General features: G+C 59.9%; 54 protein-coding genes and 4 pseudogenes (2 of these 58 running past the window's edge). 26 read left to right on the plus strand and 32 right to left on the minus strand.

Translation table 11 applies throughout. The annotated features are described in order from the left end of the window. Window positions 1-208: the 3' portion of a hypothetical protein gene (locus J2Y39_RS09870; protein ID WP_056791362.1), read on the plus strand. 65 nt of this gene lie to the left of the window's left edge; only the last 208 of its 273 coding nucleotides appear in the window; its start codon lies off the left edge, out of view; its stop codon occupies window positions 206-208. Between the two features lie 22 nt (window positions 209-230). Here J2Y39_RS09870 and J2Y39_RS09875 read toward each other — a convergent pair whose 3' ends face one another. From J2Y39_RS09875 to J2Y39_RS09885, 3 genes are all read right to left on the minus strand, one after another. Then, a complete protein-coding gene (locus J2Y39_RS09875) occupies window positions 231-398 on the minus strand; it encodes a metallothionein (protein WP_016775405.1) in 168 nt (55 codons plus the stop codon). A 687-nt stretch (window positions 399-1,085) separates the two neighbouring features. Next, window positions 1,086-1,538 carry a DMT family transporter gene (locus J2Y39_RS09880; protein ID WP_236169375.1) on the minus strand — a complete coding sequence of 151 codons (453 nt, stop codon included), beginning with the start codon at window positions 1,536-1,538 and terminating at the stop codon, window positions 1,086-1,088. Between the two features lie 3 nt (window positions 1,539-1,541). Next, window positions 1,542-2,027, minus strand: coding sequence for a DMT family transporter (locus J2Y39_RS09885; RefSeq protein WP_310217117.1), 486 nt, complete (start codon window positions 2,025-2,027; stop codon window positions 1,542-1,544). A gap of 113 nt (window positions 2,028-2,140) precedes the next feature. On the opposite strand from J2Y39_RS09885, the gene J2Y39_RS09890 reads away from it, so the two are divergent. Continuing rightward, on the plus strand, window positions 2,141-3,076 hold the full coding sequence (locus tag J2Y39_RS09890; RefSeq protein ID WP_258706965.1) for a LysR family transcriptional regulator: 936 nt from the start codon (window positions 2,141-2,143) through the stop codon (window positions 3,074-3,076). A 201-nt stretch (window positions 3,077-3,277) separates the two neighbouring features. Here the strand turns inward: J2Y39_RS09890 and J2Y39_RS26470 are convergent, their stop codons facing one another. From J2Y39_RS26470 to J2Y39_RS09900, 3 genes and pseudogenes are all read right to left on the minus strand, one after another. Next, window positions 3,278-4,099 carry a methyl-accepting chemotaxis protein gene (locus J2Y39_RS26470; RefSeq protein ID WP_370695145.1) on the minus strand — a complete coding sequence of 274 codons (822 nt, stop codon included), beginning with the start codon at window positions 4,097-4,099 and terminating at the stop codon, window positions 3,278-3,280. A 36-nt stretch (window positions 4,100-4,135) separates the two neighbouring features. Then, window positions 4,136-4,960 (minus strand): annotated as a pseudogene (locus tag J2Y39_RS26475) (cache domain-containing protein); the annotation flags it as partial. 202 nt (window positions 4,961-5,162) lie between these two features. Then, window positions 5,163-6,479, minus strand: coding sequence for a Na+/H+ antiporter family protein (locus tag J2Y39_RS09900; protein ID WP_056791374.1), 1,317 nt, complete (start codon window positions 6,477-6,479; stop codon window positions 5,163-5,165). A 1,622-nt stretch (window positions 6,480-8,101) separates the two neighbouring features. On the opposite strand from J2Y39_RS09900, the pseudogene J2Y39_RS26480 reads away from it, so the two are divergent. Both J2Y39_RS26480 and J2Y39_RS26485 read left to right on the plus strand, forming a co-directional pair. Continuing rightward, a pseudogene (locus J2Y39_RS26480) lies at window positions 8,102-8,248 on the plus strand (HAMP domain-containing protein); the annotation flags it as partial. A 102-nt stretch (window positions 8,249-8,350) separates the two neighbouring features. Beyond that, entirely contained in the window at window positions 8,351-9,106 is a 756-nt protein-coding gene (locus tag J2Y39_RS26485; RefSeq protein ID WP_370593523.1) for a methyl-accepting chemotaxis protein, read from the plus strand. Window positions 9,107-9,308: 202 nt separating this feature from the next. Here the strand turns inward: J2Y39_RS26485 and J2Y39_RS09910 are convergent, their stop codons facing one another. The 4 genes from J2Y39_RS09910 to J2Y39_RS09925 are packed head-to-tail and all read right to left on the minus strand — an operon-like array spanning window position 9,309 to window position 11,910. Continuing rightward, a complete protein-coding gene (locus J2Y39_RS09910) occupies window positions 9,309-10,622 on the minus strand; it encodes a sensor histidine kinase (RefSeq protein WP_310217126.1) in 1,314 nt (437 codons plus the stop codon). Next, complete coding sequence (locus J2Y39_RS09915) at window positions 10,619-11,287, minus strand: response regulator transcription factor (RefSeq protein ID WP_310217129.1); 669 nt, start codon at window positions 11,285-11,287, stop codon at window positions 10,619-10,621. Before J2Y39_RS09915 ends, J2Y39_RS09910 begins: the two co-directional genes overlap by 4 nt. 3 nt (window positions 11,288-11,290) lie before the next feature. Continuing rightward, window positions 11,291-11,602, minus strand: a complete 312-nt coding sequence (locus J2Y39_RS09920) for a PepSY domain-containing protein (protein WP_016775413.1) — start codon at window positions 11,600-11,602, stop codon at window positions 11,291-11,293. Then, the gene (locus tag J2Y39_RS09925; protein ID WP_024013515.1) at window positions 11,602-11,910 is read right to left on the minus strand and encodes a PepSY domain-containing protein; all 309 of its coding nucleotides are present in this window, start codon (window positions 11,908-11,910) and stop codon (window positions 11,602-11,604) included. Before J2Y39_RS09925 ends, J2Y39_RS09920 begins: the two co-directional genes overlap by 1 nt. A gap of 290 nt (window positions 11,911-12,200) precedes the next feature. Between J2Y39_RS09925 and J2Y39_RS09930 the strand changes: the two genes are divergently transcribed. The 4 genes from J2Y39_RS09930 (at window position 12,201) to codA (ending at window position 16,549) form a co-directional block, all read left to right on the plus strand. Beyond that, a complete protein-coding gene (locus J2Y39_RS09930; protein WP_310217133.1) occupies window positions 12,201-13,280 on the plus strand; it encodes a patatin-like phospholipase family protein in 1,080 nt (359 codons plus the stop codon). 85 nt (window positions 13,281-13,365) lie between these two features. Next, window positions 13,366-13,722: a 6-carboxytetrahydropterin synthase QueD gene (queD, locus tag J2Y39_RS09935; protein ID WP_007915588.1), complete on the plus strand. Its 357-nt coding sequence runs from the start codon at window positions 13,366-13,368 to the stop codon at window positions 13,720-13,722. 305 nt (window positions 13,723-14,027) lie between these two features. Further along, window positions 14,028-15,299 (plus strand): cytosine permease, encoded by a 1,272-nt coding sequence (codB, locus tag J2Y39_RS09940; protein WP_310217139.1) that lies wholly within the window; start codon window positions 14,028-14,030, stop codon window positions 15,297-15,299. Between the two features lie 14 nt (window positions 15,300-15,313). Further along, window positions 15,314-16,549, plus strand: a complete 1,236-nt coding sequence (gene codA / locus J2Y39_RS09945; RefSeq protein ID WP_310217143.1) for a cytosine deaminase — start codon at window positions 15,314-15,316, stop codon at window positions 16,547-16,549. Between the two features lie 206 nt (window positions 16,550-16,755). On the opposite strand, the gene J2Y39_RS09950 is transcribed toward codA, so the two are convergent. Continuing rightward, window positions 16,756-17,736 (minus strand): diaminopimelate epimerase, encoded by a 981-nt coding sequence (locus J2Y39_RS09950; protein ID WP_310217146.1) that lies wholly within the window; start codon window positions 17,734-17,736, stop codon window positions 16,756-16,758. A 244-nt stretch (window positions 17,737-17,980) separates the two neighbouring features. Between J2Y39_RS09950 and J2Y39_RS09955 the strand changes: the two genes are divergently transcribed. Then, complete coding sequence (locus J2Y39_RS09955) at window positions 17,981-19,132, plus strand: MFS transporter (RefSeq protein WP_150634866.1); 1,152 nt, start codon at window positions 17,981-17,983, stop codon at window positions 19,130-19,132. 85 nt (window positions 19,133-19,217) lie between these two features. Here the strand turns inward: J2Y39_RS09955 and J2Y39_RS09960 are convergent, their stop codons facing one another. The 4 genes from J2Y39_RS09960 to J2Y39_RS09975 form a co-directional block, all read right to left on the minus strand. Further along, window positions 19,218-21,644 carry a TonB-dependent siderophore receptor gene (locus J2Y39_RS09960; protein WP_310217149.1) on the minus strand — a complete coding sequence of 809 codons (2,427 nt, stop codon included), beginning with the start codon at window positions 21,642-21,644 and terminating at the stop codon, window positions 19,218-19,220. Between the two features lie 98 nt (window positions 21,645-21,742). Next, a complete protein-coding gene (locus tag J2Y39_RS09965; RefSeq protein WP_310217153.1) occupies window positions 21,743-22,726 on the minus strand; it encodes a FecR family protein in 984 nt (327 codons plus the stop codon). A gap of 88 nt (window positions 22,727-22,814) precedes the next feature. Next, window positions 22,815-23,306 (minus strand): sigma-70 family RNA polymerase sigma factor, encoded by a 492-nt coding sequence (locus tag J2Y39_RS09970; protein ID WP_065615952.1) that lies wholly within the window; start codon window positions 23,304-23,306, stop codon window positions 22,815-22,817. Window positions 23,307-23,558: 252 nt separating this feature from the next. Further along, entirely contained in the window at window positions 23,559-23,999 is a 441-nt protein-coding gene (locus J2Y39_RS09975; RefSeq protein WP_016775423.1) for a carboxymuconolactone decarboxylase family protein, read from the minus strand. Window positions 24,000-24,188: 189 nt separating this feature from the next. Between J2Y39_RS09975 and J2Y39_RS09980 the strand changes: the two genes are divergently transcribed. Next, window positions 24,189-24,554 (plus strand): hypothetical protein, encoded by a 366-nt coding sequence (locus tag J2Y39_RS09980; protein ID WP_150741227.1) that lies wholly within the window; start codon window positions 24,189-24,191, stop codon window positions 24,552-24,554. 159 nt (window positions 24,555-24,713) lie between these two features. Here J2Y39_RS09980 and J2Y39_RS09985 read toward each other — a convergent pair whose 3' ends face one another. The 3 genes from J2Y39_RS09985 to J2Y39_RS09995 form a co-directional block, all read right to left on the minus strand. Next, on the minus strand, window positions 24,714-26,282 hold the full coding sequence (locus J2Y39_RS09985) for a sensor domain-containing diguanylate cyclase (RefSeq protein WP_310217157.1): 1,569 nt from the start codon (window positions 26,280-26,282) through the stop codon (window positions 24,714-24,716). 174 nt (window positions 26,283-26,456) lie between these two features. Next, complete coding sequence (locus tag J2Y39_RS09990; protein ID WP_310217159.1) at window positions 26,457-27,230, minus strand: aldolase; 774 nt, start codon at window positions 27,228-27,230, stop codon at window positions 26,457-26,459. Between the two features lie 11 nt (window positions 27,231-27,241). Further along, complete coding sequence (locus tag J2Y39_RS09995) at window positions 27,242-27,949, minus strand: haloacid dehalogenase type II (protein ID WP_252867938.1); 708 nt, start codon at window positions 27,947-27,949, stop codon at window positions 27,242-27,244. A 109-nt stretch (window positions 27,950-28,058) separates the two neighbouring features. Between J2Y39_RS09995 and J2Y39_RS10000 the strand changes: the two genes are divergently transcribed. Further along, the gene (locus J2Y39_RS10000) at window positions 28,059-28,916 is read left to right on the plus strand and encodes a LysR substrate-binding domain-containing protein (protein WP_310217164.1); all 858 of its coding nucleotides are present in this window, start codon (window positions 28,059-28,061) and stop codon (window positions 28,914-28,916) included. Window positions 28,917-28,930: 14 nt separating this feature from the next. Here the strand turns inward: J2Y39_RS10000 and J2Y39_RS10005 are convergent, their stop codons facing one another. Next, the gene (locus J2Y39_RS10005) at window positions 28,931-29,455 is read right to left on the minus strand and encodes a hypothetical protein (RefSeq protein ID WP_310217167.1); all 525 of its coding nucleotides are present in this window, start codon (window positions 29,453-29,455) and stop codon (window positions 28,931-28,933) included. Between the two features lie 187 nt (window positions 29,456-29,642). Next, window positions 29,643-30,311: a ribonuclease T2 family protein gene (locus tag J2Y39_RS10010; RefSeq protein WP_056791411.1), complete on the minus strand. Its 669-nt coding sequence runs from the start codon at window positions 30,309-30,311 to the stop codon at window positions 29,643-29,645. Between the two features lie 164 nt (window positions 30,312-30,475). Between J2Y39_RS10010 and J2Y39_RS10015 the strand changes: the two genes are divergently transcribed. From J2Y39_RS10015 to J2Y39_RS10050, 8 genes are all read left to right on the plus strand, one after another. Then, the gene (locus J2Y39_RS10015) at window positions 30,476-30,946 is read left to right on the plus strand and encodes a hypothetical protein (RefSeq protein ID WP_041477268.1); all 471 of its coding nucleotides are present in this window, start codon (window positions 30,476-30,478) and stop codon (window positions 30,944-30,946) included. Between the two features lie 102 nt (window positions 30,947-31,048). Next, entirely contained in the window at window positions 31,049-32,746 is a 1,698-nt protein-coding gene (locus tag J2Y39_RS10020) for a copper resistance system multicopper oxidase (protein ID WP_310217172.1), read from the plus strand. A gap of 11 nt (window positions 32,747-32,757) precedes the next feature. After that, entirely contained in the window at window positions 32,758-33,627 is an 870-nt protein-coding gene (locus tag J2Y39_RS10025) for a copper resistance protein B (RefSeq protein WP_310217175.1), read from the plus strand. A 32-nt stretch (window positions 33,628-33,659) separates the two neighbouring features. Continuing rightward, entirely contained in the window at window positions 33,660-34,034 is a 375-nt protein-coding gene (gene copC / locus J2Y39_RS10030) for a copper homeostasis periplasmic binding protein CopC (protein ID WP_041477271.1), read from the plus strand. A gap of 3 nt (window positions 34,035-34,037) precedes the next feature. Then, window positions 34,038-34,907 (plus strand): copper homeostasis membrane protein CopD, encoded by an 870-nt coding sequence (gene copD / locus J2Y39_RS10035; RefSeq protein ID WP_310217178.1) that lies wholly within the window; start codon window positions 34,038-34,040, stop codon window positions 34,905-34,907. 58 nt (window positions 34,908-34,965) lie between these two features. Continuing rightward, window positions 34,966-35,751, plus strand: a complete 786-nt coding sequence (locus J2Y39_RS10040; protein ID WP_110646786.1) for a transporter substrate-binding domain-containing protein — start codon at window positions 34,966-34,968, stop codon at window positions 35,749-35,751. A 178-nt stretch (window positions 35,752-35,929) separates the two neighbouring features. Then, window positions 35,930-36,364, plus strand: a complete 435-nt coding sequence (locus tag J2Y39_RS10045; RefSeq protein WP_150634850.1) for a YeeE/YedE family protein — start codon at window positions 35,930-35,932, stop codon at window positions 36,362-36,364. A 2-nt stretch (window positions 36,365-36,366) separates the two neighbouring features. After that, window positions 36,367-36,786, plus strand: a complete 420-nt coding sequence (locus tag J2Y39_RS10050) for a DUF6691 family protein (RefSeq protein WP_076563632.1) — start codon at window positions 36,367-36,369, stop codon at window positions 36,784-36,786. A gap of 58 nt (window positions 36,787-36,844) precedes the next feature. Here J2Y39_RS10050 and J2Y39_RS10055 read toward each other — a convergent pair whose 3' ends face one another. From J2Y39_RS10055 to J2Y39_RS10065, 4 genes and pseudogenes are all read right to left on the minus strand, one after another. Then, window positions 36,845-37,654 (minus strand): EAL domain-containing protein, encoded by an 810-nt coding sequence (locus J2Y39_RS10055; protein ID WP_052392137.1) that lies wholly within the window; start codon window positions 37,652-37,654, stop codon window positions 36,845-36,847. Between the two features lie 141 nt (window positions 37,655-37,795). Next, window positions 37,796-38,668 carry a methyl-accepting chemotaxis protein gene (locus tag J2Y39_RS26490; RefSeq protein ID WP_370695147.1) on the minus strand — a complete coding sequence of 291 codons (873 nt, stop codon included), beginning with the start codon at window positions 38,666-38,668 and terminating at the stop codon, window positions 37,796-37,798. A 33-nt stretch (window positions 38,669-38,701) separates the two neighbouring features. After that, a pseudogene (locus tag J2Y39_RS26495) lies at window positions 38,702-39,823 on the minus strand (methyl-accepting chemotaxis protein); the annotation flags it as partial. Window positions 39,824-40,150: 327 nt separating this feature from the next. Next, window positions 40,151-40,287: pseudogene (locus J2Y39_RS10065) on the minus strand (Lrp/AsnC family transcriptional regulator); the annotation flags it as partial. A 266-nt stretch (window positions 40,288-40,553) separates the two neighbouring features. On the opposite strand from J2Y39_RS10065, the gene dusA reads away from it, so the two are divergent. After that, the gene (dusA, locus tag J2Y39_RS10070; protein WP_310217192.1) at window positions 40,554-41,528 is read left to right on the plus strand and encodes a tRNA dihydrouridine(20/20a) synthase DusA; all 975 of its coding nucleotides are present in this window, start codon (window positions 40,554-40,556) and stop codon (window positions 41,526-41,528) included. A 27-nt stretch (window positions 41,529-41,555) separates the two neighbouring features. Continuing rightward, complete coding sequence (locus tag J2Y39_RS10075) at window positions 41,556-41,975, plus strand: DUF2388 domain-containing protein (RefSeq protein WP_258706981.1); 420 nt, start codon at window positions 41,556-41,558, stop codon at window positions 41,973-41,975. Here J2Y39_RS10075 and J2Y39_RS10080 read toward each other — a convergent pair whose 3' ends face one another. Further along, window positions 41,976-42,809: an undecaprenyl-diphosphate phosphatase gene (locus J2Y39_RS10080; protein WP_252876642.1), complete on the minus strand. Its 834-nt coding sequence runs from the start codon at window positions 42,807-42,809 to the stop codon at window positions 41,976-41,978. A gap of 573 nt (window positions 42,810-43,382) precedes the next feature. Here J2Y39_RS10080 and J2Y39_RS10085 point away from each other — a divergent pair. The 3 genes from J2Y39_RS10085 (at window position 43,383) to J2Y39_RS10095 (ending at window position 46,845) form a co-directional block, all read left to right on the plus strand. Beyond that, on the plus strand, window positions 43,383-44,123 hold the full coding sequence (locus tag J2Y39_RS10085; RefSeq protein WP_150634844.1) for a winged helix-turn-helix domain-containing protein: 741 nt from the start codon (window positions 43,383-43,385) through the stop codon (window positions 44,121-44,123). Between the two features lie 277 nt (window positions 44,124-44,400). After that, entirely contained in the window at window positions 44,401-45,060 is a 660-nt protein-coding gene (locus tag J2Y39_RS10090; RefSeq protein ID WP_310217199.1) for a helix-turn-helix domain-containing protein, read from the plus strand. Window positions 45,061-45,450: 390 nt separating this feature from the next. Then, complete coding sequence (locus J2Y39_RS10095; protein ID WP_095182401.1) at window positions 45,451-46,845, plus strand: undecaprenyl-phosphate glucose phosphotransferase; 1,395 nt, start codon at window positions 45,451-45,453, stop codon at window positions 46,843-46,845. A gap of 323 nt (window positions 46,846-47,168) precedes the next feature. Here the strand turns inward: J2Y39_RS10095 and J2Y39_RS10100 are convergent, their stop codons facing one another. The 6 genes from J2Y39_RS10100 to galE all read right to left on the minus strand — a co-directional run bounded on the left by J2Y39_RS10100 (window position 47,169) and on the right by galE (window position 53,370). Next, window positions 47,169-49,247, minus strand: a complete 2,079-nt coding sequence (locus J2Y39_RS10100) for a YjbH domain-containing protein (RefSeq protein WP_252867994.1) — start codon at window positions 49,245-49,247, stop codon at window positions 47,169-47,171. After that, window positions 49,244-50,005 (minus strand): capsule biosynthesis GfcC family protein, encoded by a 762-nt coding sequence (locus J2Y39_RS10105; protein WP_310217207.1) that lies wholly within the window; start codon window positions 50,003-50,005, stop codon window positions 49,244-49,246. Before J2Y39_RS10105 ends, J2Y39_RS10100 begins: the two co-directional genes overlap by 4 nt. Beyond that, on the minus strand, window positions 50,002-50,667 hold the full coding sequence (locus tag J2Y39_RS10110; protein ID WP_310217209.1) for a YjbF family lipoprotein: 666 nt from the start codon (window positions 50,665-50,667) through the stop codon (window positions 50,002-50,004). The genes J2Y39_RS10105 and J2Y39_RS10110 overlap by 4 nt, the downstream gene beginning before the upstream one ends. A 12-nt stretch (window positions 50,668-50,679) precedes the next feature. Further along, on the minus strand, window positions 50,680-51,795 hold the full coding sequence (locus tag J2Y39_RS10115) for a polysaccharide biosynthesis/export family protein (RefSeq protein WP_177180896.1): 1,116 nt from the start codon (window positions 51,793-51,795) through the stop codon (window positions 50,680-50,682). A gap of 91 nt (window positions 51,796-51,886) precedes the next feature. Then, window positions 51,887-52,123: a hypothetical protein gene (locus tag J2Y39_RS10120; RefSeq protein WP_016775457.1), complete on the minus strand. Its 237-nt coding sequence runs from the start codon at window positions 52,121-52,123 to the stop codon at window positions 51,887-51,889. Window positions 52,124-52,353: 230 nt separating this feature from the next. After that, entirely contained in the window at window positions 52,354-53,370 is a 1,017-nt protein-coding gene (gene galE / locus J2Y39_RS10125) for a UDP-glucose 4-epimerase GalE (RefSeq protein ID WP_016775458.1), read from the minus strand. A gap of 387 nt (window positions 53,371-53,757) precedes the next feature. Between galE and galU the strand changes: the two genes are divergently transcribed. Beyond that, a complete protein-coding gene (galU, locus tag J2Y39_RS10130) occupies window positions 53,758-54,591 on the plus strand; it encodes a UTP--glucose-1-phosphate uridylyltransferase GalU (protein WP_027611481.1) in 834 nt (277 codons plus the stop codon). A gap of 32 nt (window positions 54,592-54,623) precedes the next feature. Continuing rightward, a complete protein-coding gene (locus J2Y39_RS10135; RefSeq protein ID WP_016770593.1) occupies window positions 54,624-55,037 on the plus strand; it encodes a mannose-1-phosphate guanylyltransferase in 414 nt (137 codons plus the stop codon). A gap of 99 nt (window positions 55,038-55,136) precedes the next feature. On the opposite strand, the gene J2Y39_RS10140 is transcribed toward J2Y39_RS10135, so the two are convergent. After that, on the minus strand, window positions 55,137-56,130 hold the 3' portion of the coding sequence (locus J2Y39_RS10140) for a GDSL-type esterase/lipase family protein (protein WP_310217216.1). Its footprint extends 137 nt past the window's final position; only the last 994 of its 1,131 coding nucleotides appear in the window; its start codon lies beyond the right edge, outside the window; its stop codon occupies window positions 55,137-55,139.

A 56,130-nucleotide genomic window follows, 5' to 3' on the forward strand; every position in this document is an offset into this window, starting at 1 on the left:
CAAAACGGTGAATTGCGCAGTCGCACTGGAAACGGTCGCGGATGACCCTTACCGCTTCACCTTGTGCGTCCAGGCACCGGTACCGGAAGACCTCCACCAAGCCAAGGTTGTGGTGGTCAAGGTCGAAGGGCGAACACTGCAAGGCACGGTGAGGCACTTTGAACGACAGGAAGACGACAGTCTGAAAATGGAAGTGGAGCCTGATTAGGCTCCACTTTTTTTTGCCCCGCTTATTTCGGATGAGCGCAACCGCAGCCCTTCATCGCACATTCTTCACCGTGTTTGTGGTGATGAGCGCAAGCCTCGCAGCAATAGTGTTTACCGTGTACAGCGTAGGAATGTTCGCCTTCTTTGATCGTGCAGTTGCAGCCCGGGCAGTCGCATTTTTTATCGGACATGGGACAGACTCCTTGCGTAGTGGTTGTCTGAGGCTTGAGTGGTAAGCCGTAAGGGACAGTGTAGAAGGTGGTGTTGCAGGCTGACCAACTGTTGAGAGATTGGGCGACGCAGAGATGGCTTTCGCGAGCAGGCTCGCTCCCACCAGAACGACATCGCGCTGCACAGACCTGCACATGACATCAAAAGCCCCTCACCCTAGCCCTCTCCCTGTATGTACCGAATCCATAATCGATAAGGTCTTTCAGTTCGCTGTATAACGCGAAACAACTCGGTCGGCTCCCTCTCCCTCGGGAGAGGGCTGGGGTGAGGGGCGAATCCCGGCACAAAACCAAAGCCAGACACCACCCGCTCCTGACCACTCAACACAATGAGCGCAAGCTCGAGTACCGCCCTTGATCTTGCCGTGCCGGCCCCATCGGCAGGCTGAGTGGAGGGATCGATCCGGGCGTGGGAGCGCAGCGACCGTTTGGCGCAGCCAAACACAGCGAGTGTAGGTGCAGCGAAGCAAACCGGAGCCGCTGCGCCAGGATCGATCCCGCAGCGAAGGAACCCCGAGCCCCAGCGAGCGGGCCGAACGCCGGGGCCAAGCCTTTTGGTTACTTTTTGGCGTCTGAAAAAGTGACCCGCTGTAAGAGCGGAACCGTAATCAGCAACAACCGCAGCAACGGATATGTACTCAAATCCAATCACTCAGAACGCAAACTGCTCCGATACATAAACACCAAAGCCACCGCCAGACACACCATCGCCAACATCCGACTCGGAGACAAGCCGATCGCCGGATTCCCCAACCAGCCAAAATTGTCGATCAACATCCCCATCCCCAACTGCCCGACAATCACCGCCACCGTCGCCACAGCCGTCCCGACCACCGGCACCGCGCCAACCATCACCATCATGTACACCACACCAAACAGCGCCCCGGTCAACTGCCACTTCGGCACCTCAAGCAGACTCACCGCCTGCGCCGGCTCGAAAAACAGAATCAACAACCCGGTCACCACTGCGCCCACCGCAAAGGTCAGCAGACTGCTACGCAGCACCCCCACCGTTTCACCCAGACGCCCATTGATCGCGGCCTGCACACTCAACACCGCACCGGCCAATACCACCACCGCCAACAAAATCACCAGACCCATCATTCACCCCCGCGCAATCAGAACCAAAGCCACCACAATCAAGCCCAACGCCAGCCAGCGCTCGCCGTTGACCTTCTTGCGCGTCGCGCCGAACCAGCCGAAATGGTCGATCAGCACACTCTTGCCGACCTGACCGGACAAAATCGCAATCATCGTCATGGCAATGCCGATGTGCGGCGTCGCCAGCGTCAGCACCACCACGTAGATCGGCCCGAGAAAACCGCCGATCAACTGCCAGCGCGGCAACTGGGTCAGCGCCGGACCTTTCTGTGGGCCGGCGAACAGCAAGAGCAAAAACAGAATTGCCGAACCCACGCCGAAGATGCTCAACGTCGCCCACAAATGCCCGACCTGCTCACCCAGCGGCCCGAGCAATCCGGCTTCTACCGACAAGCCCATGCCAGCGAGAATCACCAGCGGCAGCAACAGCAGACGCAACACCGAGCTTTTCACCGGTGCAGCAACCACCCCTTCAGCCAACGACTGCATACATAACCTTCCACGCTCAAAAACAATGGCGCGGATTATCGGCTGGCGCCGCTGTGCGATAAATGGGAGCATCCGGACAACACTTTTGCGCAACACGCACAGCGAGACACGGCATGCACGGGCTCAACGAACTCGGATTCAAAGCGTTAAGGCTGTTTGTGGCGGTCCTCGACCACGGCAGTTTTTCCGAAGTCGCCCGCCGCGAAGGGGTCGCGCCCTCCTCGATTTCGCGGCAGATCCAGTTGATGGAACAGGCGCTGAACCAGCAATTGCTCTACCGCCACACCCGCGCCGTCACGCCGACTGAAGCCGGGCGCACGCTCGGCCACCATGCGCGGTTACTGCTGGTGCAATTGGAAGAAGCCGAGCAGGCGTTGCAGGAACAGCAAAGCGAGCCCACCGGACTGGTGCGCATCAACGCCCCGGTGGTGTTCGGCCAGCGCCATCTGACGCCCTGGCTGGGCGAGCTCTGCGCGCGCTATCCGAAGCTGCAACTGGATATCCAGCAAACCGACCATTACGTCGACCCGCTACAGGAAGGCGCCGACCTGCTGTTTCGCATCGGCGCGCTGCACGATTCGAGCATGCAGGCACGCATTGTGGCGCCGCACCGTTTTCAGGTCGCCGCCAGCCCGGCCTACCTCAAACGCCACGGCACGCCGCAGCACCCGGACGAACTCGCGCAACATCAGTGCCTGGCCTATAAAGGCGCGGCCGGTCAGCAGCGTTGGTTTTTCCGCCGCGACGGCGAGGACTGGACGCCATACACGGTCAGAGGCCCGATCACCGGCAACCACGCCGACACCCTGACCCAGGCCGCTCAGCAAGGCCTCGGGCTGGTGATGTTTCCGTCGTGGCTGATTGGCGAAGCGGTGCGCGAAGGCACACTGGTGCCGGTGCTGGGGGAATATCAGGTCTCGAACAGCCTGGAACCGCAGCAGATCGCCGTGCTGTGGCCGGGGAGCCGACGGCTGTCGGTGAAGGTGAGGACGGTAATTGATTTTTTTGTCGAGTGCTTTGGCGAGATTCCCTATTGGGACAGAGCCTGAAGATCAAGAGCCCCCTCACCCTGGCCCTCTCCCTGAGGGAGAGGGAACCGACCGAGGTGTCCCACCTACTGCATCGACCTGAAAAACCGCGTCGATTATGGATTCAAAGCAGGACTTTCAGGTCGGCGTAATCCCGCAATATTCCCCAATCGGTTCCCTCTCCCTCTGGGAGAGGGCTAGGGTGAGGGGCTTTTCAGGCCATCAGATACGGAACTGCCCCACCAGCTTGCCCAACCGCTGCCCCAGCTCCGCCAGACTGCGCGACGTTTGCGCGCCCAGTTGCGTTTCATCGGCGACGCTGTCCACCGCCACGGCAATCTGATGCACGCTGCGGTTGATCTCTTCGGCCACCGCCGTCTGCTCTTCCGCTGCGCTGGCGATCTGCGCGTTCATCGAGTTGATCGTCGCGATCAACTGCGCCATGGCGTCCAGCGATGCGCCAGCCTGATTGGCTTGCTGCGAAGTGCCGTCGCCGGCCTCGCTGGAACGGCGCATCGCTTCGACCGCCTGCTGCGTGCCGGCCTGCAAGCGGTCGATCATGCCCTGGATTTCCTGGGTGCTGATCTGCGTGCGGCTGGCCAGTGCGCGTACTTCGTCCGCAACCACCGCAAACCCGCGCCCGGCCTCACCGGCGCGCGCCGCTTCGATCGCGGCGTTGAGCGCGAGCAGGTTGGTCTGCTCGGCAATCGAACGAATCACCCCAAGCACGCCGACAATCGAACTGACGTCCTGCTGCAGGCTGTCCAGCGACACGCCGCTGTTGCGGATGTCGTCGACCAGTGCATGAATCTGTTTGATGCTGCCCGCGACCACGCGCTTGGCGCTCTGGCCTTCTTCGTCGGTCTGCTGAGCGGCGACGGCGGCGTTCTGTGCGCTCTTGGCGACTTCCTGGGCGGCGGCGGACATTTCGTTGATCGCCGTGGCGACCTGATCGGTTTCGTGGCGTTGACGCTCCATGGCCTGATCGGAACGCTGCGCCTGTTCCGAGACCTGGGTGACCAGACCGGTCAGTTGCGTGGTCATCTCGGTGATCTGCCGCACCAGGCCGTGGATCTTGTCGACGAAACGATTGAACGAGCCGGCCAGTTCGCCTAGTTCGTCCTGACTGGTGATGTTCAGGCGCCGGGTCAGGTCGCCCTCGCCCGCCGCGATGTCGTCGAGGTTGGCTTTCATCAGGGTCAGCGGGCGCAGAATGGTGTTGGCCAGCAGCATGCCCGCCGCCGCGATCACCAACAGCACCAGCACCGCAACGCCGACAATGCTCAGCACCACGCCTTGCACGCGCTCCTGCACTTGCGCCTCGACCTGCGCCACTTGCGCTTCGATGCCGTCGAGGTTGACCGAAGTACCGACCGCCATGTCCCACTTCGGCAGGTATTCGGTGTAGCCGAGTTTCGGCACCAGCACCTTGGCGTTACCCGGCAGCGGTGAGCTGTATTGCAGATAGTGGGTGCCGTCCTTGGCCACTTTGACCAGGCCGAGGTTGACGTAGACGCCGTTCGGATCGCGGTTGTCCTTGAAGCTTTTGCCCACGCCGTCGGGGTCGTTGGCCTTGAACAGGCGCACGGTTTCGGAGTCGTAGCCGAAGAAGTAGCCATCCTTGCCGTAGCGGATGCCCGAGAGCAATTTGATCGCCTGCGCCCGCGCCGCGTCGTCGCCCGGTGCGGCGGCGTCGTACAGCGGTTTGATCGTGGTCATGGCCACGGCGACGTAACTTTGCAGGGTGGCCTTGGCGTCGCTGAGCAGCCGCTCGCGGGTCTGTTCGACCTCCTTGCGCGCCTGTTCCTGGAGGATGAACAGCGTGGTCACGCTGATGACCAGCGCAAAGAGCAGCACCGGCAGAACGGCAAGGGACAGGACTTTAGCCTTGAGACTCAGGCGCATCGGGGGACTCACTCTTTTGATTTTGTTGGCGTGGTTAAAGGCTTTAACGGCACGCCGGGGCAAAAGTTGAGTCTTGAAACATCGCCGCCCCCCCTGTGGGAGCGAGCCTGCTCGCGAAAGCGTTGGCTCAGCAACCTGTGTGTCGACTGACACGACGCCTTCGCGAGCAGGCTCGCTCCCACATGGGGCAATTGTGGATTTTTTAGAGAACCATCGCCGCAACCCAGCCAAACACCAGCAGCGGCAGGTTGTAGTGCAGGAAGGTCGGCACGACGGTGTCCCAGATGTGGTGATGCTGGCCGTCGATGTTCAGGCCCGAGGTCGGGCCGAGGGTCGAGTCCGAGGCCGGCGAACCGGCATCGCCCAGCGCACCGGCAGTGCCAACGATGCAGACGATGGCGATCGGGCTGAAGCCCAGTTGCACGCACAACGGCACGAAAATCGCCGCCAGAATCGGCACGGTGGAGAACGACGAACCGATGCCCATGGTCACCAGCAAGCCCACCAGCAGCATCAACAAAGCCCCGACGCCTTTGCTGTGATTGATCCAGGCCGCCGACGATTCGACCAGCGTCTGCACCTGCCCGGTGGCCTTCATCACTTCGGCAAAACCTGAGGCGGCGATCATGATGAAGCCGATCATCGCCATCATTTTCATGCCTTCGGTGAACAGGTCATCGGTCTCGCGCCATTTGACGATGCCCGACACCGAGAAAATCAGGAACCCGACCAGAGCGCCGATAATCATCGAGTCCAACAGCAACTGCACGACAAACGCCGAAGCGATGGCCACACCGGCGATCATCAGGCTCAGCGGGTTGTAGTGCACCGCCGTCTGCTCGACCTGTTCGATTTTGGCCAGGTCATAAACGCGCTTCTTGCGGTAGCTGATGAACGCGATCGCCAGTCCGAAAACCATGCCCAGCGCCGGAATGCCCATGGCGTGGGTGACATTGATGCCGCTGATGTCGACGCCGCTGCGGGCGACGTTGGCCAGCAGGATTTCGTTGAGGAAGATGTTGCCGAAACCCACCGGCAGAAACATGTACGGGGTGATCAGGCCAAAGGTCATGACGCAGGCGATCAGACGGCGATCGAGTTGCAGCTTGGTCAGTACATATAGAAGTGGTGGCACCAGCAGCGGAATGAAGGCGATGTGGATCGGCAGGATGTTCTGCGAGGCAATCGCCACCACCCACAGCAGGCCGATCAGCAGCCATTTGACGTTACCGCCGCCGGTTGCGTGCTGCCGATCCACCATCGCCAAAGCCTTGTCGGCCAGCGCATGGGCCAGGCCGGATTTGGCAATCGCCACGGCGAACGCGCCGAGCAAGGCGTACGACAACGCCACGGTCGCGCCACCGCCCAGGCCGCTGTTGAACGCCTTGAGTGTTGCGTCGATGCCCAGACCGCCGGTCAGGCCACCGACCAGCGCCCCGACGATCAGCGCGATCACCACATGCACGCGCGACAGGCTGAGGATCAGCATGACGCCGACGGCTGCTATGACTGCATTCATTTCACTACCTCAAAAAACACTGCGGGTGAAAACACACCGCCAGACAGGATGAGTCCGCCCGGGGTTGGCCGGCGGAGGTGTACAGAGGGTCTTATTAGAGGGCGCGCACTGTGCCGCAGAGTGGCGGCGCTGTCAAAGCTCTATGGTGAGGGGATTGATCGTTCCCACGCTCTGCGTGGGAATGCAGCCCGGGACGCTCCGCGTCCCTTCCAGAGCCGAACGCGGAGCGTCCGTTGAGGCATTCCCACGCAGAGCGTGGAAACGATCATCACCCTATACGCAAATGTCACGACTGCTTCGCAGCCGAACGGGGATAAATCCCCTCGCCACAGGACCACAGGATCACAGGATCACAGGATCACAGGACCACAGGCCCCGCATGCGGCAATCGGTCATATTGCGCTCACGGCATAAAGAAAGCCGAAACGCGGCCGCTACAGTGCAAAGTCTCAGATATTTATCGGATAAGGATGTTTTCCATGTCGCTCAGACAACTTTCCATCCAGTGGAAAATCACCCTGCTCGCCGGCCTCTGCCTGGCCGGTATCGTGACCCTGTTGGTCGGTCTTTCGCTGTATCGCATGGAACACAGCTCGGCGCTGGTCAAGGCCTCGAGCATGGAGATGCTCACCGAGTCGGCGCAGGCGCGGATCGAATCGCAAGGTGAAGTGCAGGCCGCCGGCATTCGTCAGCAATTCATGGACGCCTATCAGTACGGCCACGGTTTCTCGCGGCAGGTACTGTTTTTGCGTGAGCAGGCCGAGAAGCGCTTTCTCGATGCCTTCGACCTGCGCGAGGACATGACCCGTCAGGTCAAATCCGCGCTGCAAGCCAACCCGGACCTGCTCGGCCTGTCGCTGGTGTTCGAAGCCAATGCGCTGGACGGCAAGGACGAACTGTTCGCCGATCAGGCTGAACTGGGCAGCAACGACAAGGGCCGTTTTGCCCTGTACTGGTCGCAGCCGACCCCGGGCAAAGTCACCTCGATGGCGCTGCCGGAAAGCGACATGAGCGACACCAGCACCGGCCCCAGCGGTCAGGCCGCCAACGCCTGGTTCACCTGCCCGCGCACCACGCTCAAACCCTGCGTGATCGAGCCGTACTTCTATGTCATCGATGGCCAGAAAGTGCTGATGACCAGCATCGTCTTCCCGCTGCAGGTCAATGGCAAAGTCATCGCCTCGCTGTCGGTCGACATCAACCTCAACAGCCTGCAAGCGATCAGCCAGAACGCCAGCCGCAAGCTTTACGACGGTCAGACCGCCGTCAGTATTGTCAGCCCCGCCGGCCTGCTCGCCGGTTACAGCCCGGATGCCGGCAAACTCAGCCAGCGCCTGGATGCGGTAGATCAGGCCAGCGGCAGCGAGTTGCTGCGCCTGCTCGCCTCGAGCACTGGCGTGAGCAGCCTGCACAGCAACGGCCAGTTGAAAGTGCTGTCGCCGTTCCAGCCGATTCCCGACGGACCGGCGTGGGGCGTGTTGCTCGATGTGCCGGAGCAAGTCCTGGTCAGCCGCGCCGAAGCGCTCAAGCAGCAACTGGATGCGAGCAATACCTCAGGCACGCTGATCGAACTGAGCCTCGGCCTGTTCGCCGCCCTCATCGGTCTGCTGCTGGTGTGGCTGATGGCGCGCAGCGTGACCAAACCGATTCTCGGTGTGGCGCACATGCTTGAAGACATCGCCAGCGGCGAAGGCGACCTGACCCGGCGCCTGGCCTACGACAAGCAGGACGAGCTCGGCCAGTTGGCCGGTTGGTTCAACAAGTTCCTCGACAAGTTGCAGCCGATCATCGCCGAGGTGAAGCGCTCGGTGCAGGACGCGCGCAACACTGCCGACCAGTCCTCAGCCATCGCCACCCAGACCAGCGCCGGCATGGAGCAGCAATACCGTCAGGTCGATCAGGTCGCCACCGCTTCCCACGAAATGAGCGCCACCGCCCAGGACGTCGCGCGCAGTGCCGCCCAGGCCGCCGAAGCCGCCAAGGACGCCGACCGCGCCACCCGCCAGGGTCTGACCGTGATCGACCACACCACCGCGAGCATCGACACCCTCGCCGCCGACATGAGCGCAGCGATGGTTCAGGTCGAGGGCCTGGCCGCCAACAGCGAGAAAATCGGCACGGTGCTGGAAACCATCCGCGCCATCGCCGAGCAGACCAACCTGCTCGCACTCAACGCCGCCATCGAAGCCGCCCGCGCCGGTGAAGCCGGACGCGGTTTTGCTGTGGTCGCCGATGAAGTGCGCAACCTCGCGCGCCGCACTCAGGAGTCGGTGGAGGAAACCCGCCAGGTCATCGAGCAATTGCAGAACGGCACGCAGGAAGTGGTCGGTGCGATGGGCAACAGCCATCGTCAGGCCCAGGGCAGCGTTGAGCAGGTGGGTCAGGCTGTCACGGCGTTGCGGCAGATCGGCGATGCGGTGACGGTGATCAGCGACATGAACCTGCAAATCGCCAGTGCTGCCGAAGAGCAGAGCGCAGTGGCTGAAGAGATCAATAACAACGTGGCAACGATTCGCGATGTGACCGAGTCGCTGTCCGGGCAGGCCAATGAATCGGCGCGCGTGAGCCAGTCGCTCAACAGCCTGGCGAATCAGCAGCAGCGGTTGATGGATCAGTTTCGCGTTTGATGCACAAGTGCGGGGTGTCAGTTCCAATCCCCCCTCACCCCAGCCCTCTCCCCCCAAGGGGCGAGGGGGAAAGGGAGCCGATCTTCATGCCATTCAAGTCCTGAGTTCGACTCGGATTTCAAGTGGGTGCATCTCTCAAGAACAACACAATCAGTCCCCTCTCCCTCTGGGAGAGGGTTAGGGTGAGGGGCTTTTCAAGGGCTCACCGCCGAGGCAGTTCAATCACCACTTTCAACCCGCCCCACTCGCTTTCGCCCAACACCAGCAAGCCACCCCACGTTTCGACAATATCCCGCACGATCCCAAGGCCGAGCCCATGCCCGTGGGTCTGCTCATCCAGCCGCGTGCCACGGCTGAACACCTGAGACCGCTGCTCCTCGGGAATCCCCGGGCCGTCATCTTCCACGCTCAGGGCAAAGCCGTCAGACCGTTCGATTACACTCAAGCGCACCTCGGCATCGGCCCATTTGCAGGCGTTGTCGAGCAGGTTACCGAGCAGTTCGAGCAAATCCTCGCGGTCCCACGGCAGCTGCAAACCCGGCGGTGCGACGTAGCTCAGGGCCAGATGCTCGCCGTGAATCATGTTCAGCGTCGCCAGCAACCCCGGCAACTCGGCATCGCAATCAAACAACGCGCCGGGCAGCGCATCCCCCGCCAACCGCGCGCGATTGAGTTCGCGATTGAGGCGCTGCTGCACCTGCTCCAGTTGTTCCTTGAGGATCCTGCGCAGCTCGGGATGGTCATCGAGCTTGTCGCTGGAGGCCAGGCTGAGCAGCACCGCCAACGGGGTTTTCAGCGCGTGGCCAAGGTTGCCCAAGGCATTGCGCGAGCGCTTGAGGCTGTCTTCGGTGTGGGCGAGCAAATGGTTGATCTGCGCCACCAGCGGTTCCAGCTCCACCGGCACCTGATCGTCGAGTTGCGAGCGCTGGCCCTGCTGCAACTGAGCGATCTGCTCGCGCGCGCGTTCCAGCGGTTTCAGCGCGCGGCGCACGGTCAGGCGTTGCAGGAACAGGATCAACAGCAACGCCGCCAGCCCCAGACCGAGGCCGATCTGGCGCATGCGCTGGAAGCTGTCGCTGACCGGCGTGTAATCCTGGGCGACGCTGATCGAGATCGACTGACCCAGGCGTCGATAGTCCGAGCGCAGTATCAACAAGCGTTGCCCGTCCGGGCCAAGTTGCAGATTGCTGTGCAGCCCCGGGTGTTGCAGCAGCGGCAGTTCCTGATCCCACAGCGAGCGCGAACGCCAGTGGCTGTCGGAGAAATCGATGCGAAAGTAGTGCCCGGAAAACGGCCGCTGATAGGCCGGCGACAGATGCCGCTCATCCAGCTGCAAACCTTGCGGGCCGCGCACCAGCGCTACCAGCAGGCTTTCGCTGTCGTTGCGCAGGCCGGCTTCGAGGTAGCGCTGCAAACCGACTTCGAACAACCACAGGCTGGTTTGCGCCAGCACCAGACCGACCACCACCATCACGCTGATCAGACCCAGGCTCAAACGGCGCTGGATTGATCTCATGAAGCTTGTCCGCCGAACAGGTATCCCTGACCGCGACGGGTTTCGATCACGCTTTTGCCGAGCTTGCGCCGCAGGTGATTGACGTGGACTTCGAGGACGTTGGAGTCACGCTCGGTCTCACCGTCGTAGAGGTGTTCGGCGAGGTGGATTTTCGAGAGGATCTGCTCGGGGTGCAGCATGAAATAGCGCAGCAGGCGGAATTCAGCGGCGGTCAGCTGGATGTCGGCGCCGTCGCGAACCACGCACTGGCGGCCTTCGTCCAGATGCAGGCCGGCGGCTTGCAGGGTCGGCTGGTTAGACTGGCCCTTGGAGCGACGCAGCAGCGATTGAATGCGCAGGTACAGTTCTTCCGGGTGGAACGGTTTGGTCAGGTAATCGTCAGCGCCGGCCTTCAGCCCTTCGATGCGCTCGGCCCAGGAGTCGCGCGCGGTAAGGATCAGCACCGGAATCGCCAGACCGGCCGCGCGCCACTGCGCCAGCACGTCCAGCCCCGGTACGCCGGGCAGGCCGAGATCGAGGATGATCAGGTCATAGGGCTCGCTGCTGCCCTGATACACCGCGTCACGACCATCGGCCAGCCAATCCACCGCGTAGCCTTGGCGCTGCAGGCCAGCGAGCAATTCGTCGGCCAGCGGTACGTGGTCTTCCACCAGAAGCAAACGCATCGATCAATCTTCCTTGTCTTTGACTAACTCGCCGGTATCGGCCTTCAGGTGCAGCTCGCGCGCCACGCCTTCGACCGTCAGCAATTCGACTTCGTAAATGTACACGTCGTGTTTTTCTTCCAGCTCGACTTCCAGCAGTTTGGCGCCGGGGTAGCGATCCATGGCCTGCTGCAGCACTTGCTCCAGCGGCAGGATCACGCCATCGCGACGCAGGGCCAGCGCCTCGTCCTGATCGAGGTCGCGAGCCATGGCCGTACTGCACAACAACACCAGCGCCAGCGCCGTCAGGCGGGTGGCGCGACTATTCAGCTTCATTACGTATCCTGATGATCCCTGAGCACTTCACCATCGACCGCGTTCAACTCCAGGTCCCACTTCAGCCCTTTCGGGTCGCGCAGTTCGATCTGGTAAATGAACTTGCCGTACTCTTCCTCCAGCTCGGTCTCGGTGATTTCCGAACCGGGGTGTTTTTCCAGCGCGATGGCGTTGAGCTTCTCGAAGGAGACGATAGTACCAGCGTCGCGCAAACGAAGCGCTTCGTCAGGTCCGAGATCGCGCGCGTATGCGGTGCTGGCGGTGAGGCAGATGATCGAGGCAGTGGTCAGGGCAGTCAGGGTTTTCATGGTGTCTCCGAATTCTTATATGTTGCTTACGGTGGGCACCATAGCGAGGTCAACTTAACTGAAACTGAATGGCCATCATTGTGCCCCATTGCTGGCAAGCTCCCCTGTGGGAGCGAGCCTGCTCGCGAAGGCGCAGTGTCAGCTGCAACGATGTTTCTGACCCACCGCTTTCGCGAGCAGGCTTGCTCCCACACTGGTTTGCGTCTGCCCCCCTTGTGGGGCAGGCTCACTCCGACATGGGCCTGCAACATGTGCTTATAATCGCCAGCTTGCTAACGATCGAGACCGGTATGACCGCCATCCACATCAAGTTTCCTGCTCTCACCATAAAGGCCGGCCCACGGGCCATGGCGCGGATTCGTGCGCAGGGTTTGCACGCCGCGGACGTCGGCACCCTGCCCGGTGCGGCCGGTGGGCCGAAGGCGTTGGGGATTCAGGGGCTCGATCTAGCGTTGTTCGGCGAGTGGCTGCCGAGTGCGCCGCGTGAGCGTTCGCTGATCGGCGCCTCAGTGGGTTCTTGGCGCTTCGCCAGCGCCTGCCTACCGGACGCCGCCGAAGGCATTCGCCGCCTCGGTGAGCTATACGCCGAGCAGCATTTCAACAAAGGCGTGACCATGGCCGAGATCAGCCAGAGCTCGCAGCGCATGCTCAATGACCTGCTCGACGGCCGCGATGCGAGCATCCTTGAAAACGCCGATTACCGCTTGAACATCATGGTGGTGAAAAGCCAGGGCCGCCTCGCCGAAGACCATCGCGGGCGCCTCGGTCTGGCGCTGGGCTCGGTGATCGCCGACAACCTGCGCGGTCGTGCGCGGCTGTCGCGACACTTTGAGCGGCTGATCATCCACGACCCGCGCCTGGCGCCGCCGCTTGATGCCTTGACCGATTTCCCCTCGCGCTTCGTTGCCCTCAACACCGGCAACCTGCGCCAGGCCCTGCTCGCTTCCGGATCGATCCCGATGGTCATGGAAGGCGTGCGCGACCTGCCCGGCGCTGGCGCGGGTACGTTCCGTGACGGCGGTTTGCTCGACTACCACCTCGACCTGCCCTACAGCGGCGACGGTATCGTGCTCTATCCGCACTTCACCGATCGAGTGATTCCCGGCTGGTTCGACAAGACCCTGCCATGGCGCCGCGCTTCGGTGCAGCGTCTGCAGGATGTGCTGCTGGTCGCGCCATCGAAGGAATATCTGGCGCGCCTGCCCTACGGCAAACTGCCCGATCGAAATGACTTCAAACGCTTTATGGGCGATGCGCCGAGCCGGCAGAAATACTGGCACGCGGCGATGGACGAGAGCCGGCGGCTGGGCGACGAATTTCTCGAACTGACGGCCAACGGTCGCCTCGCCGAGCGCTTGCTGACCCTTTAGTCAGCACGGCCAAAGACAAGCTGATAAACTCGCCGCCTGCCCGAATCGCTGCGGCGAACGCCATCTGAACAGAGCCGAAAATACTGTGGAAATCTTCAAGGAATTTACTTTCGAATCCGCCCACCGCCTGCCGCACGTCCCGGACGGCCACAAGTGCGGCCGCCTGCACGGCCACTCATTCAAGGTCGCGCTGCACCTGAGCGGCGACCTCGATCCGCACACTGGCTGGATTCGCGATTTCTCCGAGATCAAAGCGATTTTCAAGCCGCTGTATGAGCGCCTCGACCACAACTACCTGAACGACATTCCTGGCCTGGAAAACCCGACCAGCGAAGTGCTGGCCAAATTCATCTGGAATGAGATGAAGCCATTGCTGCCGGAACTCAGCGCGATCCGCATTCATGAGACGTGCACCAGCGGCTGCATCTATCGCGGCGAATAAGCACCACACATCTCCCCCGCCCCTGTGGGAGCGAGCCTGCTCGCGAAAGCGCCGTTCCAGTCAATTTATTCGGTGACTGACACTCCGTATTCGCGAGCAGGCTCGCTCCCACAAGAGTCCGGCGCCAGGTTTGAATCATCTGCCATGCACATAACAGGCTCGCTCCCACATTGGGCTCCTGGTGCATTCAGTGCACTGCTTTCGCGCTGAAAACCCCATTCGCGTCTACACATTCGGTCACTTGCGCCGCTTGGCACGACCGCTGCAACCCTTCTGCGTCTTCCCCTTCCTGCAAGGACTGCCCCATGACGCAGAACGCCCCCGGCAACGATTACCCGCTCAGTGAAGTCCCCATGCACGCGCGCAAAGGCCTGGCCTCGACGGCGATGGTGTTACTGGGCTTCACGTTTTTCACTGCGACCATGTTTGCCGGCGGCAAGCTCGGGGTCGCGTTCGGTTTCGCCGAGATGATGGCGGTGATCATTGTCGGCAACCTGTTGCTGGGCCTGTACGCGGCAGGGCTGGGTTACATCGCCTTCAAGAGCGGCCTCAATTCTGTGCTGATGGGGCGTTTCTGTTTTGGCGAGGTCGGCAGCAAGCTCAGCGATCTGATTCTCGGCTTCACCCAGATTGGCTGGTACGCGTGGGGCACGGCGACGGCGGCGGTGGTGATCGGCAAGTATTTCAATCTCGATGAAAGCACCGTGCTGGTCCTGATGGTGCTGTTCGGCCTCGGCTTCTGCGCCACGGCGTACATCGGTTATCGCGGACTGGAAATTCTCTCGTACATCGCGGTGCCGGCGATGATGTTGCTGCTGATGCTGTCGATGTGGGCAGCGACCGTGAAAGTCGGTGGCTTCGAAGGCTTGCTCAGCGTGGTGCCGAGCGGTTCTCTGGACTGGTCGACAGCGATCACCCTGGTGTTCGGCACCTTCGTCAGCGGCGCAACGCAAGCCACCAACTGGACGCGATTTTCCCGCTCGGCAAAGGTGGCAGTGCTGGCCAGCCTGATCGGTTTTTTCATCGGCAACGGCCTGATGGTGCTGATCGGCGCGTACGGCGCGATCGTCTATCGACAGCCGGATGTGGTTGAAGTGCTGCTGTTGCAGGGCTTCGCCATGGCCGCGATGGCCATGCTGTTGCTGAACATCTGGAGCACTCAGGACAACACCATCTACAACTTCGCCGTTGCCGGCTGCAACCTGCTGCGCACCGGGCGGCGCAAGACCGTGACCCTCGGTGGCGCGGTGATCGGCACTCTGCTCGCCCTGCTGGGCATGTACGACATGCTGGTGCCGTATCTCATCCTGCTCGGCACGGTGATTCCGCCGATTGGCGGGGTGATCATGGCTGACTTCTTCTACCGCTGGCGCGGGCACTATCCGCGTCTGGCCGACGCACGGTTGCCAGCGTTCAACTGGCCGGGCCTCGGGGCCTACGGGGTCGGAACCGTCGCTGCGTTCAGCTCGCCCTGGGTCGCGCCGCTGGTAGGGATCGCCGCTGCCGCGCTAACGTATGTCATCGTCACCGGTGTGCTGGGCGCCCGTCGCGTCAGCGCACCACTACAAGACCTATAAAAAGGATTTGCCTGATGCACATCATCAACGCCCGCCTGCGCAACCAGGAAGGCCTGCACGAATTGCACCTTGAAGACGGCCTGATCCACAGCATCGCCCGTCAGACCGAAGCGCCGACCCTCGGCCCGGATGACCTCGATGCTGGCGGCAATCTGGTGGTGCCGCCCTTCGTCGAGCCGCACATCCACCTCGACGCCACCCTCACCGCCGGCGAGCCGCGCTGGAACATGAGCGGCACGCTGTTCGAAGGCATTGAATGCTGGGGCGAGCGCAAAGTCACCATCACCGAAGAAGACACCAAGACCCGCGCCAAGAAGACCATTCAGGCCCTGGCCGCCCACGGCATTCAGCACGTGCGCACCCACGTCGACGTCACCGACCCGCAACTCACCGCGCTCAAAGCCATGCTCGAAGTGCGTGAGGAAAGCCGTCACCTGATTGACCTGCAGATCGTCGCGTTCCCGCAGGAAGGCATCGAGTCGTTCCGCAACGGGCGCGAGCTGATGGAAGAGGCGATCCGCATGGGCGCTGACGTGGTCGGCGGCATTCCGCATTTCGAGTACACCCGCGATCAGGGCGTCAGCTCGGTGAAGTTCCTCATGGACCTGGCCGAGCGTACCGGCTGCCTGGTCGACGTGCACTGCGACGAGACTGACGATCCGCATTCACGTTTCCTTGAAGTGCTTGCCGAAGAAGCGCGCAGCCGCGACATGGGCGCCCGCGTCACCGCCAGCCACACCACGGCGATGGGCTCTTATGACAACGCCTACTGCGCCAAACTGTTCCGCCTGCTCGGCCATTCCGGCATCAGCTTTGTTTCCTGCCCGACCGAAAGCATTCACCTGCAAGGGCGCTTCGACAACTTCCCGAAGCGCCGGGGCGTGACCCGCGTCAACGAACTGCTCGAAGCCGGCATGAACGTGTGTTTCGGTCAGGATTCGATCGTCGACCCGTGGTATCCGCTGGGTAACGGCAACATCCTGCGCGTGCTTGAAGCGGGTTTGCACATCTGCCACATGCTCGGTTATCGCAACCTGCAAAGCGCGCTGGATCTGGTCACCGACAACAGCGCCAAAGCCATGCACCTGGGCGAGCGTTACGGACTCGAACAGGGCCGCCCGGCGAACCTGCTGATTCTCTCGGCGGACAGCGACTACGAAGTGATCCGCAGCCAAGGCCTGCCGCTGTATTCGATTCGCGGCGGCAAGGTGTTGATGAAGCGGCAGATGCCGGTGGTGGAGTTCAACTGAGAAGTACGCTGAACCTGATGGGCCGAGAGCAAAACCTGTGGGAGCGAGCCTGCTCGCGAAAGCGCCATGCCAGGCGCCTCGATGTTGGATGTGCCGACCTCTTCGCGAGCAGGCTCGCTCCCACAGTAGATCCAGTTGGTGGCGAGGAATGTGTTCAGCGCAAAACCCTGTGGGAGCCTGGCTTGCCAGCGATGGCGTCGGCCGAATCAACCCGCCAACCGCGCCGTGCCAAACAATCTGACGCGCAGCAATTCCCCTTGCGAAACCTCAAGCAAAACCGGTGCGGTGCCACCCGGCATGACCACCCGCACTTTTCCCGCCTCGACCCAACCCACCCGCCACGCGGCACACGCGACCGCACTGGCGCTGGTGCCGGATGACGCGGTCGGTCCCTCACCACGTTCGAATACCCGGGCGAGGATTTGCTGCGGCGACGCCAGCGCGGCCCATTGCAGATTGACGCCCGCCGGGCAGGGATTGCCGGCACCGGTGGGCATGGCATAGGCAATTGCCGTCAGCCTTTCGTTCAGCGGTGATTCAAGCATCTGCTCGTTACTCGGCAACATGGCCGGATCGCTTAGCAGCGTCACGCAATGCGGATTGCCGATGCGTACGAACTGGCTGCGCTCCCAGTCAGGATCGAGTTGTGCCAGGGGCTGGACATGGCTGACGTCGCGATTGTTGAACTGAACGCTTTCAACCGTATGCGCACCCACAACCTCCGGGCCAAATTTGGGCTGACCGAGGTCGAGCCAGAAACCGCGCACGCCTTCGACTTCGGCGGGTCTCACTGAGGTTTCCAGCGCCGCGCCCTTGTCATGATGAACGCGCAACACTGCACCCTGCTCCGGCAGCAAGCCTTGCTCGGTCAATGCCTGAGAAAAAATCGTCAGACCGTTACCGCTGCGCTCGGCGAGACTGCCGTCGGTGTTGACGATCAGCACATCGAACGGCGCAGATGCCTGAAACGGGCCGATCAGCAGGCCGTCGCTGCGGTGGGGTTTGCTGTTGACCGGACGCTGGCCGGCGGGCCAATCGCAGCACAGGGCGATGGCGGCTTCGCTCCATTGCTGCCTGGATACGGCGCACTCTGCGGCCCTCGCTGGCAAAGCGATTCCGGCCTCGCGCAAGGCTTGGGGTGAGACCACGGCGTAGATATTGCCGCGTGCGTCGTAGAAGCTCGTCATGCCTTGTTCCCATATTCCATGCTGGCGAAAATCCGACTGTAAACCGCAAACCAGTGTGGGAGCGAGCCTGCTCGCGAAGGCGGTGCCTCAGTCGACAATTCCATATTTGACCCACCGCTTTCGCGAGCAGGCTCGCTCCCACAGGGTAGGATGTTCACCGTTATGCCCCGAAAGGCCTGAGATCGAACCTCAACGCCGTCAGAATGTCACTCGGGATGCAGTTGTTTTTTTGCCAAGGATCGATATGACCAGCCTCAACCCCCAAGACACGTTCGTCCCCGGACGTCTGCAACAGATGTCCACCCGCGTCGCTTTTTTCATCGCTGGCCTAGGCATCGCCGCTTGGGCGCCGCTGGTGCCGTACGCCAAGGCGCGAGCCGGGCTGGATGAGGGCACGCTAGGGTTATTGCTGTTGTGCCTGGGCGTCGGCTCGATTCTGGCGATGCCGCTAGCGGGGATTCTCGCCACGCGTTTTGGCTGCCGACGTGTGGCCACCGCCGGCACCTTGCTGATCTGCGCCGCGCTGCCGTTGCTGGCGACGGTGTCGTCGATCCCGGCGCTGATCGCCACGCTATTCATGTTCGGCGCCGGTCTCGGCACGGTGGATTCGACGGTGAACCTGCAAGCAGTGATCGTTGAACGCGCCAGCGGCAAGCACATGATGTCGGGTTTCCACGGCTTGTTCAGCCTCGGCGGCATCGTCGGTGCGGCGGGTGTCAGCGCCCTGCTCGGCCTCGGGCTGACACCGCTGGCAGCGATGCTGGTCGTCGTCGTGTTGCTGATCGGCGCCCTGCTCAAGTGCGTGCCGCACATGTTGCCCTACGGCAGCGAAAGCTCCGGCCCGGCGTTCGCCATTCCCCATGGCATCGTGCTGTTTATCGGCGGCATGTGCTTCATCGTTTTCCTTACCGAAGGCGCGGCGCTGGACTGGAGCGCAGTGTTCCTCGCTCAGGAACGGGGGATCGACACGGCTTATGCGGGAATGGGTTACGCAGCGTTTGCCCTGACCATGACCGTCGGCCGTCTGCTGGGTGATCGCATAGTGCGCAAGTTGGGGGCTACGCGGATCATTCTGTTCGGCGGCCTGTTGGCGGCGGCGGGACTGTTTCTCGCCACCTTCGCACCGAGCTGGCAAGCGGCACTGCTCGGTTATGCGCTGGTCGGCGCCGGTTGCTCGAACATCGTGCCGGTGCTGTACACGGCGGTGGGCAAGCAGACGGTGATGCCGGAGAGCATCGCGGTGCCGGCGATTACCACGCTGGGTTATGCAGGGATTCTCGCCGGGCCGGCAGTGATCGGTTTTGTCGCCCATGCCAGCAGCCTGAGTTTTGCCTTTGGACTGATGGCGGTATTGCTGGTGGCTGTGGCGATCGGCGGCAAAGTCCTCAAGGTCTGAAAGCTTCGCGAGCAGGCTCGCTCCCACAGGGTTTCAGTGGTCCATGTGGGAGCGAGCCTGCTCGCGAAGGAGGCACCGCGCTCTATCAGAAGCCGACGCTGGCCTGCACGAAGAACGTGCGCGGTGCGCCGACATACATCCCCGAGTTGTTGTCGCTGGAGCGGGTGAAGTATTGCTTGTCGAAGACGTTCTTCACCCCGGCACCAAGCTTGAGGTTCGACACCTGCGGACCAAAGTCATAGCCGCCGCGCACGTTCCAGGTCACGTACCCTGGAATGTCACCGTACTGCCCGTCCGCCGTGCCTTCGGTGATGTAGTTGCCGTTGAAGCTGCCATCCGCATTCACACCGGTGCCAGGCGAGCGCTGTTTCGATTGGGCGAAGCCATCGATGTTCCAGGTCCAGCGATTGATGTCGTAACGCAAACCGACTGTCGCTACCTGCCGCGAATAGAACGGCAGATCGCGGCCCTTGAAGCCGGGGATCTCGCCTTCATAAGTGGCGCGGGTGTAGGTGAGCCCGGCGTTGGCGGTCAGGCCATCGAGGCGCGGGTCGAGTGCGGCCATGTCGTAATGCACCGAGGCTTCAATGCCTTGGTGCTTGGTCGCGCCGAGGTTGGTCCAGCCGACATCGTTGCTGATGTATTGCAGTTCGTCATCGAAGTCGATGTAGAACAGCGTCACCTCGCCGCCCCAGACATCATCGTTGTAACGCGTGCCGATCTCGTAGGTCTTGGCCTTTTCCGGCTCCAGACCGTTGGCGGTGCTGTCACCCGAACCGCCCTGGCCGAGCTGGAAATACTGCAGGCTGCCGAACGAGGTTTCGTAATTAGCGAACAGCTTCCAGGCATCGGACAGGTGATACATCACGCTCAGCGCCGGCAGCGGCTCATTGCTTTCGATGCTGCGGTTTTTCTCCGGTACCGGGCGGCCAGCGGTGTCGAGCACGGCGCGGTCGTGCCAATCGGTGCTGATGTGTTCGAAGCGAATGCCTGGGGTGATGGTCCAGTTGCCGACGTCGATCTTGTTGTCGACATACACCGAATTGGCCTCGGTGCCGCCAGTGCGATCCTGGAACACATGGCCGTCGGAGGTCGGCGTGACCACCGGCTGGTTGTTGACCAGCGCCAGACGACTCGATTCTTCGTGCATGGCCTCTTTCAGATAGCGATAACCGACGCTGACTTCCTGAGTGGTCGGGCCGACATCGAACACCCGCGACACGCGCGGCTCGATGCCCAGGGTGTAATAGGAACGCGGGTACGAGCTGAGGGTGCGCTGATCGCGCGCGGCGATGGTACTGCCGCGAAAGCTGTCGGTGTAATAGGTGAGAATTTCTGCCTGGGTGCGCTCGTCGATCTGGCGGATCCACTTGAACGACACGTCTTTGCGCCGGCCTGTGAACTGGTCGTAGTCACGCACCGACTCGTACGGTTTGTCATCGTACTGACGCTGAGTCAGGCCACCCGGCATGTCGGCACTGGCGTCGTAGTAGTGGAAGTTGAGGCTGAAATCGTCCTTATCGGTCGGCGCCCAATGCGTCTTGAGCAGCACGTCGTCGATGTCATTGCCGTTGTTGCGCTCGCGATAACCGTGACCGTTGACGCCGGAGTACAGCAGCGCGACGCCCATGCCGTTGTCGGCGGTGCCACCGACGAACGCGGTGTCGATGTGTTTCCAGCCGCCGTACTGCGTGGTTTCCAGGGTGGTGCCGATTTCGCCGGTGGTTTTCTCCGGAATCGCGCGGGTCACGAAGTTGATCACGCCGCCGACGTTCTGCGGCCCGTAGCGCACGGAACCGGCGCCGCGCACGACGTCGATGCTGTCGAGATTGCCCGAGGAAATCGGCGCCATCGACAGTTGCGGCTGGCCGTAAGGCGCGAACGCCGCTGGCACGCCATCGATCAAAACAGTCGAGCGTGGCGACAGGCGCGAAGTCAGACCGCGCACGCCGACGTTGAGGGAAATATCACTGCCGCCGGTGCCATTGGAGTCCTGCACCTGCACGCCAGGCACGCGCTTGAGCACGTCGCTGACGTTCATCGCGCCCTGCTCGACCATCGCTTCGCGGCGAATCACCGTGCGTGCGCCGGGGTGGTTCTGCACCACCGCAGCGTCCGCGTCACCGAGCCAGTCGCCGACCACTTTGATGTCGGTCACACCCAGTTCCAGCGGGCCGTTGCTGGCTGCGGAAGTGGCGGCCGGGGCGAGCGTCACCGAGCCTTCATTGATCTGATAATCGAGGCCGCTGCCCTGCAGCAACTGCCGCAGCGCCTGCTCTGGCGCGAGGTCGCCGTCCACCGCCGGAGCTTGTTTGCCGGCCACCAGCTCAGGGCTGAAAAACACCTGCAGCGAGGTTTGCTGGCCCAGTTCGCTCAAGGCTTGGCCTAGCGGTTGCGCGCGGATATGAATGGCTTCAGCGGCAAACGCCAACGGCATCGCGGCGCTGACTGCCAGCGCGAGAGCCAGTGGCAACCAAGGGGATTTTTTATTGTGGGTTGTGGTGATGTTCACGTCGTACGGAGTCCTGTGGATCGCAAGAGTGTGCGGCTGTTAATGCAAACCAGTTGCAGTTGAACAGGAAGACGATGAACGGGGAAAAAACCTGAATGCTATCTGGAAATTATTTCCTGACTGCCATCGGCAAGGGTGCGCACCGTCACCGGCAGGATGCTCGGCAAGGCTTTGAGCAAGGCGTCGGTGTCGTCGGATTTGAACACGCTGGTCAGGCGCAGGCTGGCCACGTTCGGCTGGGATACGGTCAGCGGTTTGTCGCGATAGCGCGATACTTCCGCCGCTACTTCGCCGAGGCTGGCGTTGTTGAACACCAGTTTGCCGTTACGCCATGCGGTCAGTCCCGCCGGGTTGACCGCGTAGGCCGGCAGGACTTTGCCTTGGCCATCGACCGCCGTGCCGAGGCCTGCGGTGAGGTTGATGAATTGGTTGTCCGGGGCAGCACTTCCCTGCACCTTCACCGTGCCCTGCTCCACCGCCACGCGGGTTTGCGTGGCATCGCGGCGCACATCGAAACGCGTACCGGTGACCGTGACCCTGCCGCTGCCCGCTTCGACAATAAACGGACGCGAGGCGTCGTGTTCAACGCTGAACATCGCCTCGCCCGCGCTCAATTCGATAACCCGTCGATCCTGCTCATAACGCACCTGCAAGCGGCTGCGACTGTTCAGATCGATTACAGAACCGTCCGGCAACGCCACATGCTTGCGCTCGCCCGGCGCCGTGGCGAATTCAGCGCGGTAACCGCCCGGATGATTCAGCCCGCTGAACAGGCCAAGCCCCAGCGCCACGGCCAGAACACTCGCGGCGACGGCATAACGCAGCATCGGCCGACGTTGGCGGCGAGCTGGCGGAGTTTCAACCAGCGCTTGAAGACGTGAGGTCGGCAGCAAATCAGCCGCCGCCCACAAGCCCTGTAGCAACTGGAATTCTTCGCGGTGCTGCGAATGCTCGTTCAGCCAGGCCTCGAAGCGCTGCTGTTGCTCGACGCTGACATTCGGTTCCTGCAAACGCACGAACCATGCCGCCGCCTCGTCACGCACCGCCGCTTGCCCACAGGCGCAATCTCTCGTCTCCATCATGGAATATTCTGTCCGGCTGAGGTTGAGACCAGGCACGCCCCCCTGTAGGAGCTGCCGAAGGCTGCGATCTTTTCGACGTCACTCGTCATCATGACTGCAAGCCATCCAGCCGCTCACGCAGATGGCGCAGGGTGCGGATCATATACTTTTCGACCATGTTCTTGGACAGCCCCAGGCGTTCGGCGATTTCTGCCTGCGTCAGGCCTTCGATCTTCTGCCATACAAAGATCTTGCGGCAGTTGAGCGGCAGCTCGGTGAGCGCGCGTTCGATGGAATCGGCCAACTGGATCGCGTGCATGTAATGCTCCGGATCGCCCGCCGACGATGCACTGTCATCGACCGCCTCCGACTCCATGACGCCCCGCCGGTCCTCACGCCGATAACCATCAACGGCGATATTGCGCGCGGTCTGATGCAAATACGCACGCGGCTGCTGCACCGCCGCCGAATCCGCCTCAAGCACCCGCACAAAGGTGTCGTGCGCCAGATCCTCGGCCTGCGCGCGATTGCGCAGGCGACGAGTCCAGGTGCCGATCAACTCTTCGTAATGCTCGAAAAAGCCGGATCTGCGGGAGCGCATGGGGGATGGGCGGCGTGGTGAGAAAGGGGCGTGAATAGTAATGCTTCGTATTAATACAAAGCAATGCACGCTGTGATGGTGTTCTTGATGCGCAAGGTACAAGCACCGACGACGCCGAGCTCCGATGGGCATTGAATAGGACCCTGTGGGAGCGAGCCTGCTCGCGAATGCGGTATGTCAGCAACGATGATGATGACTGACACGTCGCCTTCGCGAGCAGGCTCGCTCCCACAAGGTAAAAGCGTGAATGTCTCAGGCCTGCGGCAGTTTGCGGAAGCCCACTGCCAGGCGATTCCAGCCGTTGATGGTGTTGATCGCCACCGTCAGGTCAACCAGTTCCTTCGGCGAAAACTGCGCAGCGACGACTTCATAGTCTTCGTCCGGCGCGTGGGTCAGGCTCAGTTGTGTCAGCGACTCGGTCCACAGCAGTGCGGCACGTTCACGCTCGCTGAAGAACGGCGCTTCCCGCCATGCTGTCACGGCGAACAGGCGGCGTGGGGTTTCGCCGTCCTTGATCGCGTCGGCGGTGTGCATGTCGATGCAGAATGCGCAGCCGTTGATCTGTGAAGAGCGCAGCTTGACCAGTTCGAGCAGGCTCTTTTCCAGCGACAGTTTCGAGACGGCATTTTCCAGCGCCATCATCGCTTTCATGGCATCAGGGGACGCGGTGTAGAAATCGGCACGAGGTTGCATGGTGGGCTCCGGGGTAGCGATTGAATGTGTGGCTACGTTAGTCCCCGGGGGTGGTTCGGCAAATAGCCAATATTGCAGAAGAACGGTAGGCCACTTGGCGCGGCGACTGACCGCTCGTCACTCGACGGGCACCAAGGTTTCAGTGCGCCTGACCAATATCAGGTAATCCCCTTTATCAGGAGACGTACCATGATGACGCGCAAATTCACTTCGTTATTGTTGGCCGGCCTGCTCGCCACGGCATCCGCCGCCAGCTTCGCTGCCAATGACAGCACCGATGCGACGGGCACCAAGTCCGGCGGCGCCAGCAGCTCGACCATGCCGCCAGACAGCACGCCGGGCTCGCCTTCCGTTGACAGCAATTCTGGTGGAACCAATAACGGAACTGGCACAGGAACCGGGACAGGGACAGGGACAGGGACAGGAACTGGTTCGGGCATGGGCACTGGAACGGGCACCAATGGCGGCGCCAGCGGTTCGGGTTCCGGCGCGGGTGGCGGGACCGGTTCGGCCGGCGGCGGCACGGGTGGTGCGGGCGGTGGCACGGGCAGCTGAACGAACAAGAGCCATCCCAGATAGCCCTGCTTACATCAGGACCCAATGTGGGAGCGAGCCTGCTCGCGAAAGCGGTCTGTCAGCCAACCTTGATGCAAGCTGACACACCGATTCGCGCGCAGGCTCGCTCCCACTTCTGATGTCTGTTGATTGAAAGAATCAGCGATCCGAACGCATCAGCTCGGCAAAACCCTCTTCAGCTGTAAACACCGCCGCGCGATTGCGCCCGGCATTTTTCGCCTCATACAACGCCGCATCCGCGCGCTGGATAAACACTTGCGGGCTGTCGTTGCCGTTCGGAATAAATGAATAACAGCCCAGACTCACCGTGAGATAACCGGTCGGCGACCCACTGTGGATGATGTGCTTGTCGATCACGCTGCGGCGAATCTGCCCGGCTATCGCCAGCGCACCGTTGATGTCCGTATCCGGCAACAGCACAGCGAACTCTTCACCACCGTAACGCACCGCCAGATCCGACTTGCGCTGGCAGCAGGCCTTCACCACTTGCGCCACCTGCGCCAGGCATTGATCGCCGGCGACATGGCCGTAAGCGTCGTTGTAGCGCTTGAAGAAATCGATATCGAGCATGATCAGGCTGACCGGGCTGACCTGGCGCGCGCCCCGGGCAAATTCGATGTCCAGCGAGCGCTCGAACAAGCGCCGATTGGCAAGTCCCGTGAGGCTGTCGTGGGTGGCGATCTGCTCCAGCGCCAGTTGCGCCTTGCGCAGGTTTTTCTCGATACGCTCGCCGTCGCGCACTTGATGAATGAACACCCAGCCGAACAGGCCAACCCCGAGGATCACCAGCGCGACAATTACGCTGGACTGGAAGGCGCGGTCATACCAGCCCTGCAGAATCGTGTCTTGAGACGTCGCAGCAGAGACCACCAGCGGATACGAGGCGAGCTGTCGATAGCCATACAAGCGGGTCACGCCGTCGACCACGGAGTTGAGCATCGCGGTGCCAGCGTTAGCGTTCGGCAGCAGGGTTTGATAGATCTCGCCGTGGGCCACCGAGGTGTTGATCAACGACTCATCAAAGGGCCGTCGCGCCAGCAAGGTGCCGTCGGTCAGCGCCAGAAACATGATGCCGCTGTCATCGAGGCTGAAGCTTTTGAAGAACTGATCGAAGTAGGACATGCGGATGCCCGCCATCAGCACGCCCTGAAAGTTGCCGAGCTGGTCGTTGACGCGTCTGGAAATCGGAATGATCCACTCGCCGTTTTCGCGGCTGCGAATCGCCGGACCGATGTGCGCAACGGTCGACGCATTCTGCTGATGGAACTTGAAATATTCGCGATCGGCCACGCCATTGCCACGAGGCAGATCGGCGAACGAAGTAATGACCCACTGCCCTTCGCGATCGAAGAGAAAGATGCCATGCAACTGATCCAGTTGCTGCGCGCGGCGGGCAAAGATCCGCTGCAACCGAGGGCGCTGCACCGCCCCGTAACCATCGTCCTGAATCCAGTCGACCAGGCTGGTCATCACCAGATCCGCCGCCCGCACAGTGTCCTCGGCCTGCTGCGCCATGGCCCTGGTCAGGTTGCCCGAAGCCATTTTCGCCACCGCCAGATCCTGACGCCGCGACTGCTCCAGTTGCAGGTACAGCAGACCGCAGAGGCATAGGCTCACCGCAACGATAAACAGCACCGCCGCTTTGCGAAGCGGCAACCGTTTGAGCGTGCCGGGGGCCTGATGCGGATCGTTATTGGGGATTGGCAAAAGCATGTCCTGGGCAGGTACGACAGGGGCGCGAGCCCGAAACCCTTGTATGTGTGAGCGTAGCCCACCGGGATGTACCGGGCAAACGCCCGCCTCCCGCCCAGTTATCGGCGCGTCGCGAGTTTGGATGATCGCTTTTCGTCGATTTATTTACGATTGCTTCTTTACGGTTAATCAGTTGTGCAGGGCCAGCCGCCGCATCGCGCTGGTCAGGTGCGCGCGGGCACTTTGCGCATCGCCTTCACGCATTTGTTCATAGGCGCGCTGCGCAATCGCATGAGGCACCGGTTTCAATTCACGTTGGGTTGCCATCGCCAGCAGTTGCACCTGCGCGGCGCGCTCCAGGTAATACAGATCGTCCCAGGCTTCGGCAATGCTCGGCGCAGCGACAATCACACCGTGGTTTTTCAGAAAGAGAATGTCGGCATCGCCCATAACGCTGGCGATGCGGTCGCCTTCAGATGCGTCCAGCGCGAGGCCGTTGTAATCCTCGTCCACCGCTGTGCGCCCGTAAAACTTCAGCGCAGTCTGCCCCAGCCACAGCAGCGGCGGGCCTTGCAATAGGCACAACGCGGTGGCGTGCGGCATGTGCGTGTGGAACGCGACTTTTACTCGTGGCAGTTGTTTATGCAGGCGCGCGTGGATGTAGAACGCCGTCGCCTCGGGCTCGCCTTCGCCATCGACCACGTTGCCAGCGAAGTCGCAGACCAGCAGATTCTGCGCGGTCACTTCCGAAAAAGCGTAGCCGTATGGATTGACCAGAAACAGATCATCATGCCCCGGCAGCATCGCCGAAAAGTGATTGCAGATGCCCTCCTCCAGACCATGCAATGCGGCCAGTTGAAAGCACGCAGCGAGTTCGTTGCGGGCGGTGATGATCGCCTCGGTGTCCAGGTTCAACGTTGCGCTTGGTCTGGCTTTGCCAGTGCCGCTCAAGATATGAGCCATGGCAATTCTCCTTAGGTCCAGCCGAGGGATTTGAACAGCGGCAGCACTTGATCGAGGCTGGAGAGGATCGCGTCGGGGCGATAGTCCGGCAACAACTGACGACCCGTGCCGCGATCGATCCACACGCAACGAAAACCCATGTCCCGCGCCGCCGTGTGATCGAGCATGGGGCTGGCGCAGATGTGCACCACTTCATCCCGGGTCACGCCCAATTGCTCATGAGCGTAGTCGAACAGGCGCGGCGCCGGTTTGTAGGCACCGGCCTGTTGCGCGGTGATCACCCGGTCGATATGGCCGCCGAGCTGCGCAACGTTGCCTGCAATGATCGCGTCGTCGGTGTTGGAGACGATGCACAGCTTGAAGCCCAAGGCTTTGAGCTGCGCGAGGGTGTCGACCACTTCGGCAAATGGCGGCATGTTCGGGATGGCTGTCGCCAGGCGTTGACTGTCCTCGGGCTGGCTCGGCAAGCCCAGTTCTGCCAGCGCCAGTTGCAGGCCGAGGATGCTGAGTTCGCGAAAGGAACGGTGCGGCGGCGTTTGTTCCAGACGATGCTCGTGACGGTCGTAGACTTCGATCAACTTAGTGGCGTCGACGGCGTGCTCGCCCTTGTCGCTGAGCATTTTTTCGACCACGGCTTTCAGGCCTTCATCCCACTGAATCAGCGTGCCGTAGCAATCGAAGGTCAGCCAGTGCGGGCGCGGCGTGTTGTTTAAGGTCATCGGTCGATTCCTCCACAGTGAGGACTTCAGCTTATGAGCGTGCGGTGATAGTGTGAAATTAAATAAACACTCAACCCTCATTCGCAAAACAACTATCAGGAATACCGCCATGCTGGATCTGGAATTGCTGAAAACCTTTGTCTGCGTGGTCGATGAAGGCAGCTTCACCCGTGCTGCCGAGCGTGTGCACCGCACCCAATCGACGGTCAGCCAGCAGGTGCGCAAACTCGAAGATCTGGTCGGCCACCCGCTACTCCTGCGCGACCGCACCGGAGTGAACGTCGCGGTCACCGAACACGGCGAACTGCTGATCCACTACGCGCGCCGATTGCTGGCGCTGTCCGCCGAAGCCACGCAAGCGCTGGCCAGTGACGTCGACCTGGAAGTGCTGCGCATCGGCATGCCGGAAGACTTCGACGCCCGGCGCATGGCACTGATCCTCGCCGGTTTTACCCGCAACCATCCGCAGGCCCGCCTGGAAACCATCAGTGGCATGAGCCTCGACCTGCGCCAACGCCTCGACGCCGGCGACATCGACATTGCCCTGATCAAACGCGAACCCGACAGCGGCCCGGCATGGGTTACCTGGCCGGAACGACTGGTATGGGTCAAAGGCACCGAGTTCGACACCTCCAGCGGTGTGCTGCCGCTGGCGCTGTTTCCGCAAGGCTGCCTGTATCGACAACGGGCGATTCGCCTGCTCGATGTGGCGCAGCGACCGTGGCGAGTGGCGTTCGGCAGCCACAGCCTGACCGGAATTCAAGCCGCAGTGGCGTCCGGGTTGGGGGTTTCGGTGCTGCCGGTTTCGGCGGTATTGCCAGAGCACGAGGTGTGTAGGGATCTGCCGGAGTTGGCGCCGACAGAACTGGCGCTGGTCAGCCGCGAGGGAGTGTTGAGCGGCTTGCAGCGGGGGCTGGTGGAGTTTTTGCGTGGAGAATTGGGGGTGGATGCGGGGGGATTTGCCTGACCCCCCGGGGATCTTTATTCGGGTTTGTTGATTTCGCGGAGCAGGTCGGCGGTGGGGATGTTCATGGTGTTTGAGTAGTAGGTTTTGTAGCCGTAGGCGGTGATGACGACTTTGCAGGGTATGCTTTTTTTGCGGGATAGCAGATCGTTGAGTTCCGGTACTGAAAGATTGTCCTGCGTGCTGCCGTTATCTTGGGTCTGGCTTAAAAAAGCACTTGTTACATAGTTGAATCTGCCCCGTGCTTTGTTCGACGCATCTTCGTCGATTAAACCGTATGCGGAATACCTGAACCGGTTAGTAATCGAAAAATCCTCGTCTTCACCCAGTGCGCACTTCAGCATTGTCGAAGCGGCACCTACCCTTTTGCCCCTGTTGAATAAATCCAACAGATCTACGTCAGAGCCATAATAAAAAGCGTAAAGGGAGCTATTGCCCTCCCTTTCTAAGGTATGAAAGTTCAGGTTTGCGTGAGGAACACTCTGATCCTTGGCGCAAGAGGTACAGAAAATGAGCATGAGCCCAACCGACAACTTCTTCATTCAACAGGTTTCCTTGTTGATTGCATCGTACATAAGGTCACTCACTGGCCGTCCTTGGGCGATGGGCGACAAGAACATCGCTGAAGCATTAGCGTGGTTCGTATTCATATTCACATTTCCAAATCCTCAGACCAAAAAAACAGGCGCTCACGGGAGCGCCTGTTTTTCCTGGCTCATTACGGATGGCTTACCGTACCGGCGGCACCCGAATATCCCCCGCCCGACACTGCGTCTTCACCCCTTTGCCACACGCGCCGAACTGCAAATCCTTGTCCATGCACACCCGCACTTCCGACAGCTGCGGGCCGCTGCAAATCACCGCAATTCCATCCTCGGGAATACCCGGATTGGCCTTGCGAAACAGATCGACAATCTCTTGCGCTTCGAAGTAGTACGACGTCGAGCCGAACGGCTGTAACGCCTGCGGAATCTTCACCGCGCCGAGGGCCTGATCTGACTTGTCCAGATAGCCCACCGCGCCCAGACCACTGCAAGTGCCGTGCTTGGACCATTCGTGATCGAGGAGTTTTTTCGTCGGGTACATCGTCAGGCCCTTGCTGGTTTCTGCCGCCGATAGCCTGGTCAGCGGCGGGCAGGATTGCGGCCAACCGCCCTTGGCGTATTGCGGCCACAAACCGTGCAGGACAAAACCATAACCCTTGCCGGTGCACTGCGCATCGTCCTTGTGCGTCAGACAAAAAGTCGGTGACCAGGACAGCGCCAGCAGGTAGTAGTCGAACACCCCCGCCACCGATTCGGCCTGCGCTTTCATCGATGCCGGCTGACGCGCCGAACTCGTGCCGATGCTACCGGCCGTCAGCGCGATCAGCGCCAGAATTGTAAACAGCTTTTTCATTAACCCGTTCCTTGGGACGCCTGCGTCCGTGGTTTTCGTTGTTGGCCAGACCTGGCCAGTGCTGATTTCGACACGCTTGTATTGCAAGCGCATGACGCAAGGCAAGGCCCTGCGCCGTGCAAAGGTCTACGCTGAACAGGCAGACATCCAACAAGGGAACCGACATGAGTAAAGCAGACGAACTCGCCGCCAGACTCAAGCAGACACGGCACACCCAGGCTGATGCGGCGCTGGAAATCGATTGCTGGCCTGCTCAGGTGTACGACTTGTACCACCGCATTGAGGGCTGGCTGCAACCAGTCACCGAAGTAGGACTGAAGATTCGGCGAAATCCTACGCACGTTTGCGAAAGTTCGCCGGATGGCGAAAGTCATGATTACGCTATTGATCAACTGGTGATCGAAGCCAACCATCACAGTTTGATGTTCGATCCGATTGCGCGGTTTACCGAGGACGGTTGCGGACGTGTCGAGATCAAGGTGCCGGGGCGCGATCAGTCGCTGCTGCGCACGGTTGACGAGCATGGCGAGAGTCACTGGTGGTTGCAGACTATCGAGACCGGCCAGGAGCTGGATGCGATTGCGCTGACGGAAAACAATCTGCTGCAAGTGGTGCAGCAAGGGCTGGGGCTTTAAGCCGCCCGGGTTAACTGACAAAACTGTAATGTTTGCCTCAGCCAACTGAAAGCCGGGGCTGGCTAGTCTCTCTGTCATGAGCCAGACGGGGATTTCCAGCGCATGCCTTCCATTCTCACAAGACGCACTTTTGTCAAAGGCCTGGCCGCCGGTAGCTTGCTCGGCGGCCTCGGGCTCTGGCGTACACCGGTCTGGGCGCTGAACGGCGCCACGCCCGTCAACGAACTGAGCGGCAACGAATTCGAGTTGTTCATCGGCGAAACTCCGGTCAATTTCACGGGTTCCGCACGCACAGCGATGACCATCAACGGCAGCCTGCCCGGCCCGCTGTTGCGCTGGCGCGAAGGCGATACCGTGACGCTGCGCGTGCGTAACCGGCTCGCGGCCGACACCTCGATTCACTGGCACGGCATTCTGCTGCCGGCGAACATGGACGGCGTGCCGGGTCTGAGTTTCCACGGCATCGAACCGGGCGGCATGTACGTCTACCAATTCAAAGTTCGGCAACACGGCACGTATTGGTATCACAGCCATTCCGGGTTACAGGAGCAGGCCGGCGTCTACGGGCCCCTGGTGATCGAAGCCAAGGAGCCAGAGCCCTTCCAGTACGATCGCGACTACATGGTGATGCTCAGCGACTGGACTGACGAAGACCCTGCCAGCCTGATGAAGACCCTGAAAAAGCAGTCCGACTACTACAACTTCCACAAACGCACCGTCGGCGACTTTATCAACGATGTCGGTGAGAAAGGCTGGGGCGCCACGGTTGCCAATCGCAAGATGTGGGCGCAAATGAACATGAACCCTACCGACATCGCCGACGTCAGTGGCGCCACGTATACCTTTTTGCTCAACGGCCAAGCCCCCGATGACAACTTCACCTGGCTGTTCCGTCCCGGCGAAAAACTGCGCCTGCGCCTGATCAACGGCTCGGCCATGACGTATTTCGATGTGCGCATTCCGGGACTGAAAATGACGGTGGTGGCTGCCGATGGCCTGCACGTCAAACCGGTCAGCGTCGATGAACTGCGCATTGCCGTGGCCGAGACCTATGACGTGATCGTCGAACCTGACGCCGAGGCCTATACCCTTTTCGCCCAGGCAATGGATCGCAGCGGTTACGCCCGTGGCACTCTTGCCACACGCGCCGGCATGTCGGCAGCAGTGCCGGCGCTGGATCCGCGTCCATTGGTGAGCATGGACGACATGGGCATGGGCGGTATGGATCACGGCAGCATGGACATGAGCGCCATGGATCACTCCACCATGGGCCCGATGCAAGCCCATCCCGACAGTGAAAACAACAATCCGCTGGTGGACATGCAGGCCATGATCACCGCGCCAAAGCTCGACGACCCAGGCCTCGGCCTGCGCAACAACGGCCGCCGAGTGCTGACCTACGCCGACCTGCGCAGCACCTTCGAAGACCCGGACGGCCGCGATCCGAGCCGCACGATAGAGCTGCACCTGACCGGCCACATGGAGAAATTCGCCTGGTCGTTCAACGGCATCAAATTCTCCGATGCCGAGCCTTTACGGCTGAAATACGGCGAGCGCATCCGCCTCGTGCTGGTCAACGACACCATGATGACCCACCCGATTCACCTTCACGGGATGTGGAGCGATCTGGAAGACGAAAACGGCAACTTTCAGGTGCGCAAACATACCATCGACATGCCGCCCGGCAGCCGCCGCAGCTATCGCGTCACCGCCGACGCCCTCGGCCGCTGGGCCTATCACTGTCATCTGCTTTATCACATGGAAACGGGCATGTTCCGCGAAGTGCGGGTGGAAGAATGAAGAGGCCGATCATGACTCGACTCAGCGTGTTTTCGCTGCTGCTCGCCGGCACCTCTGCCATGGCCGCCGACGATATGCAGGGCATGGACCACAGCCAGATGCCCGGGATGGATCATTCGGCGATGCAGAGCATGGACGACGGCATGATGCAGCCCGCCGCGCCGAGCGAAAGCCGCACGCCGATTCCGCCCGTGACCGACGCCGACCGCGCTGCGGTGTTCACCAGCCCCGGCGGTCATCAGGTGCATGACAGCGTTATAAACAGTTACTTTCTTGCCGACAAACTCGAATGGCAGAACGCCGATGACGGCAGCGCTTTGACCTGGGATCTGTCCGGCTGGATCGGTGGGGATACCGATCGGCTGTGGCTGCGCTCTGAAGGCGAGCGCAACAACGGCAAGACTGAAGACGCGGAAATTCAAGCGCTATGGGGCCACGCGATTTCACCATGGTGGGACGTGGTCAGCGGCGTGCGTCAGGACTTCAAACCCGGCGCACCGCAAACCTGGGCCGCGTTCGGTCTGCAAGGCATGGCGCTGTACAACTTCGAGGCCGAAGCCACGGCTTTCCTTGGCGAGGGCGGCCAGAGCGCGGTACGTCTGGAGGGCGACTACGACATCCTGCTGACCAATCGACTGATCCTGCAGCCGACCGCTGAACTGAATATCTACGGTAAGAACGATCCGCAGCGAGGCATCGGCTCAGGGTTGTCCAATACCGAGGCGGGCCTGCGGTTGCGCTATGAAATCCGCCGCGAATTCGCGCCTTATATCGGCGTGACGTGGAATCGCACTTACGGCAACACCGCCGACTATGCCCGCGAAGAAGACGAGGATCGCAGTGAGGCGCGCCTCGTCCTAGGCGTCAGGCTGTGGTTCTGAATTCTTCTACAAAAACAAACCGGAGACCTTGCATGCGCACATTGACCCTGCCCCTGATATTCGCCAGCGGATTGCTCCTGAGCGCCCTCGCCCAGGCCCATCCGAAACTGCTCTCGTCGACGCCAGCCGAAGGCGCGGAAGGTCCCGCGCCGAACAGGATCGAGCTGCACTTTTCCGAGAACCTGGTCACGCAATTCTCCGGGGCCAAACTGGTAATGACCGAAATGGGTGGCATGGCTCACTCGCCGATGCCGATGAAAGCCAAAGTCAGCGCCAGCAGCGATCCGAAAACCATGCTGATCACCCCGCTCGCCCCGCTGCCTGCCGGCACCTATCAGGTGCAGTGGCGCGCGGTGTCCGCCGACACGCACCCGATCACCGGTAACGTCACGTTCAAAGTGAAGTGAACAATGGCGGACCTGCTCAACATCATCCTGCGGTTCGCCTTGTATGTGGATTTGCTGCTGTTGTTCGGGCTGGCGTTGTTTGGCTTGTACAGCTTCAACACGTTGCTGCAGTTCCGTCGGTTATTGCGTGGCATGGCAGTGACAGGGGCATTGCTGTCAGTGGCCGGGCTGGTGCTGATGACCCGCGTCATGAGTGGCGAAACCCAGCTCGCGGCATTGTGGCCGCACCTGCAGATGATGCTGCTGGAAACAGACGTCGGCCTGGCGTGGGCGCTGCGGATGACAGCGCTGGCCATCGTGGTGATCTGGCCGGGTCTGTGGCCAGCGTCGTTGGCAGGCGCCATTGCTCTCGCTTCGCTGGCGTGGAGCGGGCATGGCGCGATGGACGAAGGATGGCTGCGGTTCTGGCACTTTCTCAGCGACATCTTGCACTTGCTTGCGGCGGGAGCGTGGTTGGGTGCCTTGCTGGCGCTGGTGTTGATGGTGAGCGGGCGGATCGGTGACACACGCCTTCGCCTGCTCGCCGATGCAGTGAAACGCTTCGAATGGGCGGGCGCGCTGATCGTGCTGACGGTGTTGGTCACCGGCGTGATGAATTATCTTTTCATCGTCGGCCCAAGGCTCGACGGAGTGCTGTTCGGCACTTACGGGCTGCTGCTGGCGATCAAGGTGCTGGCGTTTGCCGTGATGCTGGTGCTGGCTGCGTTGAACCGCTTTCATCTTGGACCGTCACTGCAACGATCGCTGCGCGACGGCCAGCACCTCATCGCCGCGAAAGCGCTGCGGCGCAGTGTGGTGATGGAGCTGGCCCTTGCCCTGTTGATCGTGGCGCTGGTGGCGTGGCTGGGCACATTGAGTCCGGACCCGGGATGACACCCGTGGAAGGCTTTCACTACACTGGGCCACCTTCCCTTTCAGAAGCCCGATCTCAATGACAACACTAAAAAGCACGATGATCCTCGGCGGCCTGCTGACCCTGGCGACTGGCGCTCACGCCGACCCGGCCTCGTCTCACCTCGACAGCATTCAGCAACAAGGCCAGTTGCGCGTCTGCACCACCGGCGATTACAAGCCCTACACCTTCAAGCGCAGCGACGGCGACTTTGAAGGCATCGACATCAGCATGGCCCGCTCCCTGGCCGACAGCCTCGGCGTCAAGGTGCAATGGGTGCAGACCACCTGGAAAACCCTGATGCCCGACATGCAGGCCGGCAAATGCGACATCGGCATGGGCGGCATCTCGGTCACCCTCGAACGGCAGAAAAAAGCCTACTTCAGCAACACCCTCGACACCGACGGCAAGATCCCGCTGGTGCGCTGCGCCGACCAGTCCAAATACCAGACCATCGACCAGATCAACCAGCCCAACGTGCGCTTGGTGGAACCTGCCGGCGGCACCAACGAAGCCTTCGTCCACGCCTTCCTGCCCAAGGCGCAACTGGCCCTGCACGACAACGTGACGATCTTCCAGCAACTGCTCGACAACAAGGCCGACGTGATGATCACCGACGCCTCGGAAGCGCTGTATCAGCAGAAACTCAAACCCGGTTTGTGCGCGGTGAATCCGCATCAATACATGCAATACGGCGAGAAGGCTTATCTGCTGCCGCGCGATGACATCAGTTGGAAACTGTATGTCGATCAGTGGCTGCATTTGAGCAAGGTCACTGGCAAGTATCAGCAGACGTTGAGTGAGTGGATTGCGGTGCCGCAGTAAGCCAAGGAACCCGGCCGACGCGCGCATTGAGGGAACGGTTCGCTCAATGCACGCGTTGGAAAAAAATGGCAGCCGTTATTCAAACAGCACACGGTTGCTACACTGAAATCACAGCGACACGTGCGCATCTGCCGCGATGCATACCGCACATCCACCGCTACTGCGCTTGAGGCGTCCCATGAATGTCGACTGGCTCAATTTCACGCCTTGGTCTTCCCTCGCCGGCGGCGCGCTGATCGGCCTGGCCGCGAGTCTGTTCGTGGTCGGCAATGGGCGTATTGCCGGCATCAGCGGCCTGATCGGCAGCCTGCTGCAAAGCAACCGTGAAGGCGCCAGTGAGAAGGCGCTGTTCATCCTTGGCCTGTTGGTCGCGCCACTGCTGTGGGGATTGTTCAAGGCGTTACCGCCGATCGAGTTCCAGAGCGGCTGGTCAGGGCTGATTCTCGCAGGGTTATTCGTAGGGCTTGGCACACGCTACGGCTCAGGTTGCACCAGCGGCCATGGCGTTTGCGGCATATCGCGCCTTTCGCCACGTTCGATGCTCGCCACTGCCTGCTTTATGCTCAGTGGGTTCCTCACCGTGTTTGTCCTGCGCCATCTGACGGGAGTTTGAACGTGCTCAAACTGAATGCATTCCTGGCCGGCCTGCTGTTCGGCGTCGGGTTACTTCTGGCGGGCATGGCCAATCCAACAAAAGTCCTGGCGTTCCTCGACGTGGCCGGGGCCTGGGATCCCTCGCTGGCATTGGTCATGGTGGGCGCCATTGCCATCGCTATCGGCCCGCTGACCTGGGCACGCCGGCAACGCAAATCGGTACTGGGCAACCCCATGCAACTACCCGCCCGAAAAGAGCTGGACCGACGTCTGGTTGGTGGCAGCCTGCTGTTCGGGGTCGGTTGGGGGATAGCCGGCATCTGCCCTGGCCCGGCAGTGACCATCCTGTTGACAGGCCACTGGCAAGCAATCGTTTTCGTATTGGCGATGCTCGCAGGCATGGGGCTATTTACGCTGCTGGAAACCCGACGCAACCCGTGACCGCAGAACAACCGACATTAAGGCGCAGGGCACCCACGGCAGCCAGTGTTGGTGGTGATCAATGTTTTGCACAAGATCGCGGATTGGATGATCTCCCCTGCCACGCACTCGTCGAGATCTGCGCCAATGATTTAAAGGCCGGCCTGGCGAACCAGTAGCCCTGCATCAGGTAAATGCCGCAATCGGCGAGAAAGTCTCTTTCCTCGGCATCTTCTATGCCCTCGGCGATCACTTCCACGCCCAACTCTCTACACATGTTCACCACGTTGCGCACGATGGTCTGGCGTACGCGGTCACGGTGAATATTGCGGATCAGCGCCATATCCAGCTTGATCAGGTCTGGCTGAAAATCCGCCAACAAGTTAAGGCCGGAATAGCCTGCGCCAAAGTCGTCGATCGCCGTCTTGAAACCAAACTCACGATACTCACGCAAGATATTCATCAAATGCTTGTTGCTTTCAACGTGCTCGCCTTCCACGGCCTCAAAGATCAGCCGCTCCAGCGGAAAGCCGTATGTGCGCGCCGCTTCCAGCGTGCTGCGAATACACATCTCCGGCCGGTAAACGGCATTCGGCAGAAAGTTGATCGACAGGTACTGCGTCATGCCCAAGTCAGCCGCCGTGGAAATCGCCCGCACACGACACAGTTGATCGAATCGATAACGGTTCTGATCGTCCACCTGCTCCAGGACAGACAAGGCGCCTTCACCGTTTACGCCGCGAACCAACGCTTCATGGGCAAACGTCGTTTGATCGCGCAGATCCACAATGGGCTGGAAAGCGAAGGCGAAATCCATCTCTGGCACACCTTTGTTCCTACAGCCCTGGCAGCCACCGGGAGACGCGAATGATTTTGGAAAGTCGGTCATGAACCACCTGATGACGGCGTGCAACCTTCCATGGCGATAAATAAAACAGCTGCTGGCCTTAGTTATCTGCAAACAAGGCAATAACTGTAGCCCTGCGGCGCCTGAATAGTTGAAGGCACCGCGTGCGCCAAGTTGAAAAGATCAGGTGCGGAAATGCGCGGTCATTCGCTGCAGGTCCTGCCCCAGGGACGCCAATTCGATCGTCGCCGCCGCACTTTCTTCGCTGGCGACAGCCGACTGGTCAGCCACATCACGCACACTGACAATGCTGCGGTTGATTTCGTCGGCCACGGCACTTTGCTGCTCGGCGGCGGCCGAGATCTGCAGACTCATCTCCTGGATCGTACCGATGGACTGATTGATCTCGGTAATCGCCAATTCGGCCTTCTGCGCCAGTACCACCGTATCGAGGGTGCGTTCGCGGCTTGAGGTCATCAGCGTCGCGGCCGCTTGCGTGCCTTGTTGCAGGGTAACGATCAGCGCTTCGATTTCCTTGGTCGAGTCCTGCGTGCGCTGCGCCAGCGAGCGCACTTCGTCTGCCACCACAGCAAAACCACGACCCTGCTCTCCCGCCCGCGCGGCTTCGATAGCGGCGTTCAACGCGAGCAGATTGGTCTGCTCGGCGACGGCTTTGATAACATCGATGACTTTGCCGATCTGCTCGCTGTCCTGAGTCAGCACGTTCATCGCACCGCCCAACTCCTCAATGGCCATGGCAAGTTCGCTGATCTGCACCGTCGCCTGCTTGACCACCGTGCTGCCATGGCGCGCCTGCTGATCGGCGAGGGTCGCGGCAGCGGAGGCATCGGTGGTGTTACGCGCAACTTCCTGCACCGTCGAAGCCATTTCGTGCATCGCTGTGGCAACTTGATCCACTTCACTTTTTTGCTGACGTACACCTGCGCTGGTCTGCTCGCTCATGGCCGAGAGCTTTTCCGCAGAGGTGGAAATCTGCGTGACGCCATTGCCGATACCTTGCACCAGCGTGTTCAGGTTCTGCGCCATCTCCTGCATCGCATTTTGCAGATCGCCCAACTCATCTTTGCGCGCAGACCTGGCCTGTACCGTCAGGTCGCCTTTGGCAATCCGTCGTGCCAGATCAACCGTCAGCGCTAGCGGCGCAGTGATCTGGCGCGAGATGACCACCGAAGCCAACAGCCCGATCACCAGCGCCAACGCAGTCAATACCGCCATCTGAATAAAAGCCGAATGCTGATCCTCATGTGCAAGGCGCTGCTGGGTGTCCATCAGGCCACTCATGATCTTGTCCATCGCCTTGCTTTCCTGGTCGACCTGCTCGCGCATGTTCTGCTTCTGCTCAAACAGCCCGGCCACTTCCACCAATACTTCGCGATAACGCCGCATGCCGGAGTGGGCTTCTTCCAGTTGGCTCGACAGCGCCGTCGGCAGGCTGGTGCGCGCCTTGCTGATATCACTCAAGAAGCTATCGATGGTTTCCATCAGCAGTTTTTTGTTCACGTCGTTGGGCACCGCGATGTAACGACGCAACATCAGGCGAAACGTGGTCATGCCATTGCGCAAATCGGCCACCGTGCGCAGCTCCCGAACGCGTTCACCATCGGCAGACGCCAAGGCACTGGTCGTGGTGCCTTCAAGCATGCCGGCAAAAGTTTGCGCGTACTTGTCCGACAGCGCCGTCAGCGGTTTCAGCGCATCGGTGGTCGACTGATCGGCCGCGATCAGCCGTTTGACCTTCTGGTCGTAGGCAACAATCGTGGTTTGCAAAGCCTTCAGGGCTTGCTGGTTCTCAGCACGGGTCAAGGTGTCCAGCGCCTTGCCCACAAGGCCCTGCAAGACATTCAACTGCGCGTTATAGGACTCGGCGAAGGCTGCGTCAGCGGCGGCTTCGTACTGTTTCTCGGACAGACGCATATTTTGCGTAGCGTCATTCAACGTGCCGATCAGACGCGTCGTACTCAAGCGATCAACCAGCACGCTGTTGCTGTTATAGCCAATGAAGGCAACCGCCAAAACGGCCAGCAGAAGAATGCCGAAGCCGGTTCCCAGCTTGCGGGAAACTTTGATGTCACCGAGGAAATTCGATGCTACTGCCATATTCAGCCTCAAACGTCCTGACGCGAAACGCCAGGCACAAAAAATTGATCTCCGGTAACCACAGTCACCGTCCAGACATTCGGGGGTCGTCATCCAGGGCGTAATACGGGACGCTCCAGCTGTCCCGGAAATGCAAATGCCGATGCTGTTGAAGCGTCGAAAAAGACCCGACGCGAGCACCGGCAGACAAACCCAGCACGTCGCAACAGAGCATTTTCAGGCTGGATTTATCGTTTCAGCAAAGGTGTCTGAAGGGATGCTATTAATTTTGCGAAAACTTGTACAACTTTATATTTTTGTATAAACGTTGAACTTTTTGACTGGCGTGATGACGCATTGCCATCATGATTTGTGGCACATCGCTATCGGCGTGAAACGGGGGCTGAAAATGCGCATTCAAACGCTTGGCGACTCAATCCTTTACCAGGTGGGAATGGCAATACGCCTACCGGTCGTGGCCTCGCGCAAGCACGGGACTCAATAGAGGCAATCCCCATCTGACGCCGGAGCACCTGCTCGATGAAGTTGCTGGAGCTATCAAGATCCTCTGCCAGCAATCCAGATCGCGTAGTCCGTTTCCGGGGCGAAAATGTGGCTGTCTTGGTAGACTTGCACTCCATTCCGCCGGATGCGGTGTAGCGCATGCTGCCATCCGCCAGTTTTCATGTCCTGACAGCTGCCATAAACGAAAGTGGTACGCATTGGCTTCGAATTGGTACATCGTACCAACCAGATGCTGAACACCCTTGAAAACGCCCAAAAGCACGCCGAAAACACGTTGAGTAAAATGGTCCAGAATCAGAGCTTCAGCCCAGTAAAATCCATGCCTGAGCCGTCTCGCCGCTTCAGTGTGGCGCCCATGATGGATTGGACGGACCGCCACTGCCGGTACTTCCTACGCCTCCTGTCGAAGAACGCCCTGCTCTACACCGAAATGGTCACCACCGGCGCGCTGCTCAACGGCGATCACGAGCGTTTCCTCCGCCACAACGAAGCCGAGCACCCGCTGGCGTTGCAGCTCGGTGGTAGTGTTCCGCTCGATCTCGCTGCCTGCGCGCGCATGGCGCAGGAACATGGCTACGACGAGGTGAACCTCAACGTCGGCTGCCCAAGCGACCGTGTGCAGAACAACATGATCGGCGCGTGCCTGATGGGGCATCCGCAGTTGGTGGCCGATTGTGTGAAGGCGATGCGTGATGCGGTGTCGATTCCGGTGACGGTGAAGCACCGCATCGGCATCAATGGGCGTGACAGTTATGCCGAGCTGTGTGATTTCGTCGGTACAGTGCGGGATGCCGGGTGTACGAGTTTTACCGTGCATGCGCGGATTGCGATTCTGGAGGGGTTGTCGCCAAAGGAGAATCGCGACATTCCGCCGTTGCGTTATGACGTCGCGGCGCAGTTGAAGGCGGATTTTCCGGAGCTGGAGATTGTGCTGAATGGCGGGATCAAGACGATGGAGGCCTGCCATGAGCATCTGCAGACGTTCGATGGCGTGATGTTGGGGCGTGAGGCTTATCACAATCCGTATTTGCTGGCGGAGGTGGATCAGCAGTTGTTCGGCAGTTCGGCGCCGGTGATCAGTCGGGCTGAGGCGCTGGCGCAATTGCGGCCTTATATCGCCGAGCATTTGCTGGCCGGTGGTGCGATGCATCACATCACGCGGCATGTGCTGGGCCTGGGCACGGGGTTCCCGGGAGCGCGGAAATTCCGTCAGTTGTTGTCGGTGGATATTCACAAGGCCAAGGATCCGCTGGCCTTGCTGGATCAGGCGGCTGAGTTGCTTGAAGGTCGTTGATTGATGGTTTGAGTATGCGGGCGACGCATGAGCGTTGCCCGCTGTTTTGATGTACTGACAGGATGTCTTTTGTTTATGCCCGCGTTTAGTTTTTCTGCTTTCAAGCGTTTCACCCTCCTCGCCTTATTCAGCTTCACTTCCGACGTTTATGCGCACTGCGATGGCTTTTGCATGGGCCGTACCGATACGCCGTGGGAGGTGACGCAGCTTTCCGGCTTCACTTTGGTGTCTTTAATCCTCGCACCTATTTCGTCTAGCCAGGAAACGACCGACAGTCACAAGCGTGTTTACTCCGCCGAGGAGCAAGAAGACGCGCGACTCTATCTGGCCAGCGACGGCATGCTGCAGGCCGCATATTTCACCTCGGCCTTGCAGCGCTTTCGTCAGGAGTCGTCGGATTCGACGTTAAACGATCTCGCCGTGGCGGCGTTGATCAGCGCGCAGTGATCAGGCGGCCGCAGCGGCGGTCCAGTTCACCCAGCCGAACAGCCACGTCGCCAGAATCAACAAACCAAACGCGATCCGATACCAGGCGAACGCGGCATAGCTGTGGTTGGCGATAAATTTGAGCAGGCCACGCACGGCGATCATGGCGAAGATGAAGGCTGTGACGAAACCGAGGGCGAAGACTGGCAGGTCGTTGGGTTGGAACAGGTCGCGGTATTTGTAGCCGGAGTACACGGCGGCGCCAACCATGGTCGGCATGGCGAGGAAGAACGAGAACTCGGTGGCGGCTTTGCGCGAGAGGCCGAAGAGCAGACCGCCGATGATGGTCGAGCCGGAGCGTGAGGTGCCGGGAATCATCGCCAGGCACTGTACGAAACCGACCTTCAACGCGTGAGACCAGCGCATGTCGTCGACATGTTCGACGCTGACCACATGGCTGCGCTGCTCGGCCCACAACATGACGATGCCGCCGACAACCAGGGCGACGGCAACGGTGATCGGGTTGAACAGGTATTCATGAATCGCGTCGGCGAATAACACGCCGAGGATAACGGCCGGGAAAAACGCGATCAGCAGATTAAGGGTGAAACGTTGCGCGTTGCGCTCGGTGGGCAGGCCTTTGACGATATCGAAGATCTTCGGACGAAACTCCCAGACCACAGCAAGAATGGCCCCCAGTTGAATAATGATGTTGAACGCCATCGCGCGTTCGCCGCCAAACTCGAGCAGGTCGGCGACAATAATCTGGTGGCCGGTACTCGAGATGGGCAAAAACTCGGTCAGGCCTTCAACCGCGCCTAATATCAATACCTGGAAAAGGGTCCAGAAATCCATTAATCCTCCGTCAGTGCACTCAGGGTGAGCGACCAGTCAATAACACTCAGGGGTTGAGTATCCGAGTTACACAATTGGCGCATATGAAGATCTAAAGAGATCGCAGCCTTCGACAGCTCCTACATGTGGAATGCATTTCCATGTAGAAGCTGCCGAAGGCCGCGATCCTTTGATTTCGAAGAATAGATTTAACGGACTGCCACACTCAAGTCATGTTAGTAATCGTCGGCCGACGAACTAAACTGAAAAAATTTACATCTATTACTAAAAATATTTCAGTTCAGATATGAAGTGTGATCAACTTCACACATTGTTGGCATGGCCAATCAATGGCAAAAGGACATAGACAAAGCCATCGCCATAAGCTCAAAATAGTGGCACCATTGCATATAGCCATCACTTATCCATTAGTTCACAAGCCCGAGAAAATCAACTAAAAGCCTGAAAAGCTTAGTTATTGTTAGAAAACTCGGGAGACACGTCTAAAATCCGCGTAAATGTTACCAATTGTCAGTCACAGATGAGAACCGGTGCTTTAACATCCCGATGTCAGCACCTAATTCGAGTCAACGCATGATGCTCTCAGGGAACTTGGCGACTAGAAGTCCGCGCCCGACAAATGATGAATCCGGTGTTCTTGCTCTGGGTCGTACACTGGGTGTGGCTGATCATTTGAGATCGCTGATCGCAAAGCACGTGCAGCCCGATATGATCCTGGAAACAGGTGCTTTCACTAGTTCGTATAAGCAGCACGGTTACATCGGTTCCTACCGCGCCATCTTCGTCATCATCGATAATCCACAAGCTATCGAAGAAAATCTGGCCCTGGTGCAGAACCTGCGCGATGACAACTTGAAGCCGCTTATTTGCGCAATTGTCACCGGCCGCGGCGCCGTCAACAAGATCAAATATTTCCTCGCCGGGGCGGATGCCTGTATCAAGCTCAACACATTGAGCGATGACAGCGAAGACTTGTTGGCGGAGTTCTTCAACAGCGAAGACTGGCAACGAGATATCAATCTGACGCTTGATCCGACGCGGATCTGCCTGATGGACAGTCGGCGCAAACTCGATATTTCTTTCGCCGAAATGAAGATCCTCGAAGCCTTTGCGCACACCGGCAATCACATTCTGAGTCATGATGAAATCGCCAGCATCATGGGCCTCAACAGCAATTTCTACGACCCTCGAGCACTGGAAAAATCAATCAGTCGCTTGCGTGGAAAAATCAAGGACATGTATGGTACAAACGCGATTCAGAGTATCCGCGGCTACGGCTATCGCCTGATGCGGGGCCTGATATCGACTGCCTGAGTCTCGGGCAGTCTTCCCTTTTGCATACGTACGAAGGATCGTCTGATGCAGCCATATCGTTCCAATTGCGCCTCATACTTATTAAAACTCAAGCACTTGAATGAGCACGGCATCACGCCACATAACAATAAAACTCCATAACATAGCAGCAGATCGAGTGGAATTTATCGATGGCCATTTTCGGCCAGAACCCTGCCTACGATTACTTCCGAGGAAGTCATTGCTCGCCTGCCGATTTATCTTTTAGCCAATTTTGGTGTGTATTTAGGAGAGAGACATGGAAACGAGTACAACCCTCCCCAGAAAATATTTTGTTGTTGTGACGCACAGCACAACGTCGCAACGTGAACTGGAAAGCATCTTGTCCAGTGAGCGTTTCAATTCGTTTGGCACGTCGCAGGCACAAATGTTTGTTGAAGGTGTTGCTTCGCCCTCTTCCGCCCCGATGGTCATGGAATTCAGTTACCCGAGCCTAAGTCGAAAGAACGTTGCGCGCAGTATCGAACATGATACTCAACGCATACTGGCCACTCTTGAAAATGAATGGCGAGCCGCGCAAACAGACAATCCGTTTCAAAGCTTCCCGACCCGCAGTGCAGAACGCGCTCATATCTCCAATGTCTGCGAGAGCACTGAGCCTTGCAGCGACACCTGGCATCTTGACGATGAACAAGGCGTGCTGCTCAAGGACAATGTTGCGATCAGCCTGACTGGCCTGGAAACCGCTCTGGTCAGGAAAATGCTGAGCCATGAAGAGCGCGTGGTCAGTCGTGATGACCTGATCATGAGTATTGGCCGGGAACCGGAACAATACCGTGGCCTGGAAATGTGCCTGAGCCGGTTGCAGGACAAGTTCAAGAGTGCGAGTAATGGCGAGCGATTGTTCCGTGCCGTAAGAAATCGCGGATATTGCCTGATCCAGGAAGTCGTAGCGTAATCACCGGCGCCACTAAAACCGAGACAAACAGATATAAAGTGCGACTACAACAACAAGAAGAGCACTCTGTCTGGTTTTCCCTCCCTGATTCAATAAAAGCTTCCCTGCCTCCACCCTGCAACAGTAACAAATACCCCCTCGGCTTTTCATCCCCCGCTCTACGACCTTTTCTAACAGCCATCTATTTAATTATTAAAAAGTTGGCACTGTGCCATCTTGTTAGAACTCGTCAGACACCATTCCCGGCAATAACTTAGTCTATTGGCTGACGACAGTTCGGCTCTCGATGTTGTTACCTCAAGACACTCGCTAAAACAAAAACAATAAGTCTGCATAACAACTCGGCTTTCAACTGTTGAAACCTGAATGGACGTCTTTTGGGGATATCGTATGGATCTTTCTCTCAGTATTAATCGAAGCACGGGCCTCAAGGGACTGACCTTTTGGGGCCAATGGGCGCTGGCACAGGCTTTCGTTGTGACGCTGCTGTTCATTCTCGCTGAACAGCACACCGGCACCGTCGCGTTCTACTACCGAATGTGCGCCACCCTCGCCGTCCTGGCTTCGGTGCCGGCTTACACATTCAGCGGCGTTTATCGCAAACGCGACAACTACCTGACCGGCCTCGGCCGCTTGTTCATGGGCTGGTCGATGACCATGGCCGCGCTGGCGTGCATCGCGTTTGTCTGCCAGGCCGATGAGCTGTTTTCCCGTCAGGTGATTCTGAGCTGGGCGGTGTACGGCTTCCTCGGTCAGGCGTTCCTCTACGCGCCGCTGCATGCGTTTTCCAAGTTCTACCAGCGTTCGCGTAAAAGCGAACACCGGACGCTGATTGTCGGCACCGGCGAACTGGCGTTGGGCCTGGCGAAAAAACTCAGCCAACTGGAAAACCTGCCGCTGATCGGGCTGGTCAGCAACGGAGACAAGCCCGCTCTCGGCTCCGATGCACCGCGTATCGTTGGTGCTCAGGACGAGTTGCTTGAGCTGATCGAGGCCCACGACATCCGTCGTTTGTACATCACCCTGCCCCTGTGCGAAGCCGCGAAAATCGAAGCGATGTATGTCGATTTGCTCGGCGCCAACGTCGATGTGGTGTGGGTGCCGGACTTGAACAGCCTGACCCTGCTCAACCACTCGGTGAAAGTCGTGGACGGCCTGCCGGCGATTTACCTGAACGAAAGCCCGCTGACCAGCCGCCCGACCGCTGCTCTGAGCAAGAGTCTGGTTGAGAAAACCGTGGCGTTCCTGGCGATCATTGCGCTCAGTCCGCTGCTGTTGATCATCGCTCTGGCGGTGAAAATCAACTCGCCCGGCCCGGTGTTTTTCAAGCAGGACCGCCATGGCTGGAACGGCAAGGTGATCAAGGTCTGGAAATTCCGCTCGATGCGTGTCCACGATGACCGCGAAGTGAAACAGGCCAGCCGCAATGACTCGCGCATTACCGCAGTAGGTCGTTTTATCCGCCGTACTTCGCTGGATGAGTTGCCGCAGTTGTTCAACGTGTTGCAGGGGCACATGGCGCTGGTGGGGCCACGGCCGCATGCGGTGGCGCACAACAATTACTACTCGGGCAAGATCCTCGCTTACATGGCGCGTCACCGAATCAAACCGGGCATCACTGGCCTGGCACAGATCAGCGGCTGCCGGGGTGAGACCGACACCATCGACAAGATGCAGAAGCGTGTCGAGATCGACCTGCAGTACATCAACAGCTGGTCGTTGTGGCTGGATCTGAAGATCCTCGTGAAGACGCCGTTTACGTTGTTGTCGAAGGATATTTACTGAGGCTCAGCGCTGCAGATCACAAGGGGACGAAAGTCCCCTTTTTTGTGGGCGGGATTTTGGTAACCGGTATCGACTACCGGCACAAACCTTGTAGGAGTGAGCCTGCTCGCGATGGCGGTGGGTCAGTCAATGACGATGTCGGCTGACACGAAGCTATCGCGAGCAGGCTCGCTCCCACAGGGATTCGGGTGATGACCTGGATGTGTGGCGTGACGCCGATCAACTGTGGGAGCGAGCCTGCTCGCGAAAGCGGTGTGTCAGGCACTGGAGATATTGGATGTGCCGGACCATTCGCGAGCAGGCTCGCTCCCACAGACCAGCGCCTACTCGGTAATCTTCTCGAAGTTGCGATAGAACATGTCCCCTTCCCGGCTATCCGTCATCGAGTGCAGTTGATAGCTGCGGCTCAGTCTGGCGCCGCCATCTCGAGTCAGTGGCGCCCAGACCAGGTTGGCGCGGCGCATGGTCGACATGCTCATCATTTCGTCGAACGGGATCGACAGGTACAGGCCCTTGTCGAAACTACCTTCGCCATATTCGGCGCTGCTGGCCGTGGTGATGGTTGCCCAGGCACCGACCCGCACACCATTGAAGAACTCACGCGAGATGTCCACGGTGGTGCCCCAGTCTCCGGCCAGATAGCGACCGACACTGACCGCCGCCAGCGTGTCGAACGGCAGGTCGGTATAGCCGGTGATATGCCCGGTCACTACCGAGTAATCGCGCAAGGCAAAGCCCTGATCGAAATCACGCTGGCGCACCCAGTTCAGATCCGCGCCCAGCGACCAGCGCTCGCCGGTCGGGCGGAACAACACTTCCGCGCCGACGCCGGCAAACATCGATTCCAGATAGCCGCCGTACACCATGCCGTACAGATCCTTGTCCAACTGCTCGGCATGGCTGAGCTGGAACAACGGCATGGTCGTGTTTGACGTGGTCAGGTACTGGCGCAAATCCGTGCGCACGCGGGGCAAACCGCTCGGTGCGTCGTAGACGAATTTGTCGAAGTTGTTGACCAGGTTGGCGCTGAGCAAACCGCTCCACCAAGTGTTGCGGTTGAAACGATATTCCGCGTCCGCATCGGCACTGAATTGATAGAGCAAACCATCCGGGCCGCCGACGTTCTGCTTGAAGCCCAGACCCACGCCATAGCTGAAATGCTGCGGCGCTTCGGTGTAGAGGGTCTTCTCGTTGCGCGGCATCGCCGGGTTGATTTCGGTGGTGCGGTGCAGCGACTCCAACGGTTCTTCATTGTTGATCACTTCGCGGAAGGTCTGGCGCGGCAGGCTGGTTTCTTCCAGCGGCAGGTCGTAGCGCTTGTTGACCACGGTAAACCAGTCGATGTCGTCGTTGACGCTGTTGTCGAGAATCCGGCTCGCGCGGCCAACGGCTTTGGACGAATGGAAATACCGCTGCTGCTCGCCGTAGACGATCAGTTCGGAATCGCGCTGACTGATGCGCTCGACCTTGTACCCGGCGTTCTGCTGCAAACGCCGCGACACATCGGCCCAGTTGACCTGTTCCATCGAGGTCGTCGGCGCCTTCGCCGGCAGCGGTTCGGGGGTCGGATCGTAGGTCTTGGCCGGCGCCTTGCGGCTGACGAAATTGGTGTGAAAGGTCACGCCGAACATCGCCGTATTGCCCCGTTCCCAGGCAGCGCTCAGATCGATCGAATCGGTCACCTTGAACACCGCGCCAAGGTTGATCGGCGAGTCCTGTTTGATCTCGTTGTCCTTCGGCTCGTTCTTGTAGTCGTTGCCTTCGAATTCCAGCTTCAGGCTCAGCCGATCCCACGGCGTCTGGTAGCTCACGCCACCGAACAGTGAAGGCTTGCCGCGAAAGTACGAGCCGGAGTTGACGTCGCCGGTGCCTTCCAGCGCCGGGCGCGTATCGAAGCGATTGCTGACGTAGCCCAGCGGGTTGTCGAAGTCGCCGCGATTACCGATGTAGCCCCAGGCAATGCCGGCGCTGAAGTCGAAATTGTCGAAGCGCTTGTTGGCGACGAAGAATTCGCTGGAGAACAAACCGGTACCACCGATATCTCGGAAGCCCAGCGCCACTTCCGGCGCCCAGTGGCTTTCCTGCCAAAGGCGCACTTTGGCGTCGACCGCCTTGTCCTTGTAGCTTTGACTGCCGCTGAGGGCCTCCGAGCCGTACGGCCGGTTGGTGATCGCGGTGTAGCGGAACGAACCTTCGAGCCAGTCCAGCGGCTGCAACGACACGCTGTAGCGGCTGTACGGGTCGGTGCGGTTGGCATTGACGCTCAACTCCCCCGCCGGGGCCATGCGCGCCGTCGGCGTCTGCAACAGACCGGTGCCTCCGAAGTCATTCTGGGTGATGCGCGGCTCGGCGTGAGCCAGACCGCAGGGCAATAACAACACAGCTGCAAAACGTAACTTCAACGAACCACCTCGGCCAGCTGCGTGGCAATGAATTCGGCCAACTGCTGATTCAATTCAGGAAGAGGCGGATCAAGATCATCATTTTTTATCGGCACCAGAATCCTGCTGCCGGCCACCGGAAACTGCCCGGACTCGCGATTCCAGTGCGCGATGCCGACGCGCCGCGACACGCCGTTGGGCTGGATCAACCACAGGTAATCGGCCTCGGCATCGTCGAGAATCGAGCAGCCTTCGAGATATTCGCGGGCCTCCTGCAATGGCTGGTACGGCAGGTGGCACGGCTCGGTGACCGCGCCCAACACCTGCACTTCATCAACCCGTTTCGGATAGATCAGCCGATCGCCGTCATCCAGGCGAATGTTGCGTGCGAAGCCGACTTCCACCGCCACCGGATCGAGGTCAGCGATCTGCCGTCCGGTCACTGGCATTTGCCGGACTTCTTCAGCAATGCGCTGTGCCAATGCCGCGCGGCTTGGCCGATCAAACAGCGTCGCCATGCGCTGCAGCACCTCGAGATCGAACAGCACACCAACCTTGAGCCGTGTCTGTTCCTCGACCAGCGACTGGCGCAACAAGCCGCCCGCCAGCCAATAGCCTTCGGCATTGGGCACGGCTTCGCTGATCACATCGAACAGGCGTCCACCCGGCGGCAATGCAATCGGCCCGGGATTGGCGACGTCGCCGGACACGATGACGGCGGCCTGACTCGCCCCTGCGATCAGCAAAAGACCCGCCGCGATTAGGCTTAAGCGCTTCACGGCAGATGCCTGCGGTCAGGAGTCAATTGCACCAGCTTCACGCGCAGTTGCGAGGTCAGTTGTTGTTCGCTTTGCAGAATGAAACCGTCGCGCGGGTCGACCCAGTAACGGTTGGTCGCGCTGAGGCCGATGGCTGGGGCGTCGATCTGTTCATCGACGCGCAGCACCGAGTAAGCCTTGTCGAGAATCTCCAGGGTCTCGGTGGAACGGCGCGAAAAGCGGCTGTTGACGATCACGCCGACTTCCTGGCCCTTGTACAGATCGATCCAGCGCCGTGTGGTGAAACCGTCGGCGACGTGATGCAGGCCGTGCTTGAACGGCGAATCATCGGCCAGCCGTGTGCCATCCAGATCACCTTGCAGACCGAGGCCGATGCTGCGCACGGCGAGGCCATCGCGCAGCAGCAACACCTGCTTGCCGGAGGCGACCCAGAATTGCAGGTCTTCGCGCTCGCGCACCAGCGCCAGCACGCCTGAGCCGGACGGTGTGGTCAGTTTCAGTTGCGGGTAGTTGACCCCGGCGACCTCAACTGCTGTCACATCAACCTCGTCGGGGCCGACGACGGCGGCCTTGAGGTTGTTCAGCGACGCGCTCATCAGAGGATTGCAGCCGCACAGCAACGAGGCCGCCATCAGGCAGACGCCCACTTTCAATAGGTTCACAGTCGGGCGGCCTTATTTGCTGTTGTTGCTGTATTCGCTCCAGTTCTTCGCTGCCGAAGCCCCGGTGCCGACAATCGACGCCGACGGCACCAACTGGCTGATGAAACGGTTCCAGCGAGTGACGTTGGCCGGGCCGACGTAGACCACATCCTGTGGCCGCACCTGGAAGTGCGAAGCCAGCGCCATGGCGGTCGGTGATTCGGCTTCGAGCTGATAGATCTTCGCCGGCTCGACGTCGAGATTTTCCACGCCGCGAATCACGTACACCGCGTTGCCATTGGAACTGGTCTGACTCAGGCCACCGACCGAACCGAGCACGTCGGACAGGTTCATGGTTGCGGTCTTGAAGCTCAGCGCGCGCGGCTGGTTGACCTCGCCCATGACGTAGATGCGCTTGTTGTCGTTGTACGGCAGATACAGCTGATCGCCGCCCTTGAGGTAGACGTTCTGCAGTTCGGAATCCTGCTGATTGAGCGTGTCGAGATTGAGTGGATAGACCCGCCCGTTGCGCGTCAGCAGCAGGCCCGACAAGTCGGCGTTATTGGTGTCGATGCCAGCGGAACCGAGGGCTTCGACCACGCTCAACGGATTGGTCGAAATCGCTTGCGGGCCGGCCTTCGTCACGGCGCCGGTGACCACGACTTTCTGACTGGCGAAGCGCAACACCGCGACGTCGACCTGCGGCTCGGCGATGAATGCCGACAGGCGTTGTTCGATGTCCGCACGCAGTTGCTGGATGGTCCGGCCGGCGGCCTGGACTTCCTTGATGAACGGGTAATACAGCGTGCCATCGGAGCGCACCAGTCGGCCGTTGGCATCGATCTGTTGTTGCGCGCCGGAGGGGGCGGTGAGCTCCGGGTGATCCCAGACGGTGATGTACAAGACGTCGTTGTTGCCGATGCGATATTCCGCCGGCGTTACCAGCAGCTCCGCCGGCAGTGACTCACGCTTTTGCGTGGCGCGGTTCATGGCGATCAGCTTCGGGGTGATCGGGATCAGCTCGACCCGACTGCTTTCGCTGGCACCCTGGCGGGTGATATCGCTGGTGCTCAGGTACTGGCCGGGGGAAAACATGCAACCTTGCAAAGCGAGACTTGCCAACATTAAAAGATAAACACTACGAGTCATAATGGCACTACGCTATTCAAGGGCGAATCCAAAAAACAAAGTCACCCGACTTGCGTCGGGCGACTCTGTACTGCACTAACAAATGTTCCTGTTAGTTATGCGTGCCGGTTGTACCGGTGGTACCCGTCGTACCGGTGGTACCGCCGTTGGCACTGCCACCGCTGTTGGACGCCGCTACAGCACTGGCAACCATTGCAGTACTGGCCGCGGGCGCTTGCGAAGCCGCCACACTGCCACCTACATTGGTTACCGCTGTCAACGGCGCTTCAGCGGCGGCAGCCCAGTTGCTCAACATCGTCAACAGGGCAACTGCCATCACTTTTTTCATAACAACTCCTTTCTAACATTCGAACTGTTAAAAAACAGATCTGTGTCAGAGCTGGTAGCTTTCAAGTCCGCAAAGAGCGCGAACAAGATCCGCTGTTCTTTCACAGTCCTGTGCAACTGCTAAAGTCGAACGGCAGGTTTATATCTACGGACTTGCAAAAGGCATTGCCAGTGTAATTTCCCGACGTTATCTAACAACCTGACTGAAACTAACATCGGACTAAATGGCCATCATCGCGAATAACCATTGGGATGATTCGATTGCCAGCGCCAAGTGTCGGCAACCATGTCCTGCAAGTTGCGCGTGGCTTTCCAGCCGAGTTCTTTCGCCGCTTTCGAAGCATCGGCAAAACTCTCGGCGATATCACCGGCGCGGCGCGGCATCATCCGGTACGGCACCGGCCGCCCGCAGGCCTGTTCGAAGGCATGCAGCACTTGCAGCACGCTGTAGCCATCGCCGGTGCCGAGGTTCCAGGTGTGAATGCCGGTGCGCTCGCTGATCGACTGCAACGCTTTCAAATGCCCATCCGCCAGATCGACGACATGAATGTAATCGCGCACGCCGGTGCCATCGGCGGTCGGGTAATCGTTACCGAAGATCGACAGCTCGCGCAGGCTGCCGACCGCGACCTGGCTGATATACGGCACCAGATTGTTCGGGATGCCGTTGGGATCTTCGCCCATGTGCCCGCTGGCGTGGGCGCCGATCGGGTTGAAGTAGCGCAGCAGTGCGATGCTCCAGCGCGGCTCCGCGAGGCTCAGGTCGCGCAGCACGTTCTCGACGATCAGCTTGGACTGGCCGTAGGGATTGGTCGGATTGCCCGTCGGAAAATCCTCGCGAATCGGCATCTCTTCGGGCTCGCCGTACACCGTTGCCGAGGAACTGAACACCAGCCGGAACACCCCCGCCGCCGCCATCGCCTGGCACAGGGTGATGCTGCCGCCGACGTTGGTTTCGTAGTATTCGAGTGGTTTGCGCACACTCTCGCCCACGGCTTTCAGCCCGGCGAAATGCAGCACGGCGTCGATCTGATGTTCGCGGAAAATCCGGTCGAGCAGCGGCCGATCGCAGACATCGCCGCGAATCATCCATGCACTTTTGCCGCAAATGGCTTCAACGGCGTGAAGTGCTGCGTCGCTGCTGTTACAAAGATTATCCAGAACGACAACTTCATAACCTGCTTCAAGCAATGCAAGTGTGGTATGCGAGCCGATATAGCCGGCACCACCCGTTACCAGAATCTTCATAGCGTGGTCCGTCATTGAATAAATACCCGGTAGCGTGTCAAGCCATGCCTGGTGGATATGCGGAGCAATTCACACAAACAGGGCGACAACAACCTCAAACAAATTTAGTTCAACCACTGGCAATAATTATTTTTGCCGGTCAAACTGTTTGACGGGTACTTATTAGCACTCCCTGGATACTTATCACTATCGACAGATACCGACTAAAAATAACTTACAACCAAGTAGTCGACATCTCATAACATTAGCGCTTTTTAACAGCACAACTAATTGCCAGCAACAACCTGACTCGGGTATTAAAGTAAGCCTTCAATAATCATTGAAACTTGCCGCCACTTTGTGGCGCGCAACCGTCGCCTGTGTTCCATGACTGTCCAGGATACTTTTATGATTCGTAAATGTTTGTTCCCCGCTGCCGGCTACGGCACGCGTTTCTTGCCGGCGACCAAAGCCATGCCGAAAGAGATGCTGCCGATCGTCAACAAGCCGTTGATCGAATACGCCGTTGAAGAAGCACGGGACGCTGGCCTGCAACACATGGCCATCGTCACCGGCCGGGGCAAGCGCGCGCTGGAAGACCACTTCGACATCAGCTACGAACTCGAGCACCAGATTCGCGGCACCGAGAAAGAGAAATTCCTCGCCGGCACCCGCGAGCTGATCGACACCTGCACCTTCTCCTACACGCGTCAGGTGGAAATGAAAGGCCTGGGCCACGCCATTCTCAGCGGTCGCCCATTGATCGGCGACGAGCCGTTTGCCGTGGTGCTGGCCGACGACCTGTGCCTGAACCTCGAAGGCGACGGCGTGCTGTCGCAGATGATCCAGCTGTACAAGAAATTTCGCTGCTCGATCGTCGCCATTCAGGAAGTCCCGGCCGACCAGACTCACAAGTACGGCGTGATTGCCGGTGAGCTGATTTCCGAGGGCATCTACCGGGTCAACAACATGGTGGAAAAACCGGCGCCGCAGGACGCGCCGTCGAACCTGGCGATCATCGGGCGCTACATCCTCACCCCGGACATCTTCGACCTGATTGCCGACACCCAACCGGGCAAGGGCGGCGAAATCCAGATCACTGACGCACTGATGAAACAGGCGCAAAACGGCTGCGTGCTGGCCTACAAATTCAAAGGCCTGCGCTTCGATTGCGGCGATGCCGAGGGTTACTTGCAGGCGACCAATTTCTGCTACGACAACGTGTACCTCAAAGGCCGCTGAGACGGCTTTTCTCTCCCCACAGGCAGGCAACCATGAACATTGCACAACATTCGACAGAGATTGAACGTGAGGTGGGCAACCTCGGGGTGATGAGCTGGTTGTCGCGCCATCAACCGCTGCCCAGCGCCAACGAAACCTGGCTGGGCACGATTCTGCTGGTGGAGCGGATCGGTGTGTTTCCTGCGTCCGGCGATATTCGCCGGCCGCTGCGTGATCCCTATCCGCTGCTCGCGCACCTGAAGGCGTTGTATGGCGAACAGGCGCTGGAAATGGATGACCGCGATGGCCTGAAAGTGATCTTCAGCGACTGGCGCTTTCGCGTGCGCATCTGCTGCAACGACCCGGCGATCATCATTAATGTTGAAACCCGTTGTGATGCGCGGTTGATGCCGCGCAAGCTTGACGAACTGCTGGGGCTCATCGACGCCTTCAAGCACGACGCCTGATCACCCGGGCTTCACGCCGATCCATTGTGGGAGCGAGCCTGCTCGCGAAAGCGGCGGCACAGTCAGCATTGATCGTTCCCACGCTCCGCGTGGGAACGATCATGGTGGCGAGTCGTCGCAACCGGTACTCGTACCAGTTATCCAGCCATAAAAATAATCGGCAATCACCTTCCCGCCCGTGGCCGGCAACGGATGAATCTTGTCCGGGCCGATCATCGCGCTGGCGTAGCGTTTGACGTCGGGGCCGAACGCGCATTGCAGGTTGGCAAAACCGAGCTGCTGCTCACGCGCCCACGGTTCGAGCACCTGCGCGTAGGCCGACATCGGATAAGCGCTGGAGCGCGTAGTGTCCTGACGCATGATCAGGTTGATGCTCGCCGCTGGCTGAATCTCGCGCAGCATGCTCACCAAGCCCTGAACGTTTTGCAGATACTGCGCAGGTTTGACGCCGAAGCCCTGATCGTTGCCGCCGAGCATGATCAGGTAAACGTCGGCCGGGATCTTCGACACCACGGCTTTCCATTGCGTCTGCCACTGTGGATCGGCGTGATAGAAATCCGCCGATGCCGCGCCGGAGGCCGCCAGTTTCGACACCCGCACGCCCTGCTGAGCGTTGCCCAGCCACAGGCCGAACAGCGTGGGCGCGCCCTTCACCACTTCCAGTCTGAATGACCAGTCTGCGGCTGATGGAGCGCCCGCTAGCGCGACTTCCTGAACACCTGAGCCTGCGAGTTTCAACGGTTGCCAGTCTTGGGCGGGCGACCAGCGATAGCGCAACTCATCGGACTCGCCATTGCCCAGATACAACAGTTTCGCCTGAGTGACCGTGGTGCCGATGCGCGGCGAAGGGCTGGCATCGACTTGCACCCAGGCACCCGGCTTGCCGCTGATCGTGCGACTGTCCGGGCTGGCCTGGCCCAGGTCGGAAACCTTCCAGCCGCCGCCGAAGTATTTGTCGTTGCTGCGGGTGTATTTGAAGTGCGTGCCGCCCAGCGCCGCGCCGTGGTTGAAACCGACGTAACCGGGGCCGGCAAAACCCACCTCGGCGGCCACTCGCTGCACCAGTTTGTTCAGGTAGAAATCCTGCCCGGCG

The sequence above is a fragment of the Pseudomonas sp. 2957 genome (genome assembly GCF_031456345.1).
Taxonomy (GTDB): Bacteria; Pseudomonadota; Gammaproteobacteria; order Pseudomonadales; family Pseudomonadaceae; genus Aquipseudomonas; species Aquipseudomonas siliginis.

Excerpts from the sequence above, each read along its gene's own strand:
- J2Y39_RS09875 (WP_016775405.1), bottom strand. The coding sequence starts at position 398 with ATGTCCGATAAAAAATGCGACTGCCCGGGCTGCAACTGCACGATCAAA.
- J2Y39_RS09880 (WP_236169375.1), bottom strand. The coding sequence starts at position 1,538 with ATGGGTCTGGTGATTTTGTTGGCGGTGGTGGTATTGGCCGGTGCGGTG.
- J2Y39_RS09885 (WP_310217117.1), bottom strand. The coding sequence starts at position 2,027 with ATGCAGTCGTTGGCTGAAGGGGTGGTTGCTGCACCGGTGAAAAGCTCG.
- J2Y39_RS09890 (WP_258706965.1), top strand. The coding sequence starts at position 2,141 with ATGCACGGGCTCAACGAACTCGGATTCAAAGCGTTAAGGCTGTTTGTG.
- J2Y39_RS26470 (WP_370695145.1), bottom strand. The coding sequence starts at position 4,099 with ATGACCACGCAACTGACCGGTCTGGTCACCCAGGTCTCGGAACAGGCG.
- J2Y39_RS09900 (WP_056791374.1), bottom strand. The coding sequence starts at position 6,479 with ATGAATGCAGTCATAGCAGCCGTCGGCGTCATGCTGATCCTCAGCCTG.
- J2Y39_RS26485 (WP_370593523.1), top strand. The coding sequence starts at position 8,351 with ATGGAGCAGCAATACCGTCAGGTCGATCAGGTCGCCACCGCTTCCCAC.
- J2Y39_RS09910 (WP_310217126.1), bottom strand. The coding sequence starts at position 10,622 with ATGAGATCAATCCAGCGCCGTTTGAGCCTGGGTCTGATCAGCGTGATG.
- J2Y39_RS09915 (WP_310217129.1), bottom strand. The coding sequence starts at position 11,287 with ATGCGTTTGCTTCTGGTGGAAGACCACGTACCGCTGGCCGACGAATTG.
- J2Y39_RS09920 (WP_016775413.1), bottom strand. The coding sequence starts at position 11,602 with ATGAAGCTGAATAGTCGCGCCACCCGCCTGACGGCGCTGGCGCTGGTG.
- J2Y39_RS09925 (WP_024013515.1), bottom strand. The coding sequence starts at position 11,910 with ATGAAAACCCTGACTGCCCTGACCACTGCCTCGATCATCTGCCTCACC.
- J2Y39_RS09930 (WP_310217133.1), top strand. The coding sequence starts at position 12,201 with ATGACCGCCATCCACATCAAGTTTCCTGCTCTCACCATAAAGGCCGGC.
- codB (WP_310217139.1), top strand. The coding sequence starts at position 14,028 with ATGACGCAGAACGCCCCCGGCAACGATTACCCGCTCAGTGAAGTCCCC.
- codA (WP_310217143.1), top strand. The coding sequence starts at position 15,314 with ATGCACATCATCAACGCCCGCCTGCGCAACCAGGAAGGCCTGCACGAA.
- J2Y39_RS09950 (WP_310217146.1), bottom strand. The coding sequence starts at position 17,736 with ATGACGAGCTTCTACGACGCACGCGGCAATATCTACGCCGTGGTCTCA.
- J2Y39_RS09955 (WP_150634866.1), top strand. The coding sequence starts at position 17,981 with ATGACCAGCCTCAACCCCCAAGACACGTTCGTCCCCGGACGTCTGCAA.
- J2Y39_RS09965 (WP_310217153.1), bottom strand. The coding sequence starts at position 22,726 with ATGATGGAGACGAGAGATTGCGCCTGTGGGCAAGCGGCGGTGCGTGAC.
- J2Y39_RS09970 (WP_065615952.1), bottom strand. The coding sequence starts at position 23,306 with ATGCGCTCCCGCAGATCCGGCTTTTTCGAGCATTACGAAGAGTTGATC.
- J2Y39_RS09975 (WP_016775423.1), bottom strand. The coding sequence starts at position 23,999 with ATGCAACCTCGTGCCGATTTCTACACCGCGTCCCCTGATGCCATGAAA.
- J2Y39_RS09980 (WP_150741227.1), top strand. The coding sequence starts at position 24,189 with ATGATGACGCGCAAATTCACTTCGTTATTGTTGGCCGGCCTGCTCGCC.
- J2Y39_RS09990 (WP_310217159.1), bottom strand. The coding sequence starts at position 27,230 with ATGGCTCATATCTTGAGCGGCACTGGCAAAGCCAGACCAAGCGCAACG.
- J2Y39_RS09995 (WP_252867938.1), bottom strand. The coding sequence starts at position 27,949 with ATGACCTTAAACAACACGCCGCGCCCGCACTGGCTGACCTTCGATTGC.
- J2Y39_RS10000 (WP_310217164.1), top strand. The coding sequence starts at position 28,059 with ATGCTGGATCTGGAATTGCTGAAAACCTTTGTCTGCGTGGTCGATGAA.
- J2Y39_RS10005 (WP_310217167.1), bottom strand. The coding sequence starts at position 29,455 with ATGAAGAAGTTGTCGGTTGGGCTCATGCTCATTTTCTGTACCTCTTGC.
- J2Y39_RS10010 (WP_056791411.1), bottom strand. The coding sequence starts at position 30,311 with ATGAAAAAGCTGTTTACAATTCTGGCGCTGATCGCGCTGACGGCCGGT.
- J2Y39_RS10015 (WP_041477268.1), top strand. The coding sequence starts at position 30,476 with ATGAGTAAAGCAGACGAACTCGCCGCCAGACTCAAGCAGACACGGCAC.
- J2Y39_RS10020 (WP_310217172.1), top strand. The coding sequence starts at position 31,049 with ATGCCTTCCATTCTCACAAGACGCACTTTTGTCAAAGGCCTGGCCGCC.
- J2Y39_RS10025 (WP_310217175.1), top strand. The coding sequence starts at position 32,758 with ATGACTCGACTCAGCGTGTTTTCGCTGCTGCTCGCCGGCACCTCTGCC.
- copC (WP_041477271.1), top strand. The coding sequence starts at position 33,660 with ATGCGCACATTGACCCTGCCCCTGATATTCGCCAGCGGATTGCTCCTG.
- copD (WP_310217178.1), top strand. The coding sequence starts at position 34,038 with ATGGCGGACCTGCTCAACATCATCCTGCGGTTCGCCTTGTATGTGGAT.
- J2Y39_RS10040 (WP_110646786.1), top strand. The coding sequence starts at position 34,966 with ATGACAACACTAAAAAGCACGATGATCCTCGGCGGCCTGCTGACCCTG.
- J2Y39_RS10045 (WP_150634850.1), top strand. The coding sequence starts at position 35,930 with ATGAATGTCGACTGGCTCAATTTCACGCCTTGGTCTTCCCTCGCCGGC.
- J2Y39_RS10055 (WP_052392137.1), bottom strand. The coding sequence starts at position 37,654 with ATGACCGACTTTCCAAAATCATTCGCGTCTCCCGGTGGCTGCCAGGGC.
- J2Y39_RS26490 (WP_370695147.1), bottom strand. The coding sequence starts at position 38,668 with ATGCAGGAGATGGCGCAGAACCTGAACACGCTGGTGCAAGGTATCGGC.
- dusA (WP_310217192.1), top strand. The coding sequence starts at position 40,554 with ATGCCTGAGCCGTCTCGCCGCTTCAGTGTGGCGCCCATGATGGATTGG.
- J2Y39_RS10075 (WP_258706981.1), top strand. The coding sequence starts at position 41,556 with ATGAGCGTTGCCCGCTGTTTTGATGTACTGACAGGATGTCTTTTGTTT.
- J2Y39_RS10080 (WP_252876642.1), bottom strand. The coding sequence starts at position 42,809 with ATGGATTTCTGGACCCTTTTCCAGGTATTGATATTAGGCGCGGTTGAA.
- J2Y39_RS10085 (WP_150634844.1), top strand. The coding sequence starts at position 43,383 with ATGATGCTCTCAGGGAACTTGGCGACTAGAAGTCCGCGCCCGACAAAT.
- J2Y39_RS10090 (WP_310217199.1), top strand. The coding sequence starts at position 44,401 with ATGGAAACGAGTACAACCCTCCCCAGAAAATATTTTGTTGTTGTGACG.
- J2Y39_RS10095 (WP_095182401.1), top strand. The coding sequence starts at position 45,451 with ATGGATCTTTCTCTCAGTATTAATCGAAGCACGGGCCTCAAGGGACTG.
- J2Y39_RS10115 (WP_177180896.1), bottom strand. The coding sequence starts at position 51,795 with ATGACTCGTAGTGTTTATCTTTTAATGTTGGCAAGTCTCGCTTTGCAA.
- J2Y39_RS10120 (WP_016775457.1), bottom strand. The coding sequence starts at position 52,123 with ATGAAAAAAGTGATGGCAGTTGCCCTGTTGACGATGTTGAGCAACTGG.
- galE (WP_016775458.1), bottom strand. The coding sequence starts at position 53,370 with ATGAAGATTCTGGTAACGGGTGGTGCCGGCTATATCGGCTCGCATACC.
- galU (WP_027611481.1), top strand. The coding sequence starts at position 53,758 with ATGATTCGTAAATGTTTGTTCCCCGCTGCCGGCTACGGCACGCGTTTC.
- J2Y39_RS10135 (WP_016770593.1), top strand. The coding sequence starts at position 54,624 with ATGAACATTGCACAACATTCGACAGAGATTGAACGTGAGGTGGGCAAC.